Annotated in this window: 56 protein-coding genes, 1 pseudogene and 1 other annotated feature (1 of these 58 running past the window's edge); of the genes and pseudogenes, 53 read left to right on the top strand and 4 right to left on the bottom strand. The window is 43.1% G+C overall.

The window, feature by feature from the left end:
• The 39 genes and pseudogenes from ftsX to PGQ33_RS13375 form a co-directional block, all read left to right on the top strand.
• Positions 1 to 60 carry the 3' portion of a permease-like cell division protein FtsX gene (gene ftsX / locus PGQ33_RS13560; protein WP_118199623.1) on the top strand. The gene continues 849 nt to the left of window position 1, outside the view, so 60 of the gene's 909 nt are visible here — the last part of the coding sequence; the start codon falls outside the window, past its left edge; the stop codon is at positions 58 to 60.
• A gap of 26 nt (positions 61 to 86) precedes the next feature.
• Positions 87 to 1259: a murein hydrolase activator EnvC family protein gene (locus PGQ33_RS13555; RefSeq protein ID WP_270202881.1), complete on the top strand. Its 1173-nt coding sequence runs from the start codon at positions 87 to 89 to the stop codon at positions 1257 to 1259.
• 29 nt (positions 1260 to 1288) lie between these two features.
• Positions 1289 to 2497, top strand: a complete 1209-nt coding sequence (locus PGQ33_RS13550; RefSeq protein ID WP_441047115.1) for a S41 family peptidase — start codon at positions 1289 to 1291, stop codon at positions 2495 to 2497.
• 146 nt (positions 2498 to 2643) lie between these two features.
• Positions 2644 to 3570, top strand: a complete 927-nt coding sequence (gene pyrF / locus PGQ33_RS13545) for an orotidine-5'-phosphate decarboxylase (RefSeq protein ID WP_008372910.1) — start codon at positions 2644 to 2646, stop codon at positions 3568 to 3570.
• Between the two features lie 71 nt (positions 3571 to 3641).
• Positions 3642 to 4427: a dihydroorotate dehydrogenase electron transfer subunit gene (locus PGQ33_RS13540; RefSeq protein ID WP_022220989.1), complete on the top strand. Its 786-nt coding sequence runs from the start codon at positions 3642 to 3644 to the stop codon at positions 4425 to 4427.
• Entirely contained in the window at positions 4427 to 5329 is a 903-nt protein-coding gene (locus PGQ33_RS13535; protein WP_008372915.1) for a dihydroorotate dehydrogenase, read from the top strand. The genes PGQ33_RS13540 and PGQ33_RS13535 overlap by 1 nt, the downstream gene beginning before the upstream one ends.
• Before the next feature lie 30 nt (positions 5330 to 5359).
• Positions 5360 to 6040 (top strand): orotate phosphoribosyltransferase, encoded by a 681-nt coding sequence (pyrE, locus tag PGQ33_RS13530; protein ID WP_008372917.1) that lies wholly within the window; start codon positions 5360 to 5362, stop codon positions 6038 to 6040.
• 12 nt (positions 6041 to 6052) lie between these two features.
• Positions 6053 to 6205: a hypothetical protein gene (locus tag PGQ33_RS13525; protein WP_008372918.1), complete on the top strand. Its 153-nt coding sequence runs from the start codon at positions 6053 to 6055 to the stop codon at positions 6203 to 6205.
• Between the two features lie 15 nt (positions 6206 to 6220).
• Entirely contained in the window at positions 6221 to 6685 is a 465-nt protein-coding gene (locus PGQ33_RS13520; RefSeq protein WP_117834969.1) for a VanZ family protein, read from the top strand.
• Positions 6666 to 7028, top strand: coding sequence for a DUF6142 family protein (locus PGQ33_RS13515; RefSeq protein WP_008372922.1), 363 nt, complete (start codon positions 6666 to 6668; stop codon positions 7026 to 7028). Before PGQ33_RS13520 ends, PGQ33_RS13515 begins: the two co-directional genes overlap by 20 nt.
• The gene (locus tag PGQ33_RS13510) at positions 7029 to 9065 is read left to right on the top strand and encodes an aminopeptidase (protein WP_055261105.1); all 2037 of its coding nucleotides are present in this window, start codon (positions 7029 to 7031) and stop codon (positions 9063 to 9065) included. It abuts the gene before it with no gap.
• 153 nt (positions 9066 to 9218) lie between these two features.
• Positions 9219 to 9731, top strand: a complete 513-nt coding sequence (gene purE / locus PGQ33_RS13505) for a 5-(carboxyamino)imidazole ribonucleotide mutase (protein WP_008372927.1) — start codon at positions 9219 to 9221, stop codon at positions 9729 to 9731.
• Between the two features lie 43 nt (positions 9732 to 9774).
• Entirely contained in the window at positions 9775 to 10800 is a 1026-nt protein-coding gene (gene purM, locus PGQ33_RS13500) for a phosphoribosylformylglycinamidine cyclo-ligase (protein WP_055156423.1), read from the top strand.
• Positions 10794 to 11420: a phosphoribosylglycinamide formyltransferase gene (gene purN / locus PGQ33_RS13495; RefSeq protein ID WP_022220988.1), complete on the top strand. Its 627-nt coding sequence runs from the start codon at positions 10794 to 10796 to the stop codon at positions 11418 to 11420. The genes purM and purN overlap by 7 nt, the downstream gene beginning before the upstream one ends.
• A 16-nt stretch (positions 11421 to 11436) precedes the next feature.
• Complete coding sequence (purD, locus tag PGQ33_RS13490) at positions 11437 to 12708, top strand: phosphoribosylamine--glycine ligase (RefSeq protein WP_022220987.1); 1272 nt, start codon at positions 11437 to 11439, stop codon at positions 12706 to 12708.
• Between the two features lie 144 nt (positions 12709 to 12852).
• Positions 12853 to 13084, top strand: a binding site (T-box leader).
• Between the two features lie 74 nt (positions 13085 to 13158).
• Positions 13159 to 15813, top strand: coding sequence for a valine--tRNA ligase (locus PGQ33_RS13485; RefSeq protein ID WP_270205893.1), 2655 nt, complete (start codon positions 13159 to 13161; stop codon positions 15811 to 15813).
• 182 nt (positions 15814 to 15995) lie between these two features.
• Positions 15996 to 18203: an LTA synthase family protein gene (locus tag PGQ33_RS13480; protein ID WP_270205899.1), complete on the top strand. Its 2208-nt coding sequence runs from the start codon at positions 15996 to 15998 to the stop codon at positions 18201 to 18203.
• 29 nt (positions 18204 to 18232) lie between these two features.
• On the top strand, positions 18233 to 19540 hold the full coding sequence (locus tag PGQ33_RS13475) for a bifunctional folylpolyglutamate synthase/dihydrofolate synthase (RefSeq protein ID WP_270205892.1): 1308 nt from the start codon (positions 18233 to 18235) through the stop codon (positions 19538 to 19540).
• Positions 19533 to 19667: a hypothetical protein gene (locus PGQ33_RS13470; RefSeq protein ID WP_022220983.1), complete on the top strand. Its 135-nt coding sequence runs from the start codon at positions 19533 to 19535 to the stop codon at positions 19665 to 19667. The genes PGQ33_RS13475 and PGQ33_RS13470 overlap by 8 nt, the downstream gene beginning before the upstream one ends.
• Before the next feature lie 11 nt (positions 19668 to 19678).
• Positions 19679 to 21049 carry a tetratricopeptide repeat protein gene (locus PGQ33_RS13465; RefSeq protein ID WP_008372948.1) on the top strand — a complete coding sequence of 457 codons (1371 nt, stop codon included), beginning with the start codon at positions 19679 to 19681 and terminating at the stop codon, positions 21047 to 21049.
• A gap of 194 nt (positions 21050 to 21243) precedes the next feature.
• Positions 21244 to 21558 carry an STAS domain-containing protein gene (locus PGQ33_RS13460; RefSeq protein ID WP_008372950.1) on the top strand — a complete coding sequence of 105 codons (315 nt, stop codon included), beginning with the start codon at positions 21244 to 21246 and terminating at the stop codon, positions 21556 to 21558.
• Complete coding sequence (gene spoIIAB, locus PGQ33_RS13455; protein WP_270205891.1) at positions 21558 to 22028, top strand: anti-sigma F factor; 471 nt, start codon at positions 21558 to 21560, stop codon at positions 22026 to 22028. The genes PGQ33_RS13460 and spoIIAB overlap by 1 nt, the downstream gene beginning before the upstream one ends.
• On the top strand, positions 22007 to 22726 hold the full coding sequence (gene sigF / locus PGQ33_RS13450; protein WP_008372953.1) for an RNA polymerase sporulation sigma factor SigF: 720 nt from the start codon (positions 22007 to 22009) through the stop codon (positions 22724 to 22726). Before spoIIAB ends, sigF begins: the two co-directional genes overlap by 22 nt.
• A gap of 74 nt (positions 22727 to 22800) precedes the next feature.
• Entirely contained in the window at positions 22801 to 22983 is a 183-nt protein-coding gene (locus PGQ33_RS13445) for a hypothetical protein (RefSeq protein ID WP_044999057.1), read from the top strand.
• A complete protein-coding gene (locus PGQ33_RS13440; RefSeq protein WP_022220981.1) occupies positions 22967 to 23602 on the top strand; it encodes a stage V sporulation protein AA in 636 nt (211 codons plus the stop codon). Before PGQ33_RS13445 ends, PGQ33_RS13440 begins: the two co-directional genes overlap by 17 nt.
• Positions 23592 to 24008, top strand: a complete 417-nt coding sequence (locus PGQ33_RS13435) for a stage V sporulation protein AB (RefSeq protein WP_022220980.1) — start codon at positions 23592 to 23594, stop codon at positions 24006 to 24008. Before PGQ33_RS13440 ends, PGQ33_RS13435 begins: the two co-directional genes overlap by 11 nt.
• A 12-nt stretch (positions 24009 to 24020) precedes the next feature.
• Positions 24021 to 24479 carry a SpoVA/SpoVAEb family sporulation membrane protein gene (locus PGQ33_RS13430; protein ID WP_008372960.1) on the top strand — a complete coding sequence of 153 codons (459 nt, stop codon included), beginning with the start codon at positions 24021 to 24023 and terminating at the stop codon, positions 24477 to 24479.
• 16 nt (positions 24480 to 24495) lie between these two features.
• Entirely contained in the window at positions 24496 to 25506 is a 1011-nt protein-coding gene (gene spoVAD, locus PGQ33_RS13425; RefSeq protein WP_022220979.1) for a stage V sporulation protein AD, read from the top strand.
• 13 nt (positions 25507 to 25519) lie between these two features.
• Positions 25520 to 25876, top strand: coding sequence for a SpoVA/SpoVAEb family sporulation membrane protein (locus PGQ33_RS13420; RefSeq protein ID WP_022220978.1), 357 nt, complete (start codon positions 25520 to 25522; stop codon positions 25874 to 25876).
• A gap of 148 nt (positions 25877 to 26024) precedes the next feature.
• Positions 26025 to 27659, top strand: a complete 1635-nt coding sequence (locus tag PGQ33_RS13415; RefSeq protein WP_044999060.1) for a Na/Pi cotransporter family protein — start codon at positions 26025 to 26027, stop codon at positions 27657 to 27659.
• 48 nt (positions 27660 to 27707) lie between these two features.
• Positions 27708 to 27971, top strand: a pseudogene (locus tag PGQ33_RS13410) (ABC transporter substrate-binding protein); the annotation flags it as partial.
• A gap of 13 nt (positions 27972 to 27984) precedes the next feature.
• A complete protein-coding gene (locus PGQ33_RS13405) occupies positions 27985 to 29451 on the top strand; it encodes a glycoside hydrolase family 32 protein (protein ID WP_270205890.1) in 1467 nt (488 codons plus the stop codon).
• 18 nt (positions 29452 to 29469) lie between these two features.
• A complete protein-coding gene (locus PGQ33_RS13400) occupies positions 29470 to 30426 on the top strand; it encodes a carbohydrate kinase family protein (protein WP_270205889.1) in 957 nt (318 codons plus the stop codon).
• A gap of 130 nt (positions 30427 to 30556) precedes the next feature.
• Positions 30557 to 30661 (top strand): dockerin type I domain-containing protein, encoded by a 105-nt coding sequence (locus tag PGQ33_RS17165; protein WP_082424237.1) that lies wholly within the window; start codon positions 30557 to 30559, stop codon positions 30659 to 30661.
• A gap of 120 nt (positions 30662 to 30781) precedes the next feature.
• Positions 30782 to 31756, top strand: a complete 975-nt coding sequence (locus PGQ33_RS13395) for an alpha/beta fold hydrolase (RefSeq protein WP_195502501.1) — start codon at positions 30782 to 30784, stop codon at positions 31754 to 31756.
• A gap of 98 nt (positions 31757 to 31854) precedes the next feature.
• Positions 31855 to 32343, top strand: coding sequence for a zinc ribbon domain-containing protein (locus PGQ33_RS13390; protein ID WP_270205888.1), 489 nt, complete (start codon positions 31855 to 31857; stop codon positions 32341 to 32343).
• Between the two features lie 171 nt (positions 32344 to 32514).
• A complete protein-coding gene (locus PGQ33_RS13385; RefSeq protein ID WP_270205887.1) occupies positions 32515 to 34047 on the top strand; it encodes a sigma-70 family RNA polymerase sigma factor in 1533 nt (510 codons plus the stop codon).
• A gap of 104 nt (positions 34048 to 34151) precedes the next feature.
• Positions 34152 to 35552 carry a zinc ribbon domain-containing protein gene (locus PGQ33_RS13380; protein ID WP_270205886.1) on the top strand — a complete coding sequence of 467 codons (1401 nt, stop codon included), beginning with the start codon at positions 34152 to 34154 and terminating at the stop codon, positions 35550 to 35552.
• Between the two features lie 264 nt (positions 35553 to 35816).
• Positions 35817 to 36584: a pseudouridine-5'-phosphate glycosidase gene (locus PGQ33_RS13375; protein ID WP_270205885.1), complete on the top strand. Its 768-nt coding sequence runs from the start codon at positions 35817 to 35819 to the stop codon at positions 36582 to 36584.
• Positions 36585 to 36755: 171 nt separating this feature from the next.
• Here the strand turns inward: PGQ33_RS13375 and PGQ33_RS13370 are convergent, their stop codons facing one another.
• On the bottom strand, positions 36756 to 37175 hold the full coding sequence (locus PGQ33_RS13370) for a DUF4418 family protein (RefSeq protein WP_055261133.1): 420 nt from the start codon (positions 37173 to 37175) through the stop codon (positions 36756 to 36758).
• 207 nt (positions 37176 to 37382) lie between these two features.
• On the opposite strand from PGQ33_RS13370, the gene PGQ33_RS13365 reads away from it, so the two are divergent.
• From PGQ33_RS13365 to PGQ33_RS13335, 7 genes are all read left to right on the top strand, one after another.
• Positions 37383 to 38399, top strand: coding sequence for an ABC transporter permease (locus PGQ33_RS13365; protein ID WP_195502496.1), 1017 nt, complete (start codon positions 37383 to 37385; stop codon positions 38397 to 38399).
• A gap of 1 nt (position 38400) precedes the next feature.
• Positions 38401 to 39189, top strand: coding sequence for an ABC transporter ATP-binding protein (locus PGQ33_RS13360; protein ID WP_117823543.1), 789 nt, complete (start codon positions 38401 to 38403; stop codon positions 39187 to 39189).
• Positions 39190 to 39255: 66 nt separating this feature from the next.
• Complete coding sequence (locus PGQ33_RS13355; RefSeq protein WP_243006403.1) at positions 39256 to 40356, top strand: ABC transporter substrate-binding protein; 1101 nt, start codon at positions 39256 to 39258, stop codon at positions 40354 to 40356.
• A 164-nt stretch (positions 40357 to 40520) separates the two neighbouring features.
• A complete protein-coding gene (locus tag PGQ33_RS13350; protein WP_117557803.1) occupies positions 40521 to 41735 on the top strand; it encodes an ABC transporter permease in 1215 nt (404 codons plus the stop codon).
• Positions 41732 to 42406, top strand: coding sequence for an ABC transporter ATP-binding protein (locus PGQ33_RS13345; protein ID WP_117557805.1), 675 nt, complete (start codon positions 41732 to 41734; stop codon positions 42404 to 42406). The genes PGQ33_RS13350 and PGQ33_RS13345 overlap by 4 nt, the downstream gene beginning before the upstream one ends.
• A gap of 4 nt (positions 42407 to 42410) precedes the next feature.
• Positions 42411 to 43631, top strand: a complete 1221-nt coding sequence (locus tag PGQ33_RS13340) for a DUF401 family protein (protein WP_195250977.1) — start codon at positions 42411 to 42413, stop codon at positions 43629 to 43631.
• Positions 43632 to 43764: 133 nt separating this feature from the next.
• The gene (locus tag PGQ33_RS13335; protein WP_270205884.1) at positions 43765 to 44415 is read left to right on the top strand and encodes a hypothetical protein; all 651 of its coding nucleotides are present in this window, start codon (positions 43765 to 43767) and stop codon (positions 44413 to 44415) included.
• A gap of 129 nt (positions 44416 to 44544) precedes the next feature.
• On the opposite strand, the gene PGQ33_RS13330 is transcribed toward PGQ33_RS13335, so the two are convergent.
• Both PGQ33_RS13330 and PGQ33_RS13325 read right to left on the bottom strand, forming a co-directional pair.
• Positions 44545 to 46725, bottom strand: coding sequence for a YhgE/Pip domain-containing protein (locus PGQ33_RS13330; protein WP_270205883.1), 2181 nt, complete (start codon positions 46723 to 46725; stop codon positions 44545 to 44547).
• A complete protein-coding gene (locus PGQ33_RS13325; protein WP_270205882.1) occupies positions 46722 to 49262 on the bottom strand; it encodes a YhgE/Pip domain-containing protein in 2541 nt (846 codons plus the stop codon). The genes PGQ33_RS13330 and PGQ33_RS13325 overlap by 4 nt, the downstream gene beginning before the upstream one ends.
• A 204-nt stretch (positions 49263 to 49466) precedes the next feature.
• On the opposite strand from PGQ33_RS13325, the gene PGQ33_RS13320 reads away from it, so the two are divergent.
• Positions 49467 to 50690 (top strand): PucR family transcriptional regulator, encoded by a 1224-nt coding sequence (locus tag PGQ33_RS13320; RefSeq protein WP_118199288.1) that lies wholly within the window; start codon positions 49467 to 49469, stop codon positions 50688 to 50690.
• A 47-nt stretch (positions 50691 to 50737) separates the two neighbouring features.
• Here PGQ33_RS13320 and PGQ33_RS13315 read toward each other — a convergent pair whose 3' ends face one another.
• Positions 50738 to 51679 (bottom strand): DUF1177 domain-containing protein, encoded by a 942-nt coding sequence (locus PGQ33_RS13315; RefSeq protein WP_008373020.1) that lies wholly within the window; start codon positions 51677 to 51679, stop codon positions 50738 to 50740.
• Between the two features lie 266 nt (positions 51680 to 51945).
• Here PGQ33_RS13315 and PGQ33_RS13310 point away from each other — a divergent pair, with 266 nt between their 5' ends.
• The 6 genes from PGQ33_RS13310 (at position 51946) to PGQ33_RS13285 (ending at position 57403) form a co-directional block, all read left to right on the top strand.
• The gene (locus PGQ33_RS13310; protein WP_044999066.1) at positions 51946 to 52791 is read left to right on the top strand and encodes a DUF3100 domain-containing protein; all 846 of its coding nucleotides are present in this window, start codon (positions 51946 to 51948) and stop codon (positions 52789 to 52791) included.
• 1 nt (position 52792) lies between these two features.
• Positions 52793 to 53284: a hypothetical protein gene (locus tag PGQ33_RS13305; protein ID WP_117823568.1), complete on the top strand. Its 492-nt coding sequence runs from the start codon at positions 52793 to 52795 to the stop codon at positions 53282 to 53284.
• A 31-nt stretch (positions 53285 to 53315) separates the two neighbouring features.
• The gene (locus PGQ33_RS13300) at positions 53316 to 54455 is read left to right on the top strand and encodes a M20 family metallopeptidase (RefSeq protein WP_117557830.1); all 1140 of its coding nucleotides are present in this window, start codon (positions 53316 to 53318) and stop codon (positions 54453 to 54455) included.
• A 174-nt stretch (positions 54456 to 54629) separates the two neighbouring features.
• The gene (locus PGQ33_RS13295; RefSeq protein WP_270205881.1) at positions 54630 to 55802 is read left to right on the top strand and encodes a glycosyltransferase family 4 protein; all 1173 of its coding nucleotides are present in this window, start codon (positions 54630 to 54632) and stop codon (positions 55800 to 55802) included.
• Positions 55786 to 56391, top strand: a complete 606-nt coding sequence (locus PGQ33_RS13290) for a TVP38/TMEM64 family protein (protein WP_195250979.1) — start codon at positions 55786 to 55788, stop codon at positions 56389 to 56391. Before PGQ33_RS13295 ends, PGQ33_RS13290 begins: the two co-directional genes overlap by 17 nt.
• A 19-nt stretch (positions 56392 to 56410) precedes the next feature.
• Complete coding sequence (locus PGQ33_RS13285) at positions 56411 to 57403, top strand: glycosyltransferase (protein ID WP_270205880.1); 993 nt, start codon at positions 56411 to 56413, stop codon at positions 57401 to 57403.
• Positions 57404 to 57671: the final 268 nt, after the last annotated feature.

Below are 57671 nucleotides of genomic sequence, written 5' to 3'. Positions count from 1 at the left end.
GGAATCGGAATTGGTTTTGTGGGAAGTTTCTTTACGATTAGAAAGCACTTAAGAGTCTAGTCGCATAATATTTAAGGGAGACGAATATGATAAGAGGGAAAAAGATACTTGGGGCGTTACTGGCGTTTACGCTTTGCTTCAGTATGGTAATTCCGGCACAGGCTGATAATATTTCGGATGCGAAAAAGAAGCAGCAGGAGCTGGAACAGCAGAAGAATACGGCTGAGGCGGAGAAGTCGGAACTTTCTTCTGAACTGGATTCCATTGTATCAAAGATGGAGAAGACACAGTCAGATCTGACTGCAAAAGAGACGGAGATCAATGATGCAGAGACAGAGCTGGTAACTGCGAAAGCCAACGAAGATGACCAGTACCAGACAATGAAGCTACGTATCAAGTATATGTATGAGAACGGGAGCAATGAATTCCTGGAGATCCTGATGGAAGCTAACAGTATTGCAGATCTGCTGAACAAAGCAGAATACATCAACAAGATTTCCAAATGTGACCGTGAACTTCTTGTAGAATACGAAGATACAAGAAAAGATGTCGAGAACAGAGAAAATGCACTTAAAAAAGAGTATGCAGAGCTGGAAAGCCTGCAGGATGAACTTGCGGGAGAACAGGCAAATGTAGAAAAGCTTCTTGCTGATAAGAACATTCAGATCAATAACCTGACATCTGAGATCAGTAGTAATGCTGACAAACTGAAGCAGCTGATTGCAGAAGCAGAGGCGGCAGAAGCTCGCAGAAAAGAAGCAGAAGCAACGGCAGCCGCTCAGGCTGCACAGGCAGCGGCGGCAGCTCAGGCATCAGCTTCGGCAGGCACAAGCAGTTCAGGCAATACAAGCAGCAATGCAAGTGCAACGGGAACCGGATCACTTACACATCCGGTACCGGGAGCAGCGATTACCAGTGGCTTTGGCGGACGTGTGGCACCGACTGCAGGTGCAACAACCGGTCATGACGGAATCGATTATGGTGCAGGATACGGAGCAGCAGTTTATGCGGCTGATTCTGGAACTGTTATTACCGCACAGTACAATAGTGCACGTGGAAATTACATCGTAATCAATCACGGTAATGGAATGCAGACATGGTATCAGCATCTGAGTTCGATGAATGTTAGCGTGGGACAGACGGTGGCAAGAGGTCAGGTGATCGGAAATGTCGGTACGACCGGAATTTCCACAGGACCACATCTTCACTTTGAAGTTCATGTAGGTGGTGTACCGGTCAATCCACTGAACTATCTGTAAGATAATACATAACAGGTATGAAAGAGTAAATGATGGAAAATAATAAAAAGAATTTTTGGAAGGGGGCGCTTGCAGGCGCCCTCGCCATGTTTATGGTAGGTGCTGCGGCACTTGGAATTATGAATGTCGCAGGTGTAGACCTTGGAACCAGTCAGGAAAAGGTCGTAAATGCGCAGGAAGAGAAAAAACTGAATAAACTGAAAAAGCTGATTGATGAAAATTATCTTTATACAGATGATTTGAAAGAAGAAGATCTGGAGAACGGACTTTACAGTGGATACATTAATGCACTGGGAGATCCGTATTCTGTATATTATGATGAAGAACAGACCAGATCCCTGCAGGAATCAACTTCGGGAGAGTATTCGGGAATCGGAGTTGTTTTTTCGCAGAATCAGGAAACTAAGGTGATCACTGCAGTTCAGGTTTATGAGAACAGCCCGGCGAATGAAGCAGGTATTCAGGTAAATGATATTCTGTATAAGGTTGGAGATAAGGACGTAAGTGGAACGGATCTTTCCGATGTTGTACAGCTGATCCGCGGTGTAGAGAATACGACTGTTGATATCACAGTCCTGCGTGGGGATGATGCGAAGGAAGTGACAATGACGGTTACCCGGAGAAAAATCCAGGTAGAGACAGTCAAGTCTGAAATGAAGGATGACCAGATCGGTTATATTCGGGTTACGGAATTTGACAGTGTGACCTATGACCAGTTCAAGAGTGCACTCGGCAGTCTGGAGGACCAGGGGATGAAAGGACTTGTGGTTGATCTTCGGGCTAATCCGGGAGGTAATCTTGCGACAGTCACACAGATGCTGGATCTGCTGTTGCCAAAAGGTACGATCGTGTCAACAAAAGACAAGAGTGGTCACGAAGAGGTGATCTCATCGGATGATGAACACCAGTTTACGAAGCCGATGTCGGTTGTTGTTGACGGCAACAGTGCAAGTGCTTCCGAGATTTTTGCAGGAGCGATCCAGGACTACGGACTTGGATCGATCGTGGGAACAACAACTTACGGAAAAGGAATCGTTCAGCAGATTTTTGATCTTGGAGACGGAACCTGTGTGAAGCTGACAATGGCTGAGTACTATACTCCGAATGGAAGAAATATTCACAAAAAAGGAATTACGCCGGACGTAGAAGTTGAATATCAGCGGGATGAGAATAATCCGAATGCAGATAATCAGCTTGATGCAGCATTGGAACAGGTGAGAAATAAAATCAATCAATAACAGAAATCCGGAGGGAATGCCGAAAACGGCATTCCCTTTTAGTTTTTAATATGATATCATAAGTAAAGAATATTTTTTTTCAGGTAACAAAAGGACAATACTTTCTGTTACAGCAAAAATATAAATAGAAAACTGGAGGGAATAAGATGATTAACAAATTAGTCGCTAACATTAAAAAAACAGGAGCACCTATCGTTGTCGGACTGGATCCGATGCTTTCCTATGTACCAGAGCAGGTACAGAAAAAGGCATTTGCAGAGTATGGCGAGACTTTGGAAGGAGCAGCAGAAGCTATCTGGCAGTTCAACAAAGAGATCGTGGATAAGACTTATGATCTGATCCCGGCAGTTAAACCGCAGATCGCTATGTACGAACAGTTCGGAATTCCGGGACTTCAGGCATTCAAGAAGACGGTAGACTACTGTAAAGAAAAAGGACTTGTTGTCATCGGAGATATCAAGAGAGGTGATATCGGTTCTACTTCAGCAGCATATGCTGTTGGACATCTTGGAAGAGTTCAGGTAGGAAGCAAATCCTATGTACCGTTCGATGAAGATTTCGCTACTGTGAATCCGTATCTTGGATCTGACGGAGTAAAGCCATTTATCGAAGTATGTAAAGAAGAGAAGAAAGGTCTTTTTATCCTTGTTAAGACATCCAATCCATCCAGTGGAGAATTCCAGGATCGGCTGATCGATGGTCGTCCGCTTTACGAACTGGTCGGAGAAAAGGTTGCCGAGTGGGGAGCAGACTGCATGGGTGATGATTATAGCTACATCGGAGCAGTTGTGGGAGCTACTTATCCGGAGATGGGAAAAGTCCTTCGTAAAGTAATGCCGAAATCCTACATTCTGGTTCCGGGATACGGTGCACAAGGTGGAAAAGGAAAAGATCTGGTTCATTTCTTCAATGAAGATGGACTTGGAGCAATCGTAAACTCATCCAGAGGAATCATTGCAGCATATAAACAGGAAGCTTATGCAAAATACGGTGCAGAGAACTTTGGAGATGCATCCCGTGCAGCAGTAGAAGCCATGGTAGCAGATATCAAAGGCGCGCTTGAGAACAGATAAGAGAAAAGAATGAGCCGGTGTGACAGAAGCTTCTGACATACCGGCAAATCCGGATTATAGGAGAATAGAAGATGACTACAAAGAAAAAAGAACAGGCAAAGGTTGTATCGCAGGAGCAGCTTGCTGATGGAATCTTCAGTATGTGGATTCAGACAGAAGCAGCAGGGAGTGCAAGACCGGGGCAGTTTATTTCCATGTATACCAATGATGGAAGCAAGCTTCTTCCACGCCCGATCAGTATCTGTGAGATCGATAAAGAAGGTGGAAAACTTCGTGTGGTTTACCGTGTAACAGGGGAAAAAACCGGAACAGAAGAATTTTCACAGATGAAGGCAGGAGATACAATTCCGGTGATCGGACCACTTGGTAATGGATTCCCATTTGAGAAGGCCGAAGGAAAGAAGGTATTTCTGATGGGAGGAGGAATCGGTGTGCCGCCGATCCTGGAGCTTGCAAAACAGATGGAATGTGAGAAAAAGCAGATTGTGGTTGGATACCGTGATGCACATACCTTCCTGAAAGAAGAATTTGAACAGGCAGGAGAGCTTTATATTTCAACCGAAGATGGCAGTGTCGGAACAAAAGGAAATGTCATGGATGCAATCCGTGAGAATGCGCTGGAAGCAGATATGATCTATGCCTGTGGACCAACTCCGATGCTTCGTGCGATCAAACAGTATGCAGAAACAAACGGAATCGAATGCTATATTTCTCTGGAAGAGAGAATGGCATGTGGAATCGGTGCCTGTCTTGCGTGCGTGTGCAAGTCAAAGGAAAAGGATGCGCACAGCAATGTGCACAACAAACGTATCTGTAAAGACGGACCGGTATTTCTTTCTACGGAGGTGGAAATCTAATGGATATGCGTGTAAATATTGCCGGAGTAGAATGGAAGAATCCGGTAACAGTGGCATCAGGAACCTTCGGATCAGGAGAAGAGTTTTCTGAATTTGTAGATCTGAACAAGCTTGGAGCTGTGACAACAAAAGGTGTGGCAAATGTACCGTGGCCGGGCAATCCGACTCCGCGTGTAGCCGAGGTTTACGGCGGAATGATGAACGCCATAGGACTTCAGAATCCGGGAATCGATCTGTTCTGTAAAAGAGATATTCCGTATCTGAAAAACTATGATACCAAGATCATTGTGAATGTCTGCGGACATGCACCGGAAGAGTATCTTGAAGTGGTAGAACGCCTTGCGGATGAACCGATCGATATGATGGAAATCAACATTTCCTGCCCAAATGTCAATGCAGGATTCCTTGCTTTCGGACAGGATGCAAAGCATGTAGAAGAGCTGACCGGACAGATCAAGAAGATCGCAAAGCAGCCGATCATCATGAAGCTGACACCGAATGTAACCGATATTACTGAGATAGCAAAAGCGGCAGAAGCAGGCGGTGCGGACGCAGTTTCCCTGATCAATACACTGACCGGTATGAAGATTGATATCAATCGTAAGACATTTGCGGTGGCAAATAAGACCGGAGGTGTATCAGGACCGATCGTCAAACCGATCGCTGTCCGCATGGTATATCAGGTAGCACAGGCAGTGAACATCCCAATCATCGGGATGGGCGGTATTTCCTGCGCAGAAGATGCGATCGAGTTCCTTCTTGCAGGAGCAAGTGCCGTATCCGTAGGAACAGCCAACTTTCACAATCCGGCAGTGACGATGGAAGTAATCGATGGAATTGAAGCCTACATGAAGAAGAATGGCTTTGAGTCTGTGAAAGATATGGTTGGAATTGTAAAATAAAGAACATATAAGAGATGGAGGATAAATAAAATGGAAAGCTACAAACAGGAATTTATTGATTTTATGGTAGAAAGCCACGTTCTTAAATTTGGAGAATTTACACTGAAAAGCGGAAGAAAGTCCCCTTTCTTCATGAATGCAGGAGCTTATGTGACAGGATCACAGCTCAAAAGACTCGGTGAATATTACGCAAAAGCAATCCATGACAAATACGGGGATGATTTTGATGTATTATTCGGACCTGCTTACAAAGGAATCCCGCTTGGAGTTGTAACCGCGATCGCTTACAGTGAATTATACGGAAAAGAGATCCGTTACTGCTCAGACCGTAAAGAAGAAAAAGATCACGGAGCAGATAAGGGAAGCTTCCTCGGAAGCAAGCTTCAGGACGGAGACCGCGTGGTTATGATCGAAGATGTTACCACATCCGGCAAATCCATGGAAGAGACTGTACCGAAGGTAAGAGGAGCCGCTGATGTAACAATTGTTGGACTGATGGTATCCCTTGACCGTATGGAAGTAGGAAAAGGCGGTGTGAAATGCGCACTCGATGAAGTAAAGGATCTTTACGGATTTGAAACTAATGCAATCGTAACCATGAAGGATGTAGTAGAGCATCTGTACAACAAACCATGCAATGGTGAAATTGTTATCGATGACAAGATCAAGGCTGCAATCGACGCATACTATGAGCAGTATGGTGCAAAATAAGGAGGAGTTACAGTGACAGAAAAGACATATAAGGTGATGGGACTTGCCGGCGGTGCCAATATTGCGATCGGAATTATTTCTATTGTTGTTGGTGTGACAACCGGGATCATTTTGCTTGTCAGCGGTGGAAAGCTGCTTGGTGCGAAAAAGGGACTGACATTTTAGGAAGGGCGCTTTAAGTTGAAAGCAAAGAACAGAAAAAGACTTCGGGTTCTTGGGAAGATTTTATTTGTCCTGTATATTGGATTTTTATTTTACTTTCTGATTTTTTCTGACTGGTATGGACGGGAAGGAACCGGGGAATATCATTATAACCTGGTTCTTTTCTGTGAAATAAAAAGATTTTGGCTGTATCGAGATGTTTTGGGATGGGTAGCTTATGCAAATCTGTTCGGAAATGTCCTGATTTTCGTGCCATTTGGATTTTTTATGCCGATGGCAAGCCGTTATCGCAGCTTTTTTCTTACCCTTTTCTACAGTTTTGGAGTGAGCTTCTTTGTGGAGTGCTTTCAGCTGGTAACAAGAGTGGGGAGTTTTGATGTGGATGATATGCTGCTCAACACCCTTGGCGGTGTGATTGGGTATATCGTCTTCGCGATTTGTAATATGATAAGGAGATGGCACGATGCGAAGCAGGAGAGATAAAAAAAGAGCACGTGAAAGAGACAGAAATAAAAGAAGCCGGAAGTATGGTCAGATAAAAAGAAAGCATTCCCGCAAGGGAATCTGGTCCTGTGTGATGGCAGTACTTGTTACGGCAGTGATAGCGGGATTGATTGTAATGGCATTTATGAATAAAGGGAAATCAGCAGCAATGGTAGGAAGCTTTGGGGTTTTCGATATGATTCTTGCCTGCATCGGTATTGTAACGGGTGTAAAAGGATTTAAAGAAAGAGATAAAAATTATCTGACCTGCAAGATCGGAATCGTTGTAAACGGACTTATTTTACTTGCCCTGATCTTAGTATTTATAAGAGGATGTGTATAAATGGAAGAAAGATATAATCTGGCAATTGACAGAATGAAAGCAATAATAGAAGAAAAAACAGTAGCAGAGCCATATCGGGAGTATTTCCAGCATGTGGCTCGGTTTATTTTAAAGCTTGATGAGCTGAAACAGAATGTGGAAAGCGGAAAGCAGAAAGAGATGTCAGAAGAAGAGCTGCAGGAAGAGATGAAGGATCTTTATGCAGATGAACTGGAAGCAAACTATGAGAAATCTTATGCAAATCCGGCTTATGCGGTTTTGGTACTGGGAGGAGAACTGGGAAGCTTTTTGTCTGCGGTTTACACCGAGATCCGCGGAGGCATTTCTTATGTTCAGGAACAGCGTATGGAGTATGTTGTGATCGGAGCAGAGCTTTTGATTGAAATTTACAACAAATTTGAAGAAGAAAAGCAGCCGCAGCCGGAAAGCCTGAAGGAAATCTTTTACTGGTATGCAAGTGATTACTGCGATGTATTTGCGGCAGACCGCATCAAAGACCAGATCGATCCGGAAAGAGGATGCTTCATTGTGAATATGATCATGAATGAAGATCTTTCCGATCTGCGTTATCTCTACCGTATGGGAGAATATGTGGGGGTAAATGAAAGAGAGACAGCCGCATACTTAAATTCACTTTCACAGGAGAAGATTGATAAGATGGCAGATACCTTCAGTGAAGGATACAGGATTGGTTTTGTAAATACCGGAAAAGACCTGTCAAAAAAATCTGTAGTCAACATTTACTATGCAATGGGATTTGAACGGATCGTAAAAAAAGCCATTGAGAATTTTGCCAAAATGGGATTAAAGCCGAGTATTTTCCGGACAAGTCACAGCGTGATCACAAGAGGACGCAACAGCCAGATCGGATTTTTCAATATTTCCGGCAACAAGCAGTATGTCTATGACCACAGAGATGATATCGGGCTTGTGATGGATAAACAGTATGTAGAGCGAAAGCTGGAAGTGATGCGTACCACTTACGAGCAGAATAAAGAGATTGCAGCAGGCTATGCAGGACCGGCAGTGATCGACATTTTCGGAGAAAAGACTTTTGTTCCGCAGGCTAAACCAGAGGCAGTTAAATTAAGCGAAAAGCAGGAAGAACTTCTGGTTGCGATGAATGGAAGGGCCGGACGTCTGACCAATGAATATCTTCCGGGAGATGAGAGAAGTTTTACGATCATTTCCTGGCCGGTTCCGGAAATCGGAGAGCAGTATCATGAGATCTTTGATGAAACGATCAAGATCAATACTCTGGATTACAAGCTTTACCAGAAGGTGCAGCAGACAATGATCGATGCACTGGATAAAGGAGAGTATGTAAAAGTAACAGGCTCAGGCGAAAACCAGACGGATCTGAAAGTGATGCTTCATCCGCTTGCCGATCCGGCAAAAGAGACGATCTTTGAAAACTGTGTTGCCGATGTCAATATCCCGGTAGGTGAGGTGTTCACTTCCCCGGTACTGGAAGGAACAGAAGGTACCCTTTTTGTGAGCAAGGTATTCCTTCACGGACTTCCGTATTACAATCTGAAGATCAGTTTTAAAGAAGGAAAGATCACAGAGTATACCTGCACCAATTTTGATTCAGAAGAAGAAAATAAAAAATATATTTTCGATAACATTCTGCACAATCATCAGACACTTCCGATTGGCGAGTTTGCGATCGGAACCAATACCACAGCTTATGCGGTTGCGAAGAAATATGATATTGCAGATAAATATACGATTCTGATCGCTGAAAAGACGGGACCGCATTTTGCAGTAGGGGATACCTGCTATAGCTGGGCAGAGGATGTAAAGGTTTACAATCCGGATGGAAAAGAGATTATTGCAAGAGACAACAGCATATCGATCTTGAGAAAAGAGGATCCGTCGAAAGCATATTTCCAGTGCCATACCGATATCACCATCCCTTATGATGAGCTGGGAAGCATTGTTGTAGTGGCGAAAGACGGAACAGAGACAGAAATTATCCGTGATGGACGGTTTGTTCTTCCGGGAACAGAGATCCTCAATGAACCTCTGAATTAGTATTAGTTATGGATTTTCAATAATACCAATAAGTAAAATTAAATAATGGTCAGATAAGTAACGGTTGACATACCGCAACAGACTTAGTAAAATAACTTATAAGTGGTTAGCTATTTATTAAAATACTTATAGATAAAAGAAAAGGAGATCATTATGCCAAAAGTTGGAATCGTAATGGGCAGCGACTCAGATATGAAAGTAATGGGAAAAGCTGCTGACATGCTGGAAAAGTTTGGAATCGATTATGAGATGACGATCATCTCGGCACACCGTGAGCCTGACGTATTCTATGAATATGCGAAGTCTGCAGAAGCAAAAGACTTCAAAGTAATTATTGCAGGTGCAGGTATGGCAGCACATCTTCCTGGAATGTGTGCAGCAATCTTCCCGATGCCGGTTATCGGAATCCCAATGTCAGGGAAGAATCTGGAGGGTGTCGACGCACTCTATTCAATCGTTCAGATGCCGCCTGGAATCCCGGTTGCCACAGTTGCGATCGACGGCGGAGCAAACGCAGCAATTCTGGCTGCAAAGATTCTTGCAACCTCAGATCCTGAGCTTCTTCAGAAACTGAAGGATTACACTGCAGAAATGAAAGAAACCGTCCAGAAAAAAGCAGAAAAGCTTGAAAAAATCGGACACAAAGAATATATCAAGCAGATGTAGGCATACAGATGTCAGTGAAAATACCAGGAGGATATAGAAAATGTTGGATTATAAGACAGCCGGCGTAGATATCGAGGCAGGATATAAATCAGTAGAACTTATGAAAAAGCATGTAAAAGAAACCATGAGACCGGAAGTATTAGGTGGACTTGGCGGTTTTGCAGGTGCATTTGATCTAAGCGGAATCAAGAATATGGAAGAACCAGTACTTCTTTCCGGAACAGATGGATGTGGAACAAAGGTGAAGCTTGCATTTGTAATGGACAAGCATGATACGATCGGTATTGATGCCGTTGCCATGTGTGTGAATGATATCGCATGCTCTGGTGGAGAACCGTTATTCTTTCTGGATTATATTGCCTGTGGCAAGAATTACCCGGAAAAGATCGCTACCATCGTAAGCGGTGTGGCAGAGGGCTGCAAGCAGTCAGGATGTGCACTTGTAGGTGGAGAGACAGCAGAGCATCCGGGACTGATGCCGGAGAATGATTACGACCTTGCAGGTTTTGCAGTCGGAGTTGTAGATAAGAAAGATATTATCGATGGTTCTGATATTAAGCCAGGTGATGTACTTGTTGCAATGCCGTCTACAGGGGTTCACAGCAATGGATTTTCACTGGTTCGTAAGGTATTCGACATTACAGAAGAATCCTTAAATACATACTATGATGAATTAGGAAAGACACTTGGCGAAGCACTTCTTGCTCCGACCAGAATTTATGTAAAAGCACTGAAGAACGTAAAAGAAGCCGGTGTAAGAGTCAAAGGATGCAGCCATATCACAGGCGGTGGATTCTATGAAAATATTCCGAGAATGCTTCCGGAAGGAATCCGTGCAGTGGTAAAGAAGGACAGCTATGAAATCCCTGCAATCTTCAACCTGATTGCAAAGACTGGCAACATTGCAGAAGAGATGATGTACAATACCTTCAATATGGGTATCGGTATGGTTGTCGCTGTCGATGAAAAGGATGTAGATGCTACAATTAAGGCAATGAAAGAAGCTGGAGATGAAGCATTTGTGGTTGGTTATGTAGAAGCAGGAGAAAAAGGAGTTACTTTATGTTAAGAGTTGCTGTACTTGTATCCGGAGGCGGAACCAATCTGCAGGCAATCATTGATGCAGTGGAAAATGGCACGATCACCAATACAGAGCTGGTCGGTGTCATCAGCAATAATAAGAACGCATATGCACTCACAAGAGCCGGGAATCATCAGATCCCGGCACAGTGCGTTTCGCCGAAGGATTTTGAGACAAGAGAAGAGTTTAACAAAGTTTTTCTTGAAAAGGTAGACGAACTGAAACCGGATCTTATCGTTCTGGCGGGATTTTTGGTTGTGATCCCGGAAGAAATGATCAGCAGATACCGGAATAAGATCATCAATATCCATCCATCTCTGATTCCGTCGTTCTGCGGAACGGGATATTATGGACTGAAGGTTCATGAGGCAGCACTTGCCAGAGGGGTAAAGGTGGTTGGAGCAACCGTACATTTTGTAGACGAAGGAACGGATACCGGTCCGATCATTCTCCAGAAGGCTGTTGAAGTAGAAGAAGGCGATACACCGGAGGTTCTGCAGAGACGTGTGATGGAGCAGGCGGAGTGGAAGATCCTTCCACATGCGATCGACCTGATCGCAAATGGAAAAGTAACAGTAAAAGATGGCAGAGTGTCAATTGCCCGTTAGAGAAGGAGGAGCACCAATGAAAGTATTGATCGTAGGCGGTGGCGGAAGAGAACACGCAATTGCATATTGTGTAGCAAAGAGCAGCAAGGTAGAGAAGATGTACTGTGCACCGGGAAATGCCGGGATTGCAGAGCTTGCAGAATGTGTACCGATTGGTGCGATGGAATTTGACAAGCTGGTTACATTTGCAAAGGAAAAAGAGATCGATCTGGCAATCGTAGGAATGGATGATCCGCTGGTTGGCGGTCTTATAGATGAATTTGAAAAAGCTGGGATCCGCGCATTCGGACCAAGAAAAAATGCAGCAATCCTGGAGGGAAGCAAGGCATTTTCAAAAGATCTGATGAAAAAATATGACATCCCGACCGCAGCATATGAGAACTTTGACAATGCAGACGAAGCGCTGGCTTATCTGGAGACAGCCAAATTTCCGATCGTTCTGAAGGCAGATGGTCTGGCACTTGGAAAAGGTGTACTGATCTGTAATACGTTGGAAGAAGCAAAAGCCGGCGTGAAAGAGATCATGCTGGACAAGAAATTCGGTGCATCCGGTAATACCATGGTTGTAGAAGAATTCATGACAGGACGTGAGGTTTCTGTTCTTTCCTTTGTAGATGGAAAGACCATCAAGACTATGACAAGCGCGCAGGATCACAAGAGAGCAAAAGACGGAGATCAGGGATTGAATACCGGTGGTATGGGAACTTTCTCACCGAGTCCTTTCTATACAAAAGAAGTTGACGAATTCTGCCGGAAATATGTGTACCAGAAGACGGTAGATGCAATGGCAGCAGAGGGAAGAGAGTTCAAGGGGATCATCTTCTTCGGACTGATGCTTACCGAAGACGGACCGAAGGTTCTGGAATACAATGCCAGATTCGGAGATCCTGAGGCACAGGTTGTTCTTCCGCGTATGAAGAATGATCTGATCGATGTGATCGAAGCCTGTATCGACGGAACACTGGATCAGGTAGATCTTCAGTTTGAAGACAATGCAGCAGTCTGTGTGGTACTTGCATCTGACGGTTATCCGGTCGCTTATGAAAAAGGACTTCCGATCACAGGTCTTGACGAGTTCAAGAAACATGAAGGATACTATTGCTTCCATGCCGGAACCAAATTCGACGGAGACCAGATCGTGACAAACGGAGGACGTGTCCTCGGTGTGACAGCCAAAGGAGCAACGCTCAAAGAGGCCCGTGCCAATGCTTACAAAGCAACCGAATGGGTTAAATTTGATAACAAATATATGCGCCACGATATCGGAAAAGCGATTGACGAGGCTTAGGAATTTAGGGCGGGATCTTTCTTATTCAGAGGGATTTCGCCTTTTTTGAGTTAAGTGAAAAATTTAATCTTTAAGAAGTTCTAAAGATTTCATGAACTTCTTGACAAATCGGACTTTGAATACTATGATTATCAATAGTTATGGGAAAAGGCAATGAGAAAGAGGAGTATGCAGACTGGTCCGAAGAAGAGAAAACCGTTCACAGGCTGAGAGACGGTTTACGGGAAGTGGTTGCAGAAGGTAGCTTTGGAGCCGGGTATCTGAAAAAGGGCGAGTAGGATATCACGGGGTGGTTTCCGTTATAGAACTGTGAGAGATACGAGATGGATTTATTTCGTGGAACAAAGGTGGTACCGCGTTTATACACGCCCTTTACATATTGTAAAGGGCTTTTTTTATTCTTTAGAGAGAGAGCAAAAGTGCGCGGTGGACTTATAAGAGGAGGAAACAATGAGTAAGAATCTTGAAAAGACCTACAATCCGAAAGAGATTGAAGCGAAACTTTATGAAAAATGGTGTGAAGAAAAGTATTTTCACGCTGAAGTTGACAGAAGTAAGAAACCATTTACAACGGTAATGCCGCCACCGAATATCACCGGTAAGCTGCATATGGGACATGCTCTCGATAATACACTTCAGGATATCCTGATCCGTTACAAGAGAATGCAGGGATATAATGCACTGTGGATCCCGGGAACAGACCACGCTGCAATTTCAACAGAAGTAAAGGTTACAAACCAGTTAAAGGCAGAGGGAATTGATAAGAAAGAACTCGGAAGAGAAGGATTCCTTAAGAGAACCTGGCAGTGGAAAGAAGAGTACGCAGGAACCATCGAAGGTCAGCTGAAAAAGCTTGGTGTATCCTGTGACTGGGACAGAGAACGTTTCACCATGGATGAAGGATGCTCGAATGCGGTCAAAGAAGTATTCATTCGTCTTCACGAAAAAGGATTTATCTACAAAGGTTCCAGAATCATCAACTGGTGTCCGGTATGTAAGACTTCCCTTTCTGACGCAGAAGTTGAGCATGAGGAACAGGCAGGACATTTCTGGCACATCAAGTACCCGATCGTAGGAACAGAACGTTTCCTTGAGATCGCAACTACACGTCCGGAAACTCTGCTTGGAGATACAGCGATCGCCGTACATCCGGACGATGACAGGTACAAAGATATCGTAGGAAAGAATGTCATCCTTCCGTTAGTTGGAAGAGAAATCCCGATCGTGGCAGACGCTTATGTTGATAAAGAATTCGGAACAGGTGCGGTTAAGATCACACCGGCACATGACCCGAATGACTTTGAAGTAGGAAAGAGACATAATCTTCCGGAAATCAACATCCTGAACGATGATGCTACCATCGTAGAAGGATACGGAAGATATTCCGGAATGGATCGCTACGAAGCAAGAAAAGCAATCGTAGAAGATCTGGAAAAAGAAGGATACCTTGTAAGCATCGAAGAACATGTACACAACGTTGGAACACATGACAGATGTAAGACAACCGTTGAACCGATGATTAAACCACAGTGGTTTGTTAAGATGGATGAGCTTGCCAAACCGGCGATCAATGCGATCAAGACCGGCGAATTAAAATTCGTACCGGAACGTTTTGGTAAGATCTACCTGAACTGGCTGGAAAATATCCGTGACTGGTGTATTTCACGTCAGATCTGGTGGGGACACAGAATTCCGGCCTACTATTGTGATGAATGTGGAGAAGTGGTTGTTGCACGTGAGATGCCGGAAAAATGCCCGCATTGCGGATGCACACATCTGACACAGGATGAAGATACACTGGATACCTGGTTCAGTTCAGCACTGTGGCCGTTCTCAACACTTGGATGGCCGGAAGAGACAGAGGACTTCAAGTATTTCTATCCGACAGATGTACTGGTAACTGGTTATGATATTATTTTCTTCTGGGTAATCCGTATGGTATTCTCCGGATATGCACATACTGGAAAAGCACCGTTCCATACTGTTCTGATCCATGGACTGGTAAGGGATTCCCAGGGACGTAAGATGAGTAAATCTCTTGGAAATGGTATCGATCCGCTGGAGGTCATTGATGAGTACGGTGCAGATGCACTCCGTCTGACTCTGATCACAGGAAATGCACCAGGAAATGATATGCGTTTCTACAACGAACGTGTAGAATCCAGCCGTAACTTTGCCAATAAGGTATGGAATGCATCCAGATTTATCATGATGAACATGGAAGATAAGGTAATTTCCAAACCGGATGAGGCAGACTTTGAAGTAACCGATAAATGGATTTTATCCAAGGTAAATACACTTGCAAAAGATGTAACTGAGAACATGGATAAATTTGAACTGGGTATTGCAGTACAGAAAGTATATGACTTTATCTGGGATGAATTCTGTGACTGGTACATCGAGCTTGTAAAATACAGGATCTACCATTCTGATGAAAATTATAAGAGCGCCAATGCAGCACTTTGGACACTGAAGACGGTTCTTGGTAATGCACTGAAGATGTTACATCCATTTATGCCATTTGTAACAGAAGAAATCTACAGCGCACTGGTACCGGAGGAAAAATCTCTGATGATGTCAGACTGGCCGCAGTTTAGCGAAGACTGGTGCTATGCAGACGCTGAAAATATAACAGATCATATGAAAGAAGTTATCCGTGGTGTCAGAAATGCGCGGGCAGAAATGAATGTACCGCCGAGCCGTAAAGCAAAGGTTTATGTAGTATGCGAAGATGAGAAGCTCTGTGAAGGATTCGAAGAGCTGACAACATGCGCATGCCCGCTTATGAGTGCTTCTGAACTTGCTGTCCAGGCTGATAAGGCAGGTATTGCGGATGATGCCGTATCGATCGTAGTACCGGATGCTTCTGTATATGTACCACTGGAAGAGCTGATTGACTTCGAACAGGAAATCGAGCGTCTGACAAAAGAAGAAGAAAAGCTTACAAAAGAAATCAACCGTGCAAAGGGAATGCTTTCAAATGAAAAATTCGTCAGCAAAGCACCACAGGCAAAGGTTGATGAAGAAAAAGCAAAGCTTGAAAAGTATACACAGATGATGGAACAGGTGAAAGAACGTCTGGAGGCTTTAAAGGCAGGAAGATAATCACTGCAGGAAAGTACTAAGGCATATTCTTTTTTAGCCGGATATACCGTCAGGCGCAGCATAAACTGCGCCTGACGGTACAGAAACACGTAAGGGGTTAAAAGACGATGAAGGAAATTCATTTTAAAAAGATTCAGTGGAAAAAACCGGATCTGAAAGGAAAATGGCAGAAGCTGAAGAATATGAAGCCAGGAGATATAAAGGCGCATTTAAAAAAGCAGCATGAGCGAAGACAGCAGATTCTTGAAAAGCGGCGAAACAGCAAATTCGCAAAAAAGATGGCACCGTACTATAAGATAATGAACCGGTTCTCTTTGCCGCTTCAGGCACTGTGGGCTTGTATCATTAACTTTATCATTGAAGCACTGTCCAGACATTCTGCAATTGCAGCTTGGCAGTATATGACAGGAACACCGCTGGTATTTTTGTACAATGCCGGAATGATTTTCGTTACACTTTTAATCGCTTATCTGGTGCGGCGCCGGGTGTTTACACGACTGATCATCAGTGCATTGTGGCTCTTTCTGGGTGTTGTCAACGGAGTGATGCTGGCAAAGCGTGTTACGCCGTTTAATGCACAGGATCTAAAGACATTTACAGAAGGACTGTCACTGTTTACAAACTATTTCTCGGTGGCAGAGCTTGTGATGATGGGAATTGGTGTTCCGGCACTGCTCATCTGGCTGGTTGCCATGTGGAGACGTGCCGGACAGTATGAAGGAAAGATGCACAGGATCCCGATGCTGATTATTGTTGTTGCAGCGTTTTTTGGATATTCTGTACTGACAAATGTTGCTGTAGATAAGAGGATTATTTCTACTTACTTTGGAAATATCGCATTTGCTTATCAGGATTACGGACTTCCGTATTGTTTCTCGGCCAGCCTTTTTAATACAGGTATTTCAGAACCGAATGATTATAACAAAGACACGATCGAGAAGATCACGGATAATAGAGAGATGACAGAGAGCACATCCGACAATGGTGTGAGACCGAATGTCTTGTTTGTACAGCTGGAATCTTTCTTTGATCCTATTGAATATGAGGATCTGCAGATGTCAGAGGATCCGATTCCGAATCTGCGCAAGATGTTTGAAAATTATTCTTCCGGATATTTTAAGGTTCCTTCGGTAGGAGCCGGAACAGCCAATACAGAATTTGAAGTGCTGACAGGTATGAACCTGCGTTATTTCGGACCGGGCGAGTATCCTTATAAGACAAAGCTTAAGAATCAGGTATGTGAAAGTGCAGCAACTGCATTTTCTGCATTCGGTTACGGAACCCATGCGATTCACAACAACGGTGGTAATTTCTACAGCCGTGCGAAGGTATTTAACAATATTGGTTTTGACAGCTTTACAAGTAAAGAGTTTATGAATATTCTCCAGACAACAGAGAATGGATGGTCGAAGGATGATATTCTTCTGACGCACATCAAAGACGCTCTGGACTCTACCGAGCAGGAGGATTTTGTATTTACAGTCAGTGTACAGGGACATGGAAATTATCCGACAGAAAAGGTGATTGAGAACCCGAAGATCACCGTAACAGGAGCACCGACAGAAGAGAAGAACAATGCCTGGGAATACTATGTGAACCAGGTATATGAGATGGATCAGTTTGCCGGTAATCTGGTAAAAATGATGGAAGAACGCGGTGAGCCGACTGTGGTCGTATTCTATGGTGACCATCTGCCGACAATGGGACTGGAAGCAAAGGATATGAAGAACCGTTATCTGTACAATACAAATTATGTGATCTGGGACAATCTTGGACTTCAGAAAGAGGACCGGAACATTCCGTCCTACCAGATCATGGCGGATGTGATGGACCGCCTGGGATTACATTCCGGTACGGTATTCAACTATCACCAGCAGAGACGCCAGACAAAGGATTATCTGAAGGATCTGGAGCTGTTACAGTATGATATTCTGTATGGAGACCAGTATGTATACAATGGTAAGCCGCCGATCACAGAAGGCCATATGCAGATGGGGATCAAGGAGGTTACGCTCACGGATCTTGTAGAAAATCTGGATGAGACCTACAGCCTCTACGGAACAAACTTTACTAAATGGAGCAAGGTTTACATCAATGATGAAAAGCAGGAATCTACTTTCCTCAATAATACAAGGATCGAACTTCCGGACAGTAAGTTGAAGGATGGAGACATCATTACGGTCAGCCAGGTCGGATCAAGCAATACCATCTTCAGGACTTCAAGAGAATATATTTACATGGATGGAAAAATCCTGGAATATACAGATGAAGTAAAAGAACAGAAGAATTCTGCAAAGATGGACGGCGATCAGCAGAAGACAGAAAATGCCGGACAGTCCGGAGAACAGCAGGATCAGAATAATAAAGAAGAAAAGAGCGGGCAGCAGTAGAGTTCCGCTTAAGAAAGACGGGAAAGATTGTGAAGTATGAAGAAGTAGTCCGATATATAGAGGACATACCAAAATTTACAAAGAAGCATACGCTTTTGCATACCCGTGAATTTATGAGAAGATTGGGGAATCCCTGCCAGGGAAGAAAGGTTCTTCATGTGGCAGGGACGAACGGAAAGGGAAGCGTCTGCGCATATATGCAGGCGATTCTTCTTTTTGAGGGAAAGCGTGTCGGATTTTTTACATCACCACATCTGGTGAAGCTCAACGAGCGGATCCGGATCAATGGAAAAGATATTGACGATGATACCTTCTGCCGGATTTTTGCAAAGGTGCGGCAGGTGGCAGAAGAACTGGAAAAGGAAGGGATGGAACATCCTTCTTATTTTGAATTCCTGTATGGAATGGGTATGCTTGCATTTGAAGAGAATGATGCAGAGTATATTGTACTGGAGACAGGACTTGGCGGAAGGCTGGATGCGACTAATTCCTTCGAGCATCCGTTCCTGAGCGTGATCACATCGATCGGACTGGATCACACAGAGATCCTTGGAGATACGATTGAAAAGATCGCGGGAGAAAAAGCCGGAATCATCAAAAAAGGCGTACCGGTATTTTTTGACGGCTCTGATGAAAGAAGTAGTCGGGTTATAGAAGAAACTGCCGAAAATGTAGAAGCACCGTGGTATAAAATGGAAAAAGATGCGTTGAAAATTCGAGAAATTACAGACAAACATATTGCTTTTTCTATTTTGGATGAGTATGATAATAATACCGTATGGCAGGTGGCTAGCACCGGAATCTATCAGGTGATGAACGCAGCACTTGCAATCCGGGCGATGAGATATACATTTGGCGAAAAGGCAGAAATCTGCAAATGGCAGAAGGTGGTTGCATCTGTTAAATGGCAGGGAAGAATGGAAGAGGTTCTTCCCGGAGTTATCTTTGACGGGGCGCATAATCTTGCGGCAATCCGTGAATTTACAAAGAGTATCCGGCTGCAAAGAGAGGTGGAAGGGGAAATCCATCCACTGATAATCCTTTTTTCAGCCGTTGCAGATAAGGATTATAGTCATATGATCGAGCTTTTATGCAGAGAATCGAAAGCAGATGATTATGTCATTGCCAAAGTAGATAATAAAAGGGGAGCGCAGGCAGATACACTTGCCGCGTTGTTCCGGAAGTATACAGACAGACCGGTCTATCGGGAGGACACGCTTGCTGATGCATTTACACGTGCACTGAATGAAAAGGGCAGCGAAGGGAAACTTTACTGTCTGGGGTCGCTCTATCTGATAGGGGAGTTAAAAGAACTGATAGGAGGACAAGATGCTTAATTTTGAAGAAGAACTTAAGAAGTTCAAACCAAGTCTGGAAGTAGAAGATATCGAGAATGCAGTATATCAGGAGGATCTGTCTGATATGACAGATATCTTAAGAGAGATGATGGATCAGAAAAAATAGGGGAGATTTTGATGGACTATAAGCAGAAACTCGAGTACCAGTCGAACTACTGGTACAATGATGGACTGAAGAAAGCGCAGATCCGGGATCTGTCCGGGGCAATTGTGTCGTTAAAAAGAAGTTTGCAGTTTAACAGAGAAAATATCACAGCGAGGAATCTTCTCGGACTTGTCTATTATGGACGTGGAGAAGTAGCGGAGGCTCTTGTAGAGTGGATCATCAGTAAAAACTTCAGGGCTTCAGAGAATATTGCCAGCTACTATATCAGTAAGGTTCAGGATAATCCAAGTGAGCTGGAGAAGGTGAATCAGGCAGTTCACAAATACAACCAGTGTCTTGGATACTGTAGACAGAATGGAGAAGATCTTGCGATCATCCAGCTGAAAAAGGTGGTTGTGGCACATCCGTCTTTCCTGAAGGCATATCAGCTTCTGGCACTTCTTTATATGCATTCCGGACAGTATTCCAAAGCAAGACAGAGCCTGAAGACGGCACTCAAGCTGGATGTGACGAATGATATTACGCTCCGGTATATGCATGAGCTGAACCGTCAGCGGAATCGGCAGGTTGCACATATTAAAGAGGAAAAGCATGGCAGACAGTCGGTTGTCACATACAATCTGGGAAATGAGACGATCATCCAGCCTGCAGCAACACTGCGAGATAATGCGGCAGTGATGACAGTTGTCAATATTCTGATCGGTATGGTGGTTGGAGCGGCAGTGGTGTGGTTCCTGATCGCTCCGGCGGTAAACCAGACAAAGTCGTCTACAAAAAACCGGAATGTCATTGCACTAAGCGAGCAGATAGCTTCACAGAAGACACAGATCCAGACGCTTAAGGATGAACTGGAGGGATACCGTAACAGCAGTGATGAGGTAGAATCGGCAAAGCAGACCGCCGCATCCACACAGGACAGCTATGATGCCCTGATCAAGGTATATCAGCAGTATTATGGCGGAACAACGAGCAATGCGGATATGGCAGATACGTTGCTTGGACTGAACAGGGATTCGTTGGGAGAAGAGGGACAGAAAATCTACGATTCGATCTCCGGTTCCGTGTTCCCGCGAGTATGTGTGAGCCTGTATTCGACCGCGCAGTATGAAGTGCAGAGTGGAAATTATGATGATGCCATTTCGGATCTTGAAAAGATCCAGAAGATGGATGACTCTTATAGTGATGGTGGTGTGTACAAGCTTCTTGGAGACGCGTATGCCGGTAAAGGTGATAAGGACAATGCAAAGAGCAATTACGAAAAAGCAGCGACCGATTATCCGGGAACACAGGCAGCATATTCGGCACAGAGCGCACTGGATGCAATGGGATCAGATGGAACTTCGGAGAATACTTCCGGTGGAACAGGCACCCAGGGACAATAAAATATAAAAGGCACAAAAGAGAAAGTAGCGAAAAAAGGCGTTACTTTCTCTTTTTGTTTTATAGGAAATTCCGAAGGAACTTCCTATAAAACAAAAAGCACTACGTGCTGTAAATGCGCACTCTTTTTATAAATCCATCAAGGCTATTGGCGTATTTGTATAAATAAAAAAGACAGAAAGGGGTTTAAGCAAAAATGCAGTATCAGATCAAAGAAAATTGTCTTACGATTTTTCTTCCGGCGGAGGTGGATCATCACAATGCGGAGGAGATCAAACGGGAGGCGGATAAGGTGATCGAGGAGCAACATATCAAATATGTGATCTTTGATTTTGGAAGAACGAATTTTATGGACAGTTCCGGGATTGGAGTGATCATGGGACGGTACCGGCATATCTTTCTTCTTGGCGGGGAAGTATGGGCGATACATACAAGTGAACGGATGCGGCAGATTCTGAATATGTCCGGCGTGACGAAGATCATACAGATTTATGAGGAGGGAATGATGTAATGGAATATTTTAACGAGATGGAAGTAGTTTTTGACAGCAGATCGGAGAATGAGGGATTTGCAAGGGTGGCAGTGGCTGCGTTTATGACGCAGATGGATCCGGTTCTGGAGGAAGTAGCAGACGTGAAGACAGCGGTCTCCGAAGCAGTGACGAACAGCATTATTCATGGATATGAGGGCCGGACGTCCGGAAAGATCACGGTCTGGTGCGGGATTGAAAAAGATAAGAAGACCATTCTGGTCACAGTGAAGGATCAGGGCATCGGTATCGAAAACGTGGAGCAGGCGATGGAGCCACTCTATACGACCAGGTCGGATATGGATCGGTCCGGGATGGGATTTGCATTTATGGAGGCATTTATGGATGAAGTACAGGTGGAATCTGTGCCTGGAAAAGGGACTACGGTTTGGATGAAGAAAACGACAGGAGGGGAAAAGAAGGAAGCTGTATGGACCACACAATCGCATTGATCAGACGGGCTCACGAAGGGGATGAAAATGCGAGGGCACAGCTTGTGGAGGAAAACACCGGTCTGATCTGGTGTGTGGTGAAAAGATTTTACGGACGGGGCACAGAGGCAGAGGATTTATTTCAGATCGGAAGCATCGGGCTTTTAAAAGCGATCGATAAGTTTGATCTGGGCTATGATGTGAAATTTTCTACCTATGCAGTTCCGATGATCACAGGAGAAATAAAGCGTTTCCTGCGTGATGACGGGATGTTGAAGGTCAGCCGTTCCTTAAAAGAGATTGCATATAAAGCATATCAGGCAAAGGAGGCGCTCACGGAAAAGCTTGGAAGAGAACCGCTGCTGGAAGAAATTGCGGAAGAAACGGGTGTGGAAAAAGAGGAGCTGGTGATGGCGATGGAGGCAGCAGGAGAAGTGGAATCGCTTCACAGACCGGTCGGTATGAAAGATGGAAATGAAGTAATGCTGCTGGAAAAGATTGCAGATACAGGCGGTGCAGAAGAAAAGATCCTGGATCATCTTCTGCTTACAGAGCTGATAAAAGAATTAAAAAAAGACGAGAGAAAGCTTCTGTATCTGCGCTATTTTGCAGATAAGACGCAGACAGAAATCGGCGAAGAGCTTGGAATTTCCCAGGTGCAGGTATCGCGGATGGAGAAAAAGATCCTGAAAACCATGCGGGAACACGCAAAAGAATAAAAGGATGTATGTTTTCTGGAAAAACAGGGATACTATTTCCTATCTGAAACAGATCACAAAGGAGGCGGATGCGATTGGAAAGAAGAAAAAAATATATCTGGGGCTGTGTTCTTTGTGCCCTGCTGACAGCTGTTCTGATCGGAATGATCTACTATTATAATGACGTCCGGGGGACAGACCAGGTAAGTGAAGGAACGCTGATCTGGCAGGCGCTACCGGTAAAAGAAAGGACGGATACAGATGTCTTCGGGAAATGAAATACTTTATATCAAAGGGGAAAAGAATACCGAGGTGAAAGAACCAAATGTGACATTGGGAGATATCCTGACAATGGAATGCAGCAATTCTTCCATCATGAACAGGATTAAACCACTGCGGATCCTGAAAATCCCGAAAAAAGAACAGCACAGATATGTGGTGTCTGTTCTGAAAATCATAGAATGTATCCATCGGGAAATTCCCGGACTACAGATTCAGAACGAAGGAGAAAGTGACCTGATCATTACCTATGAAGGGGAGAAAAAACGAAATGCTATCTGGCAGGGAATTAAAGTGGTTGTAGTTGCGGGAATCACATTTATCGGAGCAGCATTTTCCATCATGGCATTTAACAATGATGTGTCGGTGACAAAGATGTTTTCCCGGATTTATCTGCTTCTTACCGGAGAAGAATCGAATGGATTTACCCTGATAGAGCTGACTTACTGCATCGGGCTGATCGTAGGGATCCTGATTTTCTTCAATCATTTAGGAAGAAAGAAATTTACAGCAGATCCGACGCCGATGGAAGTGGAAATGCGTTTGTATGAAAATGATATTCAGGAAACTTTGATCGAAGCTTATGCGAGAAAGGAAAAAGAAGTCGATGTGGATTAGGCAGATTCTGGTGGCGGTGGTTGGTCTTGCATCCGGATTTGCAGTCGCGGCAGGACTGTTTTCATTTATTATCGGACTTGGCGTAGTGTCAGATTTTGCAGACCGGACACATACCGGGAAGCATGTCATGCTGTATGAAAACTGCATTATGGCAGGTGGGATCCTTGGAAATATTTTCTGGGTATACGGGCTCGCGATGCCTGGCGGCAAATGGATCGTTCCGGTGTTTGGACTTTTTTCCGGAATTTTTGTTGGTTGCTGGTCAATGGCACTTGCGGAAATCCTGAATATTTTTCCGATTTTTATCCGGAGGATCAAAATTCTGAAATGTGTGCCATGGCTGATTTTTGGGATGGCGCTTGGGAAAAGCCTTGGAGCACTTCTGTTTTTCTATAAAAGATGGTAACTGGAGGAGAAAATGAAGCAACAAGAGAAAGAAAAAGAGTATGAAACATATGTAAAAGAGAAAACACCGGTCAGGAAGCCTGGACCTGCGATGGCAAAAGCATTCGTGACCGGCGGGATCATCTGTACGATTGGACAGACGATCTTAAATGCGTGCGAAAAGGCGGGAATGTCAAAGGATATTTCTGCAAGCTGGTGTTCACTGATTCTGATCCTGGCAAGTGTGGTGCTGACCGGATTTGGAATCTATCCGAAGATCGCGAACTGGGGAGGAGCGGGAGCACTGGTGCCGATCACCGGATTTGCCAATTCCGTTGCGGCGCCGGCAATTGAATACAAAAAAGAGGGGCAGGTTTTCGGAATTGGCTGCAAGATATTTACGATCGCAGGACCTGTGATCCTGTACGGAGTTTTCACCAGCTGGGTTCTGGGACTGCTCTATTGGATTGGGACGCTGATCGGAATTGTGTGAGCAAGGAGGGATGGACATGAATGCGATGAAAGGAACGCAGAGTATTGCATTTTCGGAAAGTCCGTATCTGGTAAGCGCCGGATCGGTTGCCGGAAAAAAAGAAGGAGAAGGGCCACTTGGAAAATATTTTGATATTGCATCGGAGGATGACCTTTTCGGAGAGAAAACCTGGGAGCTTGCAGAAGGAACAATGCAGAAGCTTGCGTGTAAGCTGGCATTGAAAAATGCGGGAGTACAACCGGAGGAGGTACGCTATCTCTTTGGCGGTGATCTTTTAAGACAGGGAATTGCTACATCGATGGGGGCGGAAGAACTTCAGATTCCGGTGTTTGGTCTTTTCGGCGCATGTTCCACATCCGGAGAGGCACTTGCCCTTGCTGCAATGACTGTGGCGGCAGGCTATGGAGATCTGGTGCTTGCTGCAACATCGAGTCATTTTGGAAGTGCAGAAAAAGAATTCCGTTTTCCACTTGGCTATGCGAATCAGAGACCACTTTCTTCTACTTGGACAGTGACAGGAAGCGGAGCCTTTCTGGTAGGAAAAAAGAAAAGCCGGGTGCGGATCAGTGGAGTGACGATTGGGAAAATTGTGGATTATGGGCTGAAGGATTCACAGAATATGGGAGCGTGTATGGCACCGGCAGCGTGTGATACGATTCTGCAGAATCTTATGGATTTTGGAAGGGGTGAAAAGGATTACGACCGGATCATTACCGGAGACCTGGGCTATGTGGGACAATCGATTTTATTTGACCTGCTTCGTAAGAAAGGGCTGGATATCAAAGAAAATCATATGGACTGCGGAATGACGATCTTCGATCAGCAGACACAGCATACCAATTCCGGTGGAAGCGGCTGCGGCTGCGCGGCGATCACTCTTGCAGCATATATTATGCCACAGCTGATATCGGGGGAGTGGAAAAGGATCCTTTTTGTACCAACGGGGGCGCTGATGTCGACGGTCAGCTTCAATGAAGGAGAAAGCGTTCCGGGAATTGCACATGGAATTGTGCTGGAACATTGTTAAAGGAGGAAAGAAAATGGACTATATCAATGCATTCTGGGTAGGAGGACTCATCTGTGCACTGGCGCAGATCCTGCTTGACCGGACGAAAATGATGCCGGGAAGAGTCATGGTAAGCCTGGTGGTACTTGGCTGTATTCTTGGTTTTGTACAGATATTTAAACCACTGCAGGAGTATGCGGGGGCAGGCGTGAGCGTGCCATTGCTCGGTTTTGGAAATACTTTATGGAACGGGGTAAAAGAGGCAGTCGACAAGGAAGGATTTATCGGAATTTTTCTTGGAGGATTCAAGGCAAGTGCGGCAGGAATCAGCGGCGCATTGATTTTTGGGTACATTGCATCATGGATATTTGAACCAAAGATGAAGGGGTAATGGGAATATTTTTCGTCAGAACTACGAAAGAAAATTTATTGTACAGAGAGAAAAATGATGTTAAGATGAAATCGTGGCTGTGTAAATGGCCTGTAAAATAAGAATCAGAGTGAAAAAGAAAAAGTACATAAGAGGAGATAACACGACTATGAAGTACACAAGTATCATTATTCCGTTTGTCGGAGGCCTTGGTATGTTCATTTATGGAATGCAGATCATGGCACAGGGGCTGGAGAATGCTGCCGGCAACCGGATGAAGTCATTGCTTGAAGCACTTACAAAGAATAAGTTCTTCGGCGTATTGCTTGGAGCGTTCATTACCGCAGTGATCCAGAGCTCATCTGCGACGACCGTCATGGTAGTCGGTTTTGTAAATGCCGGTATCATGAACCTTCAGCAGGCGATGGGAGTTATCATGGGTGCGAACATCGGTACAACAGTTACCGGATGGCTGGTATCCAGTGTAGAATGGGCCAAATTTTTAAGTCCGTCCAATCTGGCACCGGTTGCGATCATGATCGGTGTGATCATTATGCTGACCGGAAAGAGGCGTTCGACAAAAGATATCGCAAGTATTGTGGTTGGTTTCGGACTTTTATTTGTCGGGATTTCATCCATGTCCTCAGCGGTGGAACCACTGAAAGATAATGCAGCATTCTGCAATATTTTCGTATCACTGGGACACAATCCGTTGCTTGGAATTGTGGCGGGTGCAGCCGTTACGGCGATCATCCAGAGCTCATCTGCATCGGTCGGAATCCTGCAGAGCCTTGCAGCAGCAGGTCTTGTACCGTTTGGCGCAGCAATCTATATTATCATGGGACAGAATATCGGTACCTGCGTAACTGCAATCCTGTCCAGTGTGGGTGCAAAGAAAAATGCGAAAACCGCAGCGCTGATGCATCTGATCTTTAATATCATCGGAACGATCATTTTCAGTATTATTGCGATCGCATATCTGAGTATTGTGAATCCGGCATGGGCGCATGGAAATATCACCCAGACACAGATCAGTATGGTGCATACGGTATTCAATATTGTGACAACCGTTCTGCTGTTCCCGGTTTCTGACTGGATCATCAAGCTTGCCAAGAAGATCGGACATGTGGAAGAAGAGGTACAGGATGAAAGTGTAGTCCTTCTGGATGACCGTATGCTGGAGACCCCTGGTATCGCGATTCAGTCAACCGTTTCCGAGCTTGTCCGAATGGGACATGTGGTTGCGGATTCTCTGGAGGTTGCAAGAAAAGTTATGTTCGAACGAAAAGAAGAACAGATTGCGTTCCTGAAGGAAGAAGAAAGCAAGGTAGACCGGTTAAGTGCCGGTATCACATCCTATGCGATCAAGCTGTCGACTCTGCAGATCAATGAACGTGAGCATGAAGAGGTGGCGCATATGCTCCAGATCGTGTCGGATATGGAACGTATCAGTGATTACTGCGAAAACATTTCTGAGTTCGCGGAATCACTGCTGGAAAAGCAGGTGGATTTCTCTGAGGTTGGAGTGGAACATCTGAACAAGATGCTGGATGTCTGCATTGCAAGTTATCTGTATGCGTTGGAAGCCTTTGAGTCCAATGACCGCGAAAGTGCGTTAAAGACCATCGAGAAAGAAACAGAGGCAGACGGGCTGGAGATTTCCCTCCGCGCAAAGCATATTAAGCGTCTTACCAACCAGCAGTGTAACACAGAAGCCGGAGTGGTATTCCTTGATTCTCTGGTATGCCTGGAAAGAATTTCCGACCATGCCAGAAATATTGCGGAAGAAGTGCTGGCGGAATAGAAGATAGGAAAATGCAAAAGTGCATGTGGCCTGACGGCTACATGCACTTTTCTGAAAGATATGAACAGCAAATATGTATATCCAAATGTATTCATGAGTATCGAAGATACCAATAAAGTGTCACAGTATGATACCGACATCAAAAAATATGCAGAGCAGAAGAAAGCCGACTGGATCTTAAATGGTGGAATCGAAAAAGAGTGGGATTCTTACCTTGATAAAATGGAAAAGTACGGACTTTCCGATTATCTGGCTATTAAACAGAAGTATTTCGATCAGTACCAGAAATCGCTTTCAGAAGAGAATAAGTAGCAGGAGAAAATGCATGAGTGAGATGTTAGAAAAAGCAAGAAATTATGAGACAGAAAAACAAGTGTATGTAAAGAAAACGACCAAACCACTGTTCCATGTTACGGCACCGACCGGATGGATCAATGATCCGAATGGTTTTTCCGTATATGATGGGAAAATACATTTGTTCTATCAGTACAATCCATATCAGAGAGAGTGGGGACCAATGCATTGGGGACATAGTGTGACTGACGATATGGTCCGCTGGGAGCAGCTTCCGGCAGCGATTGCACCGGATCAGGAATATGATAAGGCAGGATGTTTTTCCGGAAGTGCGATCGAAGCAGATGGAAAGCATGTACTTGTATATACCGGAGTTACCAGAGTAAAGCAGGCAGATGGAAGTGAGCAGGAACGGCAGAATCAGTGTATTGCATTTGGTGATGGAAAAGATTATGTAAAGTATGAAAAGAATCCGGTTGTAACAGGTGAGATGCTTCCAGAAGGATGCAGCCGGATTGATTTCCGTGACCCGAAGATCTGGAAAGAAAACGATACCTATTATCTAATCGTTGGAAATAAGAATGATAATCAGGTTGGGCAAGTTGTGCTTTGTTCGAGCAAAAATCTGACAGACTGGAAATTTGAGACAATTCTGGCATCAAATGAAAATGGTGATATAGGAACGATGTGGGAATGCCCGGATTTCTTTGCTTTAAAAGACAGACATGTGCTGATCTGTTCGCCACAGGATATGAAGGCGCGGAAATATGAGTTTCACAATGGACATAATTCGGTGTATTTTTTGGGAGACTACGATGCAAACAGATGCAGATTCAGCAAAGAACAGCCGCATACACTTGACTATGGTATGGACTTCTATGCTCCACAGACAACAGAACTTCCGGATGGCAGACGGATCATGATCGCATGGATGAAATCATGGGATGCCTGTGTGATACCGAATTCGCAGGACTGGCAGGGAATGATGACATTTCCGAGAGAATTGGAGATAAAAGAAAACCGTATCTGGCAAAATCCGGTGAAAGAACTGGAAAATTATCATCAGAATCCATGTTGCTATGAACACGCAGAAATCGAAGGCGAGACAGTGCTTGCAGGAGTAGAGGGACGCACAATTGATCTTACGGTGACACTGGAAGATGGAGAAAATACAATCTTTTCTATCAAACTGGCAGCAGATAGTGAGTATGAAACGAGTTATACCTATAATAAGGAAACCAGACTTCTGGAAATCGACCGTACATACTGCGGTGTTACAAAAGATGTGGTATGTGTACGAAAATTCAGAATTGAGGATCCGGCAGGGCTTAAAAAGATGCGTTTTATCCTGGATTATCATTCGATCGAACTTTTTATTAATGATGGACAGCAGACGGCGACCACTGCAATCTGTACGCCTCTGAATGCGAAAGATATTTATTTTTTCAGCGATAAGAAAATGACAATGAGTGTTGAAAAGCATGATATTATAATGTAAAAAGCAGGAGAATAAGAAATGGACGTAGTAGCTTTAGGGGAATTGCTGATTGATTTTACAGAAAATGGTATTAGTAGCCAGGGAAACCCATTGTTTGAGGCAAATCCGGGAGGGGCACCATGCAATGTCCTGGCAATGTTAACGAAGTTGGGACACAAAACGGCTTTTATTGGAAAAGTAGGAAATGATTTTTTTGGAAAGCAATTGGAAGATGCAATTAAAGCAATTGGAATCAATGTGACCGGTCTGAGAAAAGATGATAAAGTACATACGACATTGGCATTGGTTCATACTTATCCGGATGGAGACAGAGATTTCTCTTTTTATCGAGATCCGGGAGCGGATATGATGCTGACAGAAGAGGAAATTCCAGAGGAATTAATTCTTGAGACACGGATTTTTCATTTTGGGACCCTGTCTATGACACATGAGAAAGTACGCAGAGCGACAAAAAAAGCAGTTGCAATTGCAAAACAGGCTGGTGCGATCATTTCATTTGATCCTAATATACGTGAGCCACTGTGGAATACAATGGATGAGGCAAAAGAGCAGGTATTGTATGGTCTGGGACAGTGTCATATCCTGAAAATTTCAGATAATGAAATTCAGTGGCTGACAGGAAAAAATGACTATACAGAGGCTGTAAAATGGATCAGGGAGAAATATGATATCCCGCTTATCCTGGTATCTATGGGAAAAGAAGGCAGTAGAGCTTATTATCAGGACAGGATGGTTGAAAAAGCACCTTTTATAAACGAAAATACAATAGAAACAACTGGTGCCGGAGATACATTTTGCGCATGTGTTTTGCATTACATATGTAAACATGGACTAGAAAATCTGACTGAGAAAAATTTAAAGGAAATGCTGACTTATGCAAATGCTGCCGCATCAATTATCACAACACGTAAGGGAGCATTGCGGGTGATGCCACGACCGGAAGAAATTGAGGCATTGATTGCAGGACATCACTAAATGTGGAGAGAAAGGGGCTGTGAAAAAAGAATAGTCCCCAAAAAAAGAAAGACCAAGAGTTTATAATGAACTCAAGGTCTTTCTTTCTGTTATAATTAACTTGTGATGCATATGATATTTAAGCCAAAGGATATTCGAAAGTCATGCAGCGGATATCAATGGAGATGGAAACGTAACGATTACAGATTTAATGCGATTGCTGAATTATGTAAGTGGAAAAAGCGCAACTTTATAATTTTGAACAACTTTAAAGAACTGTATACAGAAATCCTATAGCAGAGAGTTCCCCTCTCTGCTATAATCATATCAGAAAATAAAAAGTACGAACCAAAATCTATCGGGGAGGTTATCACACATGCAGACACCTATTTTACAGGAAAGTAACTACAAAGAAGAAATGCAGACCATCGTAGAACCGTATCTTGTATCTATCGGAACGGAATTCTATCTGGAAAGACATGCAGGGCAGAAGATCCACTGTATGCATTATGTTCCGGAGAACCCACATGCGGTTGTGATGTTGTCACATGGATTTATTGAAAACGCGGAAAAATATAAGGAGATCGCCTATTATTTTGCAAAAGAAGGTTTTAGCGTATATCTTCCGGAGCACTGCGGACATGGCTTCAGCTATCGTCTGACAGAAGATGAATCCCTGGTGCATCTGGACAGCTTTGAACGTTATGTAGAGGACTTTATCTTTGTAACCAAGAAGGCAAAAGAGGACAATCCGGGGATGAAGATTTATCTGTACGGACATTCTATGGGAGGCGGAATTGCGGCAGCAGTTGCGGCAAGAGCACCGGAAATGTTTGAGAAGGTAATTCTGTCGTCACCGATGATCCGCCCACTGACCGGAGGGGTGCCGTGGCATGTGGCAAAGGCGATCGCAAAGACATCCTGCAAGGTGGGAAGGAATAAAAAATATGTAGTCGGTCAGAAGCCATACAAGGAGCCAGGAAAATTTGAAGAGAGCTGCTCCCTTTCCCGTCCGAGATTTGAGTATTATGAAGAAAAAAGGACGAAGGAAGCCCATTATCATCTGAACGCACCGTCTTATGGATGGCTCGGAAATGCAATGCGTCTGAACCGGTATCTGGAAAAGACCGGATGGAAGAAGATCAAAGCACCTGTCATGCTCTTTTCGGCAGGCAAGGATAATCTGGTGTCGAATGCAGCGCAGGAACGTTTTGTGCGAAAACTAAACAAGAACAGACCGGAAAGTGCCGAGCTTGTGAAGTTCCCGGAGTCCAAGCATGAGATATTCAATGCGGAAAATACGATTGCGGAAGAATACTGGAAGAAAGTGTTTGATTTTTTTGAATCATGATTTTTAAAGATTGTAAAGTAGCTGTAAATTATACAAATTGCTTATTGATAAATGCAAGAAAAGTGGTAAGATAAAATTTACAGAAAGGAATGAGACAAATGGGATTTTTTGATAATCTGAAAAACAGCCTGACAGAAACCGGTCAGGATTTATCACAGAAGGCAAAAGATACGACAGAGATTTTCCGCCTGACAAATTTAAATAAGACGAAAGAAAAAGAAATTGAAAAAGTCATTTACCAGATTGGCAGTACATACTATGCCAATTACAGGGACGAATGCATGGAAAAGATGCCGGAGCTTGCAGCACAGATCAAATCCCTGCAGGATGAGATCGCGGTCAACAAAGAGATGATTGAAAAATTATCGACAGAAGAGATCTGCCCGCAGTGTGGAAAGAAAGTGAACCCTGGAAGTAAATTCTGTATTTACTGTGGAGCGGCACTGGAAGCACCGACAGAACAACCGGAGGAAAAGGCAGAAGTGAAAGTGTGCAAGTCCTGTGGAAAGCCGCTGGAAGAGGGGGCTGTATTCTGTACAAACTGTGGAACAAAAATAGAAGATGATAAGGCAACTGAGGAAAACTAGAAGGCAAAGCATCGAGTGATGAAATGCAGGTCAGAATATGAAAAAATGAAAGAGTATATGCAAAAAGCCGGATAGGAGTTAGTCTATCCGGTCTTTTATGTATATGATGAGCCGGTTACAGATTTGTGCTTACACAGGAACGACCGGTTGATGCGTTGGAGGACAGAAAACATGTATTGCACCAGATGTGGGAAAGAAATCAGGAGTGATCAGAAGTTCTGCGGAAACTGTGGAGCGAAGAATGTCAATTATCAAGAAAAAAATGATCTGAAAGAGATGATAGAAAAAGCTGCCGCCGGAGAAGAGAACGCTCTGGAGAAAATTTACAATCTGACTTATGTGCAAGGGTTTGCAATCGCACTTCAGATGGTGAAAAATGAGCAGGATGCAATGGATATCATGCAGGATGCCTATATTTCTGCATTCCGTAATCTGAAGCAGATTGAGGATCCAAAGCGGTTGAAAAGCTGGTTCAACTGCATTGTGGCAAACAAATGTAAAGACTGGCTGAAAAAGAAGAAGCCGCAGCTATTTTCTGATATACCGACAGGGGATGATGACCGGGAATTTGAAGATACAATTGCAGATGAGAATCTGACATTTTCACCGGAAGAGTCCGTGGATTATGCAGAGACAAAGCGATTGATGAAAGAAATTCTGGACGGTCTGCCAGAAGATCAGAAGCTGTGTGTGCTGATGTATTATTATGAGGAATTGTCGGTTGCAGACATTGCAGATGCACTTGGATGTTCGACCGGAACAGTAAAGAGCAGACTGAATTATGCCCGGAAAAAGATCAGAAATGATGTAGAAGAACTGGAAAGAAAAGGAACAAAATTATACAGCGTAGCGCCGCTTCCGTTTATACTTTGGATGCTCAGAGAGGGCGAGCAGACGATATCGGTGCCTGGTTCATTTGGAAAAGAATTGGTGAGACAGGGTGCCGGCATCGTAAAAAGCGGAAGTGCACCCACAAGCGGAAATACCGGTTCGGGTAAAAGTGGAATCAGGAAGACAGATCCGGTAAAGAACGGGCAGGCAGCCGGACGAAAGATTGTAAAGAGTGCGGCAGGAAAAGCAGCCGGGAAAATCATCGGTACAAAGGCTGTTGCCGGAGTTGTAGGAGCGGCAGTGATCGGCGGAGGTGCTGTCGTGGGATATCATATCCACCAGGCAAAAGAGCAGAAAGTTACCAAAGAAGAATGGCAGGCGGCTTACAAAGACTGGGTTGGAAAGTGGAGTGATGACACAAGGTTTGAACTCTTTGACATGAATGGAGATGATGTACCCGAGATCGTGCGGGTTGGATCCTGCATGGCGGATGGTGCGACCGTAGCGACCTGTACACCGGATGGAATCCGGGAAGAAGAGATCTACCGGATCGGGATGTGGTATATTCCGGGCGGCAATGTACTGGACAACAATGACGGAAATATGGGTGTTTTTTATGACCGCGTTTTTGAAATCAAAGATGGGGAATGGTTACAGATCGGCGATGGCGAATGTAGAATGGAAGATAATACGAATCCGGAGTATGATGAAAATGGAGACTATGTTTTCCAGTATAAATGGGATGGAAAAGAAGTCACAAATAAGAAATATGAAAAGAAATTAAAGAAATTGTTTGGAAACAGAAAGCCGGAAGCACTGGGCAATGAAGCTGTTTCATACCATGAGATCATCAACCAGATCAGTCATTATTAAAAAAATAAAAATTTTTTCTTGTTTTTAAAACCAAACTAGATTTTGACTCGTCTTAATAATATAAACGAGAAAAATATAGCATACAGAAAGGATGTAAAAGAGATATGAGGTGCAAAAATTGTGGAACTGAGAATCCAGATGGTTCAAGATTCTGTGCAACATGCGGAAAACCACTGGAACAGGAAGAACCTGCTAAAAATGTAGCAGAACAGAAAGAAGAGACTGTCCAGAATGCAGAAGAGCAGAAAGAAGAGGTTGCCCAGAATACAGAAGAGACGCTAACAAGTACAGCAGAAACAAAATCACTCACACATAAAAAATCAAGAGGACTGAACAAGTTCCTGATCGGTCTGGCATGTGCGGTTGTCGTTGTAGTGATCGCAGCAGGGCTTTTGATATCGCGTGCAAGAAGAACAATCGATCTGAACAAGTATGTCACCTTTGAAACAACAGGATATAACGGATATGGAAATGTATATCCGCAGATCGACTGGGAGAAGATTCAGAAAAAATATGATTCCAGACTGAAGTTTACAAAAGAATTTGAAGAACAGTATGGAAAAAATACAGATTCCATATCACCGGTAGCGGTACTGCAGTCCTATGTTAGTGTGGAAATGAAATCGGACAGCAATCTTTCCAACAAAGATAAAGTCAAATACAACTGGAATGTCAATAAAGATTATGCAAAATATGTGAAATGCAACCTGAAATATAAAAATAAAACCTATAAAATCAAAGGGCTGGAAGAGGTTAAGACATTTGATGCATTCAAAGACCTGCAGGTATCATTTAACGGAATAAGCCCGGGAGGAGCCGTTTCATTTGATTATACAGGATCTGATCTTACATCTGCTGATTTTCAGACAGATGCATCAAATGGAACATTGGCAAACGGAGACAAGATTAAAGTATATCTGGATAAATCTATGGCAGACAGCTATGCCGCCAACATAGGAAAGCTGCCGGAAAAATGGGAAAAAGAATATACCGTAAAAGGACTGTGGTATTATATCACATCAGCCAGTGACATCGATGATGATACAATGCAGCAAATGAAGGACCGGGCGGAACAGGAATACAATGATCATGTGGAGAGCAGCTGGGTAGATTCCGAATCTCTGGAGAGCCTTACTTATATGGGAGATTATCTGCTGGAGCCTGTTGTGGGCAATGGAAATGAACTGTATCTTATTTATCATGTAAAAGTACGGGATCAGTACAGTAATGATGATGGATCTTATGACAAGGTGAATGATGTTTACTGGTATATGCATTATGGAACAATTCTTGCAGACGGGGAAGGAAATACAGATATTGATCTGTCTGACTATGGAACACCTGGCAATTTCTTTAAGATCAAGACTGATGCAAAGACAGACGGTATTTCCAGCATGGTATGGAAATATTATGGATACCCGACACTGGATGATCTATACGCAGATGTTGTGGGCGATAATGCCGATTACTCTTTGGTGGAGGATGCGGTAGACAATACAAAATAGAAGCCTTTGGCGGAAAAGAAGGTGGACTATGAAATGGGACGAATGGTTGAAAAAGATCATTAAAGAGATAACGTCAGATTATACGATTTCAGAAGAAACCTCAAAAAGCTTTTTTGAAGAGCTGATGCAATTGTTGAAATAATACAGGAACCGGGTAGAAATGCAAATTTTTATCCGGTTTTTTAATTTGAGCTGGAAAAGTATGATATGATGAGAAAAAGTACGGGATTGATATCCAGAAGGAGAAAGGTGGAATAACAACAGATGGAATATTTAGTAGAATCAGCATTATTGACACATGGATTAAAATCGGTATCAAATGAAACAATAAAAAAAGAATGGCAAGATCCGGGAAAAAAGATCACCTGGATTGATCATGGGGAAATCAGGATCGGGGATATCGATGAGTTTCTTGAATTTAGAAGCCGGGCAGCCGCTTATCCAAGAATTGACTGTGATCTGCTGGAAAAGGCATTAGCGGAAAAGCAATCAGGCGCACTTACCGCTTCCGGGACAATGGCAGTCTGTGTGAAAATGGGAATTCCGGTTGCAATTACCTGTGGAATGGGTGGAATCGGGGACATCAAAGGAGAAGAACTCTGCCCGGATCTTCCGGCTCTTCAGCAGATTCCGGTGATCCTGATCTCGGCAGGACCAAAAGATATGCTGGACCGGAAAGCAACGATCGATTGGCTGATATCGCACGGAGTGAAGGTGATCGGAACAGAAAGAAATTACTGTACCGGCTATGTATTTTGTGGAGAAAAAGTTGAACAGCAGGGAAAGGCAGAAAACGGTACAGAAACGGTAAAGCCACCAATGCTCATCATCAATGAAATCCCGGAAGAAAGGCGGATAGAAGACAGGGAGATTTTGAGAGAAGCAATTGCCGAGGGAAAGAGAGCGGAGAAGGAAGGACGCTATTTCCATCCTGCGGCAAATGGAAAGATTGATGACTGTACTGATGGATATTCTTCATTGATTCAGCTGCGGGGACTGATTGCAAATATGAAAGTGGCAGAAACACTTTAAAGAGCGAAAAAAGAAGCTGGGATCTGGCTGATAACAGAAAAGCCTGGATATAGGCAGTTGTGTTATCGGTCAGACTCCGGCTTCTTTGCGTACACAGAAAGTTTTGACTCCTGATTATAGATTACAGGAAAGGTAATCAGATATTCTGTTTGAAATGTTGTTGCGTGAATCCTAATTCGCCTGTGGCATCTGTGATTTATGTACAAAGAGACTGATTCCGGCACCGATGATTGCCAGAACAGCACCAATTCTTCCCCAAAGAGCAGTTTTGTGGCACATCATACCTGCCTTGGCACAAATACCAATGCCAATTGAAGTATTGCTAAGAAGCAGGATCAGAACAGCAGTGATAATGATGACAACCGGTAATTTAAAATCGTGTGTTCCGAAGAAAAGAAGAACGGATTCTGCAAGCAGGAGCAGACCAAAAAGAAACAGTGCAATTCCATAATAATGACACCGCATCATGCATTCTCCTCCGTTTGCAAGTTCCATGGTTCCTTTGCATACCGGGGCAAAGATCTTATCTGCTGCAAGAATAAGAATTGCTGCAAGACAGGAAACTGCTCCGGATAATTTTTGTGAATTCATAATTCATATCTCCTTTAAAAATTTATTGTATTTAGTATAACATACTTATGGTTAATAAGTTTACTTTTACCAGATAAAAACTATAGAAAATTGTAATAAATCAAATTGTATATAAGAAATAACAATTTTACATTTGTGCAAAATGCTGATATAGTTAAAAAGCATTTAAAGGAAATGGTAAAAATTTACAAAGGAGTCAAATGAAAAATGGAGAGTAAAAGACAGCTTACGAGAGAAGAGTTGCTAGAAATGGAAAGTGCTCCGAAGACGAAGATGCAACATATGTTGGATGTGGTAATTTGTTTTTGTCCGTATTTTGCAGCGATAATTATGTTTTTAATATATTATCTGATGCCGGATGCCGTTCAGAATTTTAATCCGCATGTGTTTACTATTGTCGTCTGCTTTTTTTTGGCATTATATCTGATCATGGTAATGAGAGGATTACTGAATAAAAGTTATTTTGCAAAAGTACGTCATAAAGCACCGCTTTACTCTGTGATCATACTGGTAATTATGCTGTATGATTTTCTGACGGTTAAGACAGGTATTTTAAAACAGCCGTTCTTCCCATGTGTGAATACGATTTTGTGTGCGATCATTGATGACCGGGCACTGTTATTGAAAAGTACATTGTACTCACTGCGATTATTATTCACGGGATATTTTATTGGAGCGATCCTTGGACTGATCACAGGTGTTGCCTGTGGATACAGCAAAAGGATTAACTACTGGGTTTCACCGATCATTAAGATGCTTGGACCGATCCCTTCCACAACATGGATCCCGATCATCATGGTTCTGGTATCCTCACTGTTTAAAGGAAGTGTATTTATCATCGCTCTTGGTGTATGGTTTGCACTTACGATCGCATCGTCAACCGGTATCCAGAATGTAGACAAGGCATATCTGGAAGCGGCCAGAACATTAGGTGCCAAAGGTCACCAGCTGGTATTCCGGGTGGCAATCCCACATGCAATGCCAAACATTCTTCAGGGGATGACACAGGGAATGAGTTCTGCCTGTACAGCACTTCTGGTTGCTGAGATGATGGGAGCCGAGGCAGGTCTTGGATGGTATATCCAGTGGCAGAAATCATGGGCGATCTATTCTAAAATGTATGCAGCTATCGTTTTAATTTGTCTTATTTTCACAGCAGTTACCTTTATACTGAATGTGATCAAAAGAATAGTGCTTCGCTGGCAGGAAGGAGTTGTGAAATAAGATGGCATCAGTGGATGAGAAGCAGGGACACGGGCGTGTCCTGGAGTTTGACAAAGTAACAAAGAGTTTTGCAAAGACAGACAGTAACGAGATCACACATGCGTTGGCAGAGGTGAATCTGACGATCCAGCCGGGTGAGTTTGTCAGTATTGTTGGAACAAGTGGATGTGGAAAATCAACGATTTTGCGATTGATCGCAGGACTGATCAGACCGACTACCGGTGAGATCAGACTTGGCGGAAAACCGATTGTTGGAGCCGGACCGGATCGTGGAATGGTATTCCAGAAAGCAACATTGTTTCCGTGGCTTACGGTAGAGAAGAATGTATCCTTCAGCTTGCGTATGCAGAAAAAGCAGGATAAAGAACTGGTAGAGCATATGCTGAAAATGGTAGGACTTGAAGATTTCCGAAAAGACTATCCGCATCAGCTCTCCGGAGGTATGGCGCAGAGAGTGGCGCTGGTAAGATCGCTGATCAATCATCCGGATATTCTGCTTCTGGACGAGCCTCTTGGCGCGCTGGACGCATTTACCAGAATGAATATGCAGGATGAGATCCTGAATATCTGGAGAGAACAGAAACAGACGGTCGTCATGGTTACACATGATGTAGAAGAAGCAATTTATATGGGAACAAGAGTGCTGGTTATGGAGCCAAGACCGGGACGTGTAAAGGCAGATATACCGATTGAACTGGCTGAACCAAAGCAGAGAGACAGCGAAGAGTTCCAAGCATATCGGAACAGGATTCTGAAGATGCTTGATCTGAAGCATCATACAGATCATTAAATGGATATTTATTGAAAGATAAATATAAAAGCAACAAAGTAAAAACACGAAGAGGAGAAAAGAATTATGAAAAAAAGATTGTTTGCAACGTTACTTGCATGCGCAATGACCGTATCACTGGTTGCATGTGGCGGTTCATCAAGCTCATCAGAAAAGAAGGAAGACACAAGTGATTCCAAAAAACAGGAAGCTTCTACAGAGAAAGAAGTGACTGATATCACAAAAATGTCAGATGATGAAATTAAAGAAGCAATGAAAAAAGAGCCGGCATGGGGAACAACCATCACAGCCGAATATGATGGTGGTGACTGTACATCAGGACCTAGCATGGCAAAAGCACTCGGATACTATGATAATTGGGGATTAGATGTTCAGATCGCAGCTGGTACTGAAATCACAGAAGCACTTGGAACTGGAAAAGCTCAGTTTGGAGTACACCATATTGCACATATGTTAGTTCCGATCACAAACGGAATGGACATCGTATTTACAGGAAGTGCGCAGACAGGATGCAAATCATTATATGTACTTGCTGATTCAGGAATCGAATCAACAAAAGACCTGGAAGGCACAACTGTTGGTATGGATAGCCCGATCGGTGGATCTTCACACAACATGATCATCCGTTTCTTTCTTGCAGATGGATTGAAACAGGATGCAGCAACATGTGTACAGGTTGAATCAAGTGCAGCAATCCAGTCTCTTCAGTCAGGTGACATCAAAGCTTGCCTTCTGAGTGACCGTTTTGCAAAGAAATTCGTAGATGACGGAACATTAAAAGTTCTTCGTTCTATCACATGGGATGATGATTTCAAAGATGAAACATGCTGCGTAATGGCTATGAGCGGAAAATTCGTAAAAGAAAATCCGGTAATCTCTCAGGTACTTACAAAATGTGTAATGGATGCATATATGTACATTGCAGAAAACAAAGACGAAGCTGCACAGATCATGCTTGATGAGGGTATGGTATCTGGTGACATCGAGCTTACAAAATACATGCTTGATCAGCAGAACTGGGCAGTATCCAATGCAGATACAAAGGAAACAATTAAAGCTGTTGCAAAGGACTACATTGAGGCAGGAATCATTACCTCTGACTGGACTGTAGATAAAGTCGTAGAGACAGCATGGCAGCCACTTGCTGAAAAAGTAAGCACAAAATAATCAGACACATAAATGAATGAGGTGGAGGAGCTTTGAACTCTGGGATGAGTGGAAGCTCCTCTTTTGTCTTATATATTAGGAAAGTGCCAAGGCACATTCCTTATTTTAATTGGAAAATTACGGGGGTTTTCCGAACAAAATGTTAAAAAAGGAAGGAAAGAAAAATGGAACAGAAAATGTTGACTGTACCTGGACTTGCAGTCAGAAATCTGCGGCATCGAAGAGTCAGGACGATGTTTCTGGCAGCACTGGTGCTGATTTTATCGGCAGCGCTGTTTACCAGTAGAGTATTGACAGAAAGTATGAAAACTTGTATTGATAAGACAGTAGATCGGATTGGGGCGGATGTGATCGTAGCACCGGGAGAATATGAATCAGATTTAAGCGATTCTCTGTTTTCGGGAGGGTTGTGCAGTTTCTATTTTGAAAAGTCTTTGGTGGATCAGGTGAAAAAGACGGATGGAATTGACAAAATTTCTCCGCAGCTCTACATTGCATCACTGGATGCGGCATGCTGTTCAGTTCCGGTACAGATTGTTGCTTTTGAACCGGAAAGTGATTTTATTGTACAGCCGTGGATGTCTGGAAGCAATGTGAGTGAATTGAAAAAGGGTCAGACTGTTGTTGGAAGCAAGATTACGGCAAAAGCGGGAGATAAAATTTCTTTCTTTGGACAGGAATACGAGGTTGCAGGAAAACTCGAAGAAACAGGAACCAGTTATGATAACTGCGCATTCATGAATTTTGAGACGGCATATACATTATTTGACAGTTTTCAGATCAAGTATGTGACGGATCTTACAGAACCGCAGAAATATGTTTCCCTTCTGACGATCCGGACGAAAGACGGAGCAGATCCGAAAGAAGTGGCGAACACGATCAACACAAAGATGAGAGATTCCGGTCTGAAAGCTTATACGGCAAAAGCAATGTCCGGAAAAGTTTCAGATACACTGGAACAGATGCGGTCTTACAGCGCGCTTCTGATCGGACTGTTGTTTTTAATGGCAGTCCTGGCACTGATCTGCATTTTTAACATTACTGTGAATGAACGTTTGAAGGAGTTTGGGGTACTACTTTCTATTGGTGCACGAAAAAGCCAGATTTTCCAGATGCTTCTTCTGGAAGCAGGAATGATCGGTGTGCTTGGAGGATTTCTTGGAGTGGTGTTCTCCGGAGGCGGAATCCTGTTATTTAAAGACGTGATCATGGAAAGTATGAATATGCCGTATCTGAATGTAAATGTTTCCCAATATGTGATTCTTGCATTGCAGAGCCTGGGGCTTGCGGTTGGTGTCAGCCTTCTTGCCACCTTATATGCGGCAGTCAGAGCGAATCGTATGGAACTATATAAACTGATCCAGGAGGTGGAATCATGATTGTAAAGACAGAAAATCTGAGTCGGGAATTTGTACGTGGAAAGAATCAGTTTTACGCAGTAGACCACGTGAATCTGGAAGTGGAAGAAAAAGAACTGGTTGCGATCATGGGACAGTCAGGAAGTGGAAAATCCACCCTCTTCCATATGCTGACCGGGATCCTGAAACCGACAGAAGGAAAGATCACAGTACTGGATCATGAGATTGAAAAAATGAATGACAGACAGTTATCGGTTCTGCGGGGAGGCGACCTTGGTTATATCATGCAGGGACAAAATCTTCTCCAGAATCTGACGGTCATGGAAAATATCCTGCTGCCACTTTCGCTGGGGAAAAACCGGAAACCGGATAAAGAAAGGATCACGTATCTGACGGAGCTTCTTGGAATCCAGAATATGCTTTCCGAATATCCGGCAAATCTGTCCGGCGGAGAGCAAAGGCGTGTGTCGATCGCAAGGACATTTGCGCAGAACCCGAAACTGGTAGTCGCAGATGAACCGACAAGCAGTCTGGATATGGAAAATTCAGAGATCATTATGAAATATTTTCAAAAAATGGCAAAAGAAGGAACGACAATCCTGGTCAGTACCCACGACAGAGAATTCGCAAATTATGCGGACCGGTGTCTGTGGATGAAAAAAGGGAAATTAGAAAAAAGAGAATTGGAGTAAAGAGATGCAGACCGAATTTATAAAGCTTGCAGTGATTTTTATTGTCATTATGGTGATGGTCCTGGCAAAATTAAAACTGCGTGATGCGATGATCGCTGCCATTTTGCTGACTGTGATCCTGTTTGGAATTCCGCTTGGGGATGCAGCAAAATTGATGATACAGTCGGTTTATGAAAAGGATACGCTGCTGGTGGTCGGAAGCTTTATTCTTGTAACCTTTTTGCAGCGGATCATGGAGAACCGGAAACTTCTGGAAAGAGCGGAGATGGCACTGCAGAGGCTTAGCGGAGACAGGCGTATGGTGTGTGTAATTGCGCCGGTGATCATTGGATTCCTTCCGTCTGCAGGAGCTGTCAATATCTGTGGGGCGATCGTAGATAAGGCGACAGGAAAAGATCTGGATGTGGAAGAAAAGACGTTTGTGACCAGTTACTACCGCCATATTTCAGAAAGCTTTTCGCCGACTTATAATGCAATTCTGCTGGCACTTTCCATTACAGCGGTATCAACCGGGCAATTTGTACTTTTTATGGCGCCGATGGTTGTGGTGCTTCTGGTACTGGGATATGTATTTTATCTGCGGAAGCTTTCGAAAGGATATGAAGCAAGTGAGGATGAAATGATAGACAAAAAAGAAGAATTCAAACAGCTTCTGTACTGTTTCTGGCCACTGGTGCTTTGTATTGTGCTTGTGATCGCACTGAATCTTTCTGTGATCAAGGTACTGCCGTTTATTATTGTGCTTTCGATTATTGTATATCGGTTAAGTCTGAAGGAAGTACTGGATTTTGCAAAGACATCGGTAGAGTGGAGAATCATCTTCAATACGATCATTCTGATGATGTTCAAGAACATTCTTACCTATACAGGGGCAATCGGAAAACTTCCGGATTTGTTTGCAGGATCTGCAATTCCACAGTTTGCGGCATTTGGAATCATTATGTTTCTTGGAACGATTATCAGTGGAGCAAATTCTATGATTGTGCTATTGATTCCGCTGGCATTTGCAAGCATACCGCATGCAGGAGCCGGACTTCTGGTGTACCTGATGGCACTTTCTTATGCGGCAATGCAGATTTCGCCGACGCACATCTGCCTTGCGATCATTACGGAATATTTCCGGGTATCCTGGGGGCAGCTGATGAAGAAGACAATCCCGGTTATTGTGGTGTTTGTAGTGATCTTGACAGGATATTATGTATTGCTGAGTGGATTTGGAATATAGAAAATATGTTATATGATGCTGATAGAAATAGAAAAATTCTATCGGCATCATTTTTCTTTGGATGGATAAAATGACTGAATATATGATAGAATAAAAGAAAAAGGCAGACTATTCAAAACGGGAGGTGGATGAGATGAAAAAGAGAAAATATGCTATATTTTTGGGAATTATTTTGATCGTAGCAGGAACCATTGCCTGTGGTGGAAAGGATACGGCGTCTGAAAAAGATCGTATAAAGGAGATAGAAGTATATGATGATGACAATGAATCGGTAACGATACAGGAGAATGAAATTGTAAATACAGAATTTTATGAATTATCAGGCGATAAATTCCGTTCATACATAAAGAAAGAGAAGTTTACGAAAGAGAACTGGAAGGAATTTTTCAGCATTAGAGAAGAACATTTAGAATATAATGAATATCAGTCAGAAGGAGATCTGTATCATCTTGGAATCTATAAGGTACACCAGAAAAAGGATTTCTGCATGGTATTTGATATTGTAAATGATGATATGGAGTCCAGAGATAATGTATTTGAAAAAGGAACAGGTACATTGGGTTGGGGGCAGAATAAATCGGACGGAACAAAATTTCAGCTTACAATTGATGATGTTTCGTGTACAAAGGCAGAAGGAACGATTATTTATGTAGATATTCCGGAGGAACTATGGCAGCCTTGTTCGGACGGAACGGACAGAAAGGGATTTCGGGTAAAGGACGGAGAAAAGTTGTATGAATTTTATGATGATGGAACGCCGGTAAAACTGGATATGTTCAGGTAGCAAAAGAGAGAAGCGTATAATTGCAAGAAGCCCGTCGGCAGATTTGAAAATCGTGCTGACGGGCTCCTTTTATTGGGGGCTTCGAACGTAAATTAGAATCCAACGTATTCTGGTAAAAAATATTGAAAATTACATAATCTTCGTCTCTTCCAGCTTCTCTGAGAACGCCTCATTCACCTTAATGATCGGCTTCCTAAGCACCAGTCCCATGACCAGGAATACAACAAGGAAGATACAAAGCTTTCCAATATCGATCCAGTAATCCATAGCATACAGTCCACCGACTGCTTCGCGCAGTGCTGCCATACTGTGGGTAAATGGAAACAGTGAATACACCGCTTTGAAGAATCTAGGTGCGACTTCGATCGGGAAGGTTCCACCGGTTCCGGCTACCTGCATAACCAGAAGCACAACACTGACCGCTTTTCCGATATCGCCGAAGGAGACAGTCAGTGTATAAATGATATTGACATATACGATGCTGGATATCCATCCGGCAAGGAGGAAGAGGAACGGGTGCTTGCACTGGATGCCAAGGTAGAACAGATCACCGAGGCAGATAAGGGTGCTCTGCAAAAGCCCGAGAATCAGGAAGATAAGGTATCTTCCAAGATAAATCTGATGGAGCTTCAGATGTTTAAGCCCGGTGGTGCTGTTTTCGGATACAGTGACCTTGAGCATGGCAACCAGGACAATTCCGCCGATCCAGATGGAAAGTGTAGAGTAGAATGGGGCCATGGAAGAACCGTAATTTTCAATCGGGTACACTTTGTTGGTTTTCAGCTCTACCGGTGCAGCGAGGAAGGAGCTGATGCTGTTCTTATCGCCGGAAATCAGGTCTTCCAGTTCGGAAAAGTCTCCGGTTGCCTCCATCTGGCTTAACCTGGAAGTTGTATCGGTAATCTTTTTGGATGCTGTCTCCAACAGATCAGAAGAGGTCTCCAGAGCCTTCTGGATTTGTGACAGATCAGAACCTGCGGAGGAGGCAAGGGTATAAATTCCATCTGCACTTGCACCAAGCTGGGAGAGCAGATCGGACAGATCATTTTTGGTAGAACCAAGGGAGCCAGACAGCTGTTTTAGAGAACCGGATACATTGGTTTCATAGTCAGATTTGACAGCAGTAATTCCTGAAATGCTGGAACTGATCAGATCATCTAGCTCTTTTTTGGAGGTCGTTACGCTGCCGGCTGTATCGCGAAGAGAAGATGCTGCGTTTGTGAGTTTATCACGAAGTTCTCCCTGAACAGCTATGGAGTCATCCAACTTTGCAAGGATTGGTGCGGTAAGATCAGACAGCTCCGGGTGTGCATCTGCAATCTGTGCAATGCTGTCACGGATTCCCTGGTAAGACTGTACGATCGCATTGACACGGTCGCTAAGAAGGTCAAGGGTGCTGGCAACAGAAGAAGCATCCTGTGACTGCGACTGGAATGCCTGATCGATCGTCTGTGACATCTGCTCGTAAAAGCTTTTGGTAGAGGTCAGCGCAGTATTGATTCCGTCTGTAGCTCCGTCCAGAGTCTCCTGAATCCCGGAGAAGGACTGCTGTGTACCGGAAAGAGTATCTGCATTTGCAGAAGCCTGTTCTTTCGTTACTTTTAAGAACCCGGCAGTTGTGTCCAGAAGCTGCTGCGCAGAATCGGTCATCTGTGAGAAGGAATGCAGAGTCGTCGAAGAAGCAGACAGATCAGAACCGATTTTATTCAGGTTTGTGATCAGTGTACCTGCAAGCTCATCCGAATCCCTGGAGTCTGCGGTATTTGCAACAGTCTGAAGTGCAGTCAGCACCGTATCGGAAATGGTTTCGATAAATACTTCGTTGACCTGTGTCTGGACTGCGGTTGCTCCTTTGTCTGTTACCTTCGGTGCAATGGCATTTTCTTTTGCATTGGAGTAATAGGTAATTTCTGGTTTCTTAATATCACTGGAAAATACACTCATCAGGTTCGTACTGAAATCTTCCGGGATTACGATCGCTGCGTAATATTCTCCGGATTTTACACCCTTCATTGCTTTACTTTTGGTTGTAAATACCCAGTTGAGCTGTGTATTCTCCCGAAGAGCAGACAATACCTGATCGCCAAGATTCAGCTGGAGCGGGATCAGATTTCCTATATAGCCTTCGTCTACGCTTGCCACGGCGACCTTCAGATTCCCGGTATTCCCATAGGGATCCCAGCTTGCCGCAATGTTGTACCATGCATAAAGGCAGGGAACCACTGTGACGCCAAGAACGACGATCAGAGCAATGACATTTGTTCTTATTTTCCGGATATCTCTTGTGAAGATGGTCCATATATTTCTCATTTGTCTTTTCCCTCCTTTACTTTTTTAAAAAATTCTTCCTCAGACAGATGGATATAGGAAAGCTGTCTGGAGGTCTTGTCGTGAATATATTCCACACAGATCAGATAGACGGCGAGTACGATCAGGGAAATGATCCACAGTGTCAGGTATATGATCTTGGATTCCAGACTGAACATCAGAAGAAGAAAGATCAGTGGAATTACAAGGATCAGGATAAAACCGGTACGGATCAGCTTTGGATACCGTTTTTCGAAGCGGTTGGCACGTCGGATAAAATCAGCCCGTCCGTCTTCATCCTGCATCATGGTTTTCATCATCAGTGTAAGCTGTGGGCGGGAGAGCTCACCGGTTGCAGTCTCTCCCAGCATCAGATCTGTCTCGGCAAGACGTTTGTCGAACAGATGGTTCAGATTCATCAGAAGTGGTCTCAGTAGCAGTCCGATGAAGAATGCAAGGAGAAGGAAAAGCAGCAGGGTCAGCAGATCCTTTGCGTAGTTATTTTTGTAAAATCCGGCAATACACTCACGCATAGCGCCAATTCCGTAAGAGAACGGCAGAAGCGGATGCAGTCTCTGGAAAAAGACCGGTGTCATCTCGATCGGATAGGTTCCGGAAGAACCAGGGATCTGCAGGATGACCAGGACAACGGCAAGTGCTTTTCCAATGTGCTTGAAGGTCAGCGCCATTGCATAGATCAGATTGACATACACAAAGGAGCAGAGCATACCAGCGCACACAAATGCAACCGGGTGGACGCACTGTACTTTCAGAAGCAGCAGATCTCCTATGCACACAATAAATCCCTGGATCAGTCCGACCACGACAAAGAGCATCCAACGTCCGAAATAAGCAGTTGTCGGAGTAAAACGGGAAATGGTTTCGTCTTTGTCTACTTCCTGTTTCAAGATGGATACCAGGATCAGTCCGCCAACCCAGAGTGCCAGATTAGTGTAAAACGGAGTCATTCCGGAACCGTAATTTTCCACATCATAAAGTACCTTTGAATTGATCGAAACCGGTGAGGACATAAAATCAGAAATGGAATCTGAGTCGATGCCTTCCAGTGAGATCAGATGCTGGTAGGTTTCGGAACTCTGCAGAGCTTTTAGGTCAGCGGTAATATTTTCCAGAGCAGTATCTACGCTTTCAAGAGTTCCTCCGGTCTGACCAAGTGCGTCTGCACTTTCGTTTAAACTGCTCTTTAACTGGGTAAGGATCACCTTTAACTGTGTGATCGTCGGATTTACCCCGGTTAAAGTAGAAGAAAGGCTTCCGCTTAATGTGGCAAGTCCGTCAAGTGACTGGTTCAGCTGTGGCAGAAGCGACTGGTTCAGACTGCTTCGGTAATTCTGCAGAGACTGTCGGTTCTGGGCAGTGAGTGTCTCAAGAGAACTTCTGGTATTACTTGCTGTAGTCAGTGCATTTCCTATGCTGGAATTGCTGTTCCCAAGAGAATCAATGAGTTCCTGAAGAGAATCATTCTGTGCCTGGAGTTCTGCAATTTTTTCGCTGACGATACCGGACAGGGAAGAATCACTTCCGATCTGCTGCTGAAGGGCGGCAAGCTTTTCCAGAATTTCTGCATTTTTCTTATTTAAAGAGCTGGCAGAAGAAATACTGTCTCCGATCGCAGTGTTGACCTGTGTGGCTTTTGTCTCAAAAGTTCCGAGCTTTAAGGCTGCGGAGGTGTAGACATTGGTTAAAAGCGTCTCGCCATCTGACAGGCTGGTAGAAAATTCTGTTGAAAAGGTTCCGATTGCTGTCCGGCTGGTGGCAAGCAGATCTGATGTATCTGCAAGGGCAGCAGAACCGGAAGAGGCAACAGCATTTACAGAGTCCAGTGTTTTCAGAGTGTCATCGATCAAAGAACCGGAATCTTTTACCGTAGCCTGGAAATCCTTCAGGGCGTTCTGATAGTCAGCAAGATTCTTACGGGTATCGGTAAGTGCCTGCATCAGCGTAGAATTTGTTCCGTCAAGCTTGCCGGTCAGTGTACCGGCCGATTTCTGCACGATCTTCGCAATGGAGTCAGCGGCAACGGACGAAAAGGTGTCATTGATCTGCTGCTGGATCGTGCTTGCGCCGGTGGCGGTGATCTTCGGAGCGATCGCGTTTTTCTTTTCATTAATATAATAGTCGAGCTGCGGCTGCTTTAAATTCCCGGAAAGGATGCTGAGGAGAGACTCGCTGAAATCCTCCGGGATTACAATGGCAGCGTAGTATTTGCCGGAATGGACACCGCTTTTGGCTTTCTTTTCATCAACAAAGGTCCAGCCAAGCTGGTGATTTTTTTTCAGATTCTGTACGATGGTGGCTCCGGCATTCAGATCCATCGAACCGGTGTGTCCACCGGTGTCACAATTTGCAATCGCCACTTTTACATTTTTTGTATTGCCGTAGGGATCCATGTTGGCGGCAATGTTGAACCATGCATAGAGAGAAGGGAGAATGCAGACTCCCACCATGACGAGAGCAGCAGCAGGGCTACGTAAGAGTCTCTTTAAATCTCTCTGAAATATTTGAAGCACTTTCTTCATGTGAACCTCCTGTGTAATGTCGTTAATAGTGCCAGTATTGAGAATAGTATAGCAAAAAGTGTGGAAAAAATCCATGAGAAAAAATGACGTTCGGTCAGAAACGCAATCTGGATAAAGTTAAGCGTAAGATGATATTTGAAAAAACAGTGTTTTATGATATTCTATATTTATCTATAATACAAATAAAAAGGGATGGAATAGAAAGTGTCAATAAAAGTAAAAGAGGTATTAGAGCTGGCACAGTCGAAAGGATGTACATTAGCAGCCGGAGAAGGTGGAATTGATAGGATTGTTCGCTTTGTGGATTGTATGGAAATACCAGATATGAAAGCATGGATGCGCCCAAATGTTTTGTATATTACAACTGGATATGCATATAGTGACACAAAAGAAGAAATAATGAATCTGATAAGAAATTTGTATGAAGCAAAGGCAGCTGCGCTCGCGACAAAATATAGATATATTGGTTGTTTTTTGGATGATGCGATCAAATTGGCTAATGAATTACAGTTCCCAATCATTTTGTGGCCGGAAGATTTGCCTTTCATAGAAATGAATTATCTTGTGATGGAGGCATTGATAAAATCACAGAATAATTTGATGGATAGCATTTATTCTCGAATTGAAAAATATAACCGTCGGGAAATGGATAAAAGATTGTTTATTGATCTTTTGACAGGAAATATCACATGTAATGAAGAAGGAAACTATCGGATCGAAGAACAAAAATGGCCATCACCTCCGTACCAGATCGTTTATATTGAAATTGATGGAATTAAACAAAAATTACATGAACTACAGGAAGAGATTGTTCATGAAAAAATTGAGAAAATCGAAAATATGATAAAAGAATCTTTTGGCGAGGAAAAAGTAATTGTTTTGTCGAATAATGATAATTTTCAATGCATATTAAAACGGACAAAAGAGAAAACTATAACGAAGGAGTATTTCGAGAAGATTCAGAAAAATATTTCGGAAAAGACAGGATATACTGCAGCGATAGGTGTTTCGAAAGTCGAAAATTCCTACCAACGTTTCGGAAAGGCTTATCAGGATGCAAGGGATGCAGTAGAAATTGCAGTGTGCCAGGAATTCAATTCAAAAGTACTTTGTATAGAAGATGCAGGCTTTTGGAGAATCATGAAAGAAATCAGTAAGCATGAGATGTGTCAGGAGTTTATGGAGGACAAGTTGAATGCGTTTATTGAATATGATCAAAAAAATGAAAGTGAACTTTTAGAAACGCTGGAAGTTCTCGTGAATAATTTAGGGGCAAGAAATGTAACAGCAAATGCACTTCATTTGCATCGAAATACTTTAATATACAGAATTAAAAAAATTGAAAATCAGACAGGATATGATTTGTCAGATCCGAATAGTATTCTTGAGATAGCGCTTGCGCTTCGAATAAAGAAATTTTTGAAATAAAAGATGCCTTTTCGGGGCATCTTTTATTTCAAAACAGTATGTATCTATTACGAGAAAGGATTCAGTTTTTGGAAATGATTCATTGAACCGTATAAACTTTGTAATTTTTCGAATTCTTCTTCGTCGTATAATTTAAGAGAACGACGGCCAAAGGATTTGGCAACTTCTAACATAAAGCGTGCAGCTTCATCAAGATCAGTCATATGACTGGCTCCGGTTGCACAACCGGGAACAGTTGTTTCTGTTGTGATGGCAATCCCGACTACAGGTGCATTAGTAGCAGTTGCCGGTTGCAGAATACTGTTTAGATGATGAAGATCATTGCCATAAGGAGTGATATCCTGCTGTGTTAATGGAAATACTTTTGGAAGTTTTCCCGTAGTAATCTGCATTAAATCAAGAAGATCTTCGGAAGTACGAAGGATGTAGCCTTCTTTTACTGTAGGTGAGATTGCAAATCCATTGTGATTGATCACGCGATTTCCTTTAGTAGTATCTACAGAGAGAACTGCGTCAAGTTCCGGTGTGAGCTCTTCGGCATTTACCTGTGCCATTTCTACAGGTGATCCCATAAATGGAACCGGAACATGTGGCGCGGTCGGTGCATCCGGACAAATATGTGTAGAAATGAATACGTCACCTTCTAAAAAATCCCCTTTATTCTGCATATCTAATAATTTGGCAGCAAGAGCAATTGCAACGAGGGCACCATCACCGTCAGATACATACCCGATTCGCTCAGGACGAGCACCAAGTCCGCCTAATCTCCCAAGAAGTCCAATTGTCGGAGCATCGCCTCCGGAAGTCTTTCCGTGAAGACCCGGGATGCGAATTTTTAACATATCTGTAGAACCTTTTGGTCCAACTAAAGGATAAACCTGAATATCCGCATCTTGTTTTATGGATTTTAAATAAGATGCGACAGAGTTGCCGTTTACGTTCTTACTGTCTATAATGTCGAAAGCTTCTATTAATTGTTTGAATAACATCTTAAATCCTCTCTTTCTAACTAAAATAGTTTTTTAATTGACAAGCAAAGTTTAGCATTACTAAATAGGAAAGTCGATATTGTGCGTGCCTAAAAAGAAAGAAAATAGTTGGGCGAAATGCACATGCTATATTTTTGGAAGAATAATAAATGTGCAAAGTGCATAAAAAACAGGGACATTATGGTGCATGGAGAGCGTCGACACTTTAAGAAGTCAATGTTATACTGTAGTCAAATAAGAATTCGGAAGAAACGGAGGAAGGAAATGTGAAAGAAAGAACAGGGACTGTAAATTGCATGATCGCAACTATTATTATTTGCATTATTGCGGAGCTGATTGGTCCACTTCAATTTAAGGTGATGGGGATTGACGTGAAGATATTGACGATGATCTGGGTTATCATCATGGGAATTCTTTTATCTCCAACATTATTAGGAAAAGTGATTCCCCCACTGAAGAAATTTATTAGTAACGCAGAAATTAAACGGGCACCGTTTTTGTTGTCTCTTACATTATATCCGCTTGGAATTATGTTTGGTATCAATGCAGGTCCAAAGGTTGGAATTGTTTTACAGGCAGGTCCTGCTTTACTGTTTCAGGAAGCGGGAAATATGATGACGATGCTGATTGCATTACCGCTTGGCTTACTCCTTGGATTAGGAAGAAGTGCTGTGGGTGGAACGTTCTCTCTTTGCAGAGATACGGCACTTGGTATTATCGGAGATAAATATGGTCTGGAATCCAGAGAAGGAATGGGAACACTTGGAACTTATATTAGCGGAAGTGTATTTGGTACTCTCTTCTATTCTTTCCTGGCACCGATCGGGTTAGCAATCGGATTTCATCCTTATGCACTTGCGATGGCATCAGGTATGGGAAGTGCATCTATGATGAATGCGGCTACTGCAGCGTTGACAAATGCAGCGGCACCTATGTATGCAGAACAAATTCTTGCATATTCTGCAACCAGTGGACTTTTAACTGCAGTAACAGGTGTGTATGTGGAAATGTTTTTGGCATTGCCATTAGCGAACTGGTATTATAATCGTGTTAATCCAGGTATTGAAAAATTAAGGGCTAAATTATTTAAAAAAGCATCTGAGGAGGCATAAGATGGAAAATACAAAACAAACTCCACAAGAAAAATCGACATTAAGTAATATTTTAGAACAAATTAAAATAGTATTGGTGATTTATGGAATTGTCATAATTATACATATGGTTTCTATTGGAAGCAAACTTCCGGATTTGGCAAAGTCGACAGTGGTAAGCTTTGTAATGGTAGTGATTGCGATTACCTTGAAAAATGTTGTGAAAAAACCTAATCTTCCAGGATTTGCGTGGGCTACACTGGTATCCTTTGTTTTGACATTGCCGATATCTCCGATTGCAGATTTTATCGTAAATGCAATGAGTGCATATAGTTTTGGACTTGTAGGACTTCCGCTACTTGCTTTTGCTGGAATTGCTGTAGGAGACCAGCTTGAGGTTTTCAAAAAACTCAGCTGGAAAATCGTAATTGTATCCTTTGTGGTTATGGCATCTACTTATTTTGGATCAGCAGCAATTTCAAATATTATCTTATCTTTAAAAGGAATGATCTAAAACCATACAGATAAAATGAGAGGTGAAGAATATGGATAATTTAGAATTAATGAAACAGGAAATCAGTAATCTTGCAAAAGAGAAAAAGGAAGAATTTGAAAAAGTAAGTGATTATATTTTTGCAAACCCTGAACTGGCATTTAAAGAATATAAATCACAGGAAGCACTTTGCAAACTGTTGGAAAGCCATGGCTTTGTTGTTAAACGAGGAATTGCAGAAATGCCGACGTCTTTTGAAGCAGTTTTTGATTCTGGAAAACCAGGGAAAACAGTAGCACTTATGGGAGAATATGATTGTCTTCCAGAAATCGGACATGGTTGCGGACATAATCTGATCGGAACATCAGCAGCCGGTGCAGGAATTGTATTAAAGGAAGTTATGGAAAAGCATGAGATAGGTGGCGTGTTAAAAGTATTAGGTACTCCGGCCGAAGAAAAGGGCAGTGGCAAAGCGATTATGGTTCGCCATGGAGTATTTGAAGGAATTGATGCTGCACTTCTGATGCATCCGTGTGATGAATCTATGCCAGATGATATTTCTTTTGCAGCAATTACATTGGAATTCACCTTCAAAGGAAAACCGGCTCATGCGGCAGCTTGCCCATGGAAGGGAGCAAATGCATTGAGTGGAGTTCAGTTAATGTTCCATGCGGTTGATATGATGCGTTTACATTTTAAAGATTACAGCAGAGTACACGGAATTATTACAGAAGGCGGAGTAGCTCATAATACTATAACAGATGAAGCGAAAGCAGTATTTAATATTCGTTCACTGGAATATGATTATATGATGGAAATGGTTGATGCTATTCGTGATTGTGCGAAAGGAGCGGCAATTGCAACCAGGACAGAAGTTGAAGAAAGACAGTTGGATGAAGTTATCAAAGATGTGCGTAATGATAAGAAACTGGTTCAGTATGTTCGTAAGAACATGGACTTTATTGGTGAAGAGTATATAGAGCGTGACCTGACTCAGGGAATCGGTTCGACTGATGTTGGAAATGTAACCCATGAAATACCGGCAATTCAGTTTTATGTGAAATTGAAAGAGCATGTAGGGACACATACAAAAGAGTTTGCAGTAGCAGCAGGCGGAGAAGAAGGAAAAAGAAATCTGCATGCTTCTGTTCAGCTCTTGGCAATGAGTGCATTGGATGTATTAAGTGAGTAAATAGAAAGTGTATCATTTTTTAGAGAGTTCTAAAAAGTGATACACTTTTTTTGAAATATTGTCTTGAATGAATATTTCGCATTTGTTTAAAAATTCTTTAGAAATGCCCTTTCCATATCTTAACAATCTCCTGTTAAACTATGCTCATAAAAAGATAACGGGAGGAATTAATAAATGAGAGTATTGATTACAACAGACTGGTACGAACCGGTTATAAACGGTGTTGTTACTTCAGTTATGAATCTTTCCAGACAGCTAAGAGAAAGAGGACATGAAGTAAAAATTCTTACATTATCAAGAATATTTCATTCTTATATAGAAGGCGATGTGGTTTATGCAGGATCAATTGGACTTGGATGCATTTATCCGCAGGCAAGATTAAAAATTCCAAAGGCAGCAGGTGACTATATGGAAATGTTGCTTGAGTGGAAACCGGATATTGTGCATTCACAGTGTGAATTTTCCACATTTTTCTTAGCGAAAAGGATCGCATCTGAACTTCATGTTCCGATTGTACATACGTACCATACAGTTTACGAGGACTATACCCATTATTTTTCACCGCAGAAAGTATGGGGAAGAAATATTGTGCAGTTGATGACAAAGAAACTTGCAAATGCGGTAGAAACCCTAATTGCACCCAGTGATAAGATCCGTAAGATATTGGAAGGATACCAGGTGTCTTGTCCGGTGGAAGTTATTCCATCTGGAATCCATCTGGAAAAATATCAGCTATGTAAAAAAGAAGACTGGCGTAAAAAAATCCGTATGCAGCTTGGTATATCACAGGATGCACTGGTGTTGGTATATGTAGGCAGAATGGCAAAGGAAAAAAACATTGAAGAGCTTCTGGAATATCAGCAAGATGCAGCAAAATCCGGGGTGATTTTAGTCCTTGTAGGGGATGGACCATATCTTCCGGAGCTGAAAAAAAAGGTCGAAGAGCTAAAGCTTGCTAAAAATGTGATTTTTACGGGAATGATCATACCGGAAGAAGTGGGACGCTATTATCAGGCAGGAGATCTCTTTGTCAGTGCTTCTACCAGCGAGACACAGGGAATGACTTATGCAGAAGCGCTTGCAGGTGGTATTCCGCTCCTTTGCAGAAGAGACGGATGTCTGGAACAAGTTGTGACAGATGGGGAAAATGGATGGCAGTATGATAAAAAAGAAGATTATCTTATGAGAATCCAAGAATGGAAGGGGATGGGTGAAAATGCAAGAGGTAGGATGCAAAACAAGGCTGCTATTTCAGCAGAAAAATTTTCTTCCGGAAATTTTGCCGAAAGAGTGGAAAAAATCTATGAACAGCAAATACGAAAATACCGATATGAAAATGCAGCCTAAGAAACAGAGAAATCTGACTAGATTTTTCAATCTGCTTTCGATAGCCGGACTGGCCGGATGTGCGCTTCTTGCAATCTGGGCATATAAAAACGGCATTTTAAATTCGGTAGATTCTTTGCAGACATTTATCTGGAAATTCGGTTATACTGGAATGCTCGTTTTTATTCTGATCCAGGTTGTGCAGGTTATTATTCCAATCCTACCGGGTGGAGTCAGTTGCCTGGGTGGTGTGATCTTTTTTGGGCCGTGGCTAGGATTTCTTTATAATTATATTGGTATCTGTATAGGATCAATTGCAGTGTTTGGAATTTCAAAGACAATAGGAAGGCCGGTTTTATACAAAATGTTTTCTGAAAAAATGATAGAAAAATATGATGGATGGACCCAGAAGGACGGTAAGTTTTTGAAATTATTTGCGCTGGCAATCTTTTTCCCGGTGGCACCGGATGATTTCTTGTGCTATCTTGCGGGAACTACAAAAATGACGTGGAAACAGTTTACAGCAGTTATTGTACTTGGAAAACCATTTTCTATTGCACTTTACAGTCTGGGGCTTACGACAGCATTTAAGATGTTATTTTCATTATAAAAGGAATAGGGTAAAGATTATGAAAACATATATATACAGAGGTGGGTTTCCGATTGTAGAAAAAAGTGGTGTCGGAAAAGCAATCGAGCATCAGGAGAAAATGCTGAATGCAGTAGAGGCACCGCGTGCAGCCAGGTGGAAAGAAGCAACCGTGGTTCATATGAATACAGTTTTTCCAGATTCGGTGATTGCGGCCTTTATAGCAAAAATGCAGAAGAAAAAAGTGATTTATTATGGGCATTCTACAATGGAAGATTTTAAAAATTCCTTTATTGGTTCTAATCTTGCAGCGCCGATTTTTAAAAAATGGATCTGCTTTTGTTATAATTTGGGGGATGTTGTTGTGACGCCAACCGAGTATTCCAGAAAATTGTTGGAAGGGTATGGATTGAAACGAAAAATTTATTCGATTACTAATGGTGTGGATACAGAATTTTTCAAACCTGATCCAGAGGGGAGAATACGCTTCCGCGCAAAATATCAGCTAACGGAAGAGCAGAAGGTTGTGATATCTGTGGGACATTTGATTGGAAGAAAAGGAATTCTGGATTTTCTTGAACTGGCCAGAATGATGCCGAAAGTACAGTTTATCTGGTTTGGAGGCGGTAATGAAAGCTTGGTGACAGCAGAAATCAAAGAGGCGATATCAAAGAAACCGGATAATGTATTGTTTGCAGGATTCGTAAAGTCTGATGAACTGCGTGATGCATATTGTGGGGCAGACGTATTTTCGTTTATGAGTTATGAAGAAACGGAAGGAATCGTTGTTTTAGAAGCTCTTGCCTGTGAAATTCCGACAATAGTAAGAAACATTCCTGTGTATGAAGGATGGCTTGAAGATGAAAAACAGGTATATAAAGCAGAGACAATAAAAGAGTTTCAGGAAAAGATAACTGCGATTTTCAGTCAGGATGTTCGTTTGATGAAAAAGGAAGAACGGAAAATTGCTTGTAATAAAAGTTTTGGAAAAGTTGGAGAACGATTGCTGAGGCTATATTCTGAAATGGAATAAGGGACGTTCAGCCGCGCCATTCGCAAAAGCGTGCCTGCGGCACTTGTCGCTGCTGCGCAGCTATTTTGCTCATAGTGTGGCGCTCATCTCATCCGTATAATCAACCGTCTTTTCATGCGAGCATGAAATCCGTCTGACTATACGGATGGCTGAACTAATGTCAGAATATTCTGAATTGCGCAAAATATAAAAACAACATTGACAATTCAGGAAAGCCGTGGTAAGATAACATTCGTTCGCTGGTCGAGACAGAGACTAAGGAGTGGCA

This window comes from Coprococcus sp. AM100_B19A (genome assembly GCF_027662015.1).
Lineage (GTDB): Bacteria > Bacillota > Clostridia > Lachnospirales > Lachnospiraceae > Allocoprococcus > Allocoprococcus comes.
Note: the sequence above shows the minus strand (reverse complement) of the source record. Positions and strands in the feature narration are given on the sequence as shown.

Bases quoted from the DNA above. Each gene is read 5' to 3' on its own strand.
- PGQ33_RS13555 (WP_270202881.1), top strand. From the start codon at position 87: ATGATAAGAGGGAAAAAGATACTTGGGGCGTTACTGGCGTTTACGCTT.
- PGQ33_RS13550 (WP_441047115.1), top strand. From the start codon at position 1,289: ATGATGGAAAATAATAAAAAGAATTTTTGGAAGGGGGCGCTTGCAGGC.
- pyrF (WP_008372910.1), top strand. From the start codon at position 2,644: ATGATTAACAAATTAGTCGCTAACATTAAAAAAACAGGAGCACCTATC.
- PGQ33_RS13540 (WP_022220989.1), top strand. From the start codon at position 3,642: ATGACTACAAAGAAAAAAGAACAGGCAAAGGTTGTATCGCAGGAGCAG.
- PGQ33_RS13535 (WP_008372915.1), top strand. From the start codon at position 4,427: ATGGATATGCGTGTAAATATTGCCGGAGTAGAATGGAAGAATCCGGTA.
- pyrE (WP_008372917.1), top strand. From the start codon at position 5,360: ATGGAAAGCTACAAACAGGAATTTATTGATTTTATGGTAGAAAGCCAC.
- PGQ33_RS13515 (WP_008372922.1), top strand. From the start codon at position 6,666: ATGCGAAGCAGGAGAGATAAAAAAAGAGCACGTGAAAGAGACAGAAAT.
- PGQ33_RS13510 (WP_055261105.1), top strand. From the start codon at position 7,029: ATGGAAGAAAGATATAATCTGGCAATTGACAGAATGAAAGCAATAATA.
- purE (WP_008372927.1), top strand. From the start codon at position 9,219: ATGCCAAAAGTTGGAATCGTAATGGGCAGCGACTCAGATATGAAAGTA.
- purN (WP_022220988.1), top strand. From the start codon at position 10,794: ATGTTAAGAGTTGCTGTACTTGTATCCGGAGGCGGAACCAATCTGCAG.
- purD (WP_022220987.1), top strand. From the start codon at position 11,437: ATGAAAGTATTGATCGTAGGCGGTGGCGGAAGAGAACACGCAATTGCA.
- PGQ33_RS13485 (WP_270205893.1), top strand. From the start codon at position 13,159: ATGAGTAAGAATCTTGAAAAGACCTACAATCCGAAAGAGATTGAAGCG.
- PGQ33_RS13480 (WP_270205899.1), top strand. From the start codon at position 15,996: ATGAAGCCAGGAGATATAAAGGCGCATTTAAAAAAGCAGCATGAGCGA.
- PGQ33_RS13470 (WP_022220983.1), top strand. From the start codon at position 19,533: ATGCTTAATTTTGAAGAAGAACTTAAGAAGTTCAAACCAAGTCTGGAA.
- PGQ33_RS13465 (WP_008372948.1), top strand. From the start codon at position 19,679: ATGGACTATAAGCAGAAACTCGAGTACCAGTCGAACTACTGGTACAAT.
- PGQ33_RS13460 (WP_008372950.1), top strand. From the start codon at position 21,244: ATGCAGTATCAGATCAAAGAAAATTGTCTTACGATTTTTCTTCCGGCG.
- spoIIAB (WP_270205891.1), top strand. From the start codon at position 21,558: ATGGAATATTTTAACGAGATGGAAGTAGTTTTTGACAGCAGATCGGAG.
- sigF (WP_008372953.1), top strand. From the start codon at position 22,007: ATGGACCACACAATCGCATTGATCAGACGGGCTCACGAAGGGGATGAA.
- PGQ33_RS13440 (WP_022220981.1), top strand. From the start codon at position 22,967: ATGTCTTCGGGAAATGAAATACTTTATATCAAAGGGGAAAAGAATACC.
- PGQ33_RS13435 (WP_022220980.1), top strand. From the start codon at position 23,592: ATGTGGATTAGGCAGATTCTGGTGGCGGTGGTTGGTCTTGCATCCGGA.
- PGQ33_RS13430 (WP_008372960.1), top strand. From the start codon at position 24,021: ATGAAGCAACAAGAGAAAGAAAAAGAGTATGAAACATATGTAAAAGAG.
- spoVAD (WP_022220979.1), top strand. From the start codon at position 24,496: ATGAATGCGATGAAAGGAACGCAGAGTATTGCATTTTCGGAAAGTCCG.
- PGQ33_RS13420 (WP_022220978.1), top strand. From the start codon at position 25,520: ATGGACTATATCAATGCATTCTGGGTAGGAGGACTCATCTGTGCACTG.
- PGQ33_RS13415 (WP_044999060.1), top strand. From the start codon at position 26,025: ATGAAGTACACAAGTATCATTATTCCGTTTGTCGGAGGCCTTGGTATG.
- PGQ33_RS13405 (WP_270205890.1), top strand. From the start codon at position 27,985: ATGAGTGAGATGTTAGAAAAAGCAAGAAATTATGAGACAGAAAAACAA.
- PGQ33_RS13400 (WP_270205889.1), top strand. From the start codon at position 29,470: ATGGACGTAGTAGCTTTAGGGGAATTGCTGATTGATTTTACAGAAAAT.
- PGQ33_RS13395 (WP_195502501.1), top strand. From the start codon at position 30,782: ATGCAGACACCTATTTTACAGGAAAGTAACTACAAAGAAGAAATGCAG.
- PGQ33_RS13390 (WP_270205888.1), top strand. From the start codon at position 31,855: ATGGGATTTTTTGATAATCTGAAAAACAGCCTGACAGAAACCGGTCAG.
- PGQ33_RS13385 (WP_270205887.1), top strand. From the start codon at position 32,515: ATGTATTGCACCAGATGTGGGAAAGAAATCAGGAGTGATCAGAAGTTC.
- PGQ33_RS13380 (WP_270205886.1), top strand. From the start codon at position 34,152: ATGAGGTGCAAAAATTGTGGAACTGAGAATCCAGATGGTTCAAGATTC.
- PGQ33_RS13375 (WP_270205885.1), top strand. From the start codon at position 35,817: ATGGAATATTTAGTAGAATCAGCATTATTGACACATGGATTAAAATCG.
- PGQ33_RS13370 (WP_055261133.1), bottom strand. From the start codon at position 37,175: ATGAATTCACAAAAATTATCCGGAGCAGTTTCCTGTCTTGCAGCAATT.
- PGQ33_RS13365 (WP_195502496.1), top strand. From the start codon at position 37,383: ATGGAGAGTAAAAGACAGCTTACGAGAGAAGAGTTGCTAGAAATGGAA.
- PGQ33_RS13360 (WP_117823543.1), top strand. From the start codon at position 38,401: ATGGCATCAGTGGATGAGAAGCAGGGACACGGGCGTGTCCTGGAGTTT.
- PGQ33_RS13355 (WP_243006403.1), top strand. From the start codon at position 39,256: ATGAAAAAAAGATTGTTTGCAACGTTACTTGCATGCGCAATGACCGTA.
- PGQ33_RS13350 (WP_117557803.1), top strand. From the start codon at position 40,521: ATGGAACAGAAAATGTTGACTGTACCTGGACTTGCAGTCAGAAATCTG.
- PGQ33_RS13345 (WP_117557805.1), top strand. From the start codon at position 41,732: ATGATTGTAAAGACAGAAAATCTGAGTCGGGAATTTGTACGTGGAAAG.
- PGQ33_RS13340 (WP_195250977.1), top strand. From the start codon at position 42,411: ATGCAGACCGAATTTATAAAGCTTGCAGTGATTTTTATTGTCATTATG.
- PGQ33_RS13335 (WP_270205884.1), top strand. From the start codon at position 43,765: ATGAAAAAGAGAAAATATGCTATATTTTTGGGAATTATTTTGATCGTA.
- PGQ33_RS13330 (WP_270205883.1), bottom strand. From the start codon at position 46,725: ATGAGAAATATATGGACCATCTTCACAAGAGATATCCGGAAAATAAGA.
- PGQ33_RS13325 (WP_270205882.1), bottom strand. From the start codon at position 49,262: ATGAAGAAAGTGCTTCAAATATTTCAGAGAGATTTAAAGAGACTCTTA.
- PGQ33_RS13315 (WP_008373020.1), bottom strand. From the start codon at position 51,679: ATGTTATTCAAACAATTAATAGAAGCTTTCGACATTATAGACAGTAAG.
- PGQ33_RS13305 (WP_117823568.1), top strand. From the start codon at position 52,793: ATGGAAAATACAAAACAAACTCCACAAGAAAAATCGACATTAAGTAAT.
- PGQ33_RS13300 (WP_117557830.1), top strand. From the start codon at position 53,316: ATGGATAATTTAGAATTAATGAAACAGGAAATCAGTAATCTTGCAAAA.
- PGQ33_RS13295 (WP_270205881.1), top strand. From the start codon at position 54,630: ATGAGAGTATTGATTACAACAGACTGGTACGAACCGGTTATAAACGGT.
- PGQ33_RS13290 (WP_195250979.1), top strand. From the start codon at position 55,786: ATGAAAATGCAGCCTAAGAAACAGAGAAATCTGACTAGATTTTTCAAT.
- PGQ33_RS13285 (WP_270205880.1), top strand. From the start codon at position 56,411: ATGAAAACATATATATACAGAGGTGGGTTTCCGATTGTAGAAAAAAGT.